A 53803-nucleotide genomic window follows, 5' to 3' on the forward strand; every position below is an offset into this window, starting at 1 on the left:
AATTGCTATTATGGACGTGCTTTTCAATCCCTTTGGCGAAGTTGGCAGCTTTCCTACGACACGACATTCAATCTAATTCCTGAGGATAACGACTATGCAGCCCTCTCCGCCTTGGACTCGCCCAGCTGCAATAGCCGCGGCATTCTTCGGTCTCCTGACAATATTCTCCGGCGGAACGGCCCTGTTTGGGGGTGCCGCCGCTAAAGCAGCAGTTGGAGATGCAGTTCCACTCGTGCTTTGGTTCAATTTTCTGGCTGGATTTGTCTATTTGCTTGGTGCAATCGCGCTCTTTAAATCAAAAACCTGGGCAACTCGAATTGCCTGGGTGATAGGCTTATCAACATTATTTGTGTTCGCTGTTCTGATATTAGTGGCACTGTTTGGAACGCCGTTTGAATGGCGAACCGTCGGTGCAATGACCATACGCACTGGATTTTGGCTGGCGATAGCTGTCGCGCTTTCCAGAACCGCATGAGCCGACAAAACGACGCCGCACCCGCGTCCAAAAAACTTGGCAAGACAGTCACTTTTGATTGAGATCAAGGGCTGAAGCGAACGGTTTCGGCATAGTTGGCGCGCTTTTCGGATCGATTTACGGGAGGATCGAAATGACAGTGCTGATTGCCTACGGCACCGTTGAAGGTCAGACTGCCAAGATTGCTCGCTTTATCAACGATGTAACAAGAAAAGCCGGCTACGATACAATACTGATCAACACCGGAGACCAGATACGACACGTGTCCCTGACAGGTGTGGACAGGGTCATTCTTGCGGCTCCTGTCCATGAACGCCGGCACCCCAAGCTATTCGAAGCGTTTGTTGAAACGCATAGAGACGCGCTTGCGTCCCGGAAGTCGCTAGTGCTTTCGATAGGCCTAAAGGCGGCATTTGCAAGAGGCCAGGAAGACGCCTGGGACTATCTTACCGAAATGCTGATGCGTACGCATTTTGAACCTGACCTAACGGCTTTGGTTGCGGGCGCTGTGCAGCCTGACAACTATGGGTATTTTGAAGAAGAGATCGTTCAGCATGTTGTCTTAAAGGATCAAAAGATCGATCCAAGGGACGGTGCTCGGGAGTTCACCGATTGGGACGCTTTAAGGGAAACCGTGGTAACATTCTTGGACAATTGATCCATCCCGTGGCTTAACTGCTGCCTTTCTTCAGTTGTCTTACCTGTAAATGTCGCCGCCACATTGCACCTACGCCAGTTTTAACAGGCGTTCGAATTCACTGAGTTCCATATCAGAACGCGGCCTAGATTGAAACTACAGCGAGCATGATCTTCCTAAGCCAATGAAACGCTCGTGTTCCAAATCATTCGATGACGGACATGCAAAAGGCCACCATGCTGCCGTTCGCCGCGTCAGCAGCACTGCACCTCACGAGCGGCGGCTATAGCGCATAAGCAGACTTTGCAAATCTGCAAAGCCCACCCTCAATCCACAGACGGCGTGGTCCGGCTCTATCGCCGATTTTATCAACGCCGTGTGCTTTCAAAGCGGAGTTATATGAATAGATTTTGACGCTCGTTTCCAGGCAATAGGCGCGATACGCTTCGTCAGTATCTGCTCAGCGTCTCCAGTATTATATTCCGCGTATTGACGTCGTTGTGGAAAATCCTGCCGGCGAGAAACTCGGACGGAAACTCAGGCCATGTCCTGCGCATTTCAGCGACGAGCCGTCGTGCTTCTTCTGAATTTCCCAACTGATCATACGCAACGGCTTGGAATAAGAGCGAAGGCGCACTGACTGGCGCTCCGGCAGCTGGCGCTCCCTGAAAGGCTTCAACAACACTTTCGTAGTTCCCGAGCATAAGTTGTGAAACGCCCCAGATGTTTCTCGCACCAAACCTACCAGATCCTGATTTGGGTCTCTCCGGGTTGCTAACCTCGGCAGCAAGTTCCGGGGCGTTAGCCAAGATGGCCGTCATACCTGCAACGTCGAGAATATGGCCATCCTTCGGCGCCAGTTCGACGGACATTCTAGCGTATTTCAATGCCTCATTTGACTGGTTTTTGACAGCCAGCACCCAACCATTTGCGCCGTTTGCCCACGCATCAGAGGGGGACAATTCAAGCGCTTTTCCAGACATTTCCGAGGCTTGATTGAAGAGATCATCCCTTTGTGCTTCATCCGGCGACAACACTGCCAGGATCGCCAAGACCTGCGCGGATCCGGCATAGCCGTCGGACAGAGCCGGGTCGAGTTCCCTAGCGTGCTGGAACATTCCCAGCGCTATTTGCTGACGCTTGACATCAAAAACGGGGAAAAACATGCCGCGGGCTTGATCCGCAAGGTTGACCGCCTGGAGTCGTGTCAATGATTGTTCACCAAGCGCCACACGTTCTGCTTGTTCGATGGATCGAGTTGTTGGCACAACCTCCCTGTTATCCTGGCTCATCCAGATGCCAAGCACAGCGACCAATGCAAGAACACCCAGTCCAGCATGCAGCAGTTGCCGCGAACGCCAACGGCCAACTGGATTGTCGCTCTTCAGTTCACTTGATGTGCGGTCTTCGATTGTAGGTTCGAATGAAAACCGCGGCTTGTATCCGCCGGGGTCAACAAAAATGCGAACTCCATTGCCGTCCCAGTGATCTTCGTAGAACTGATGCAAAAGACGACGCAGCCGCCTTGCCTCAACGCGAACCAGGTTTTGACCACCAGTACCATCTATGCGCCGCCCATAGACCTCAACAGCGATAGCTTTGCCTCTAATCTGAGTGCTTCGACCAGATAGAGATTCCTCGACTATGTAGGTGAGAAATTGCGTGAGTCGTGGTGAAGCTTGAAACCCGTCGCTTGATACGATTCGACTCAGAGCTTCCCGGATGAGTTCCGGAGAAGGCTGTTCAACATGTTGATTTACTAGCAAATCGTTGGATTTGTTCAATGTCAACTCACCCCCAGCTCACGGTGACTCACTTGGCCTTTGCGGTCAACCGCACTCATCTTGATTTGAGAATGGATAGTGGGCGTCGGGATTTTTCCAATGACGGTGGACCTGATTGAAGAAATTCCAGAACTTTCCGATGTGCTGTCGAGGCGCATGGAAACGGATGCGCTACTCGGCGAGGTCATCGAAGACCTGAAGAAAGCATCTGCGTTTTCGAAAGACGCATCGATCACGGCCTCAGAACGCGCCGAATGGGCCCACATCAAATCTGAACTCATCAATGAGCTTCGCCGCATGTTGAAGCGCAATATGTGAGCCACTTCTAACTGAGGACCAATCCATGACCAAGGAAGACAATAGAAAAGACCAAGACGACAAACAGGTTCAGGCGTCAGATCAAATTGAAGACCCGTCGCGACGGAGTGTTCTTAAGGGCTTGGCCACTGGAGCGGCTGCGACAGGGGCGGCTGGGTTAGCGGCAGGGAGTGCTGAGGCTCACCAAGGAGACGGCCCCTTGGGAGAAACACTCAAGAACCCATACGGTGGTCGGCCCGCAGGCGGCATCTCGTTACCGGAGTACTTCCGTCCGACGAAGTACATGACTGGTTCAAATGCGAACTATTTTCCACTTAGTGAGGAGTTGGGGCCAGATGAGATGCGCATCTCATTCTGTGGCTCAACACCATATCCGCCGCGTGAAGATCAGGCGGGTACTTGCATCATGGTGGAGTTGGGGAATGGAAAACGGTTCTTCTTTGACTTTGGATCCGGTTGTGTCCGCAACATCATTGCCATGCAAGTGCCGGGGCAACTGATCAACGATATCTTCATCTCTCATTTGCATGTCGACCACTACGCCGACATTCCTTATATCTATCCGTTCCGGGCCTGGTCTGGAGGGTATACACCATTGCGCATCCATGGTCCCTCTGGTCGGACGCCCGAACTTGGCACAGCCGGAATGGTTAAAGGTATGCAACAGATGCTCAAATGGCATCTTGAAGCTTTCGACGTGTTCCCAATTGGTGACGGCTATGAGATCGAGGTCAACGAGTTCGATTTCCGCCAAGAAGGTGGCATCGTTTATGACCAAGACGGTGTGACTGTTCGGTCCTGGCCGCGCAGTCATGCCAAGGACGGCGCAGTTGGTTATCGGCTCGATTGGAACGGTCTGAGCTTTGTATGGACCGGCGATGGACGCCCGGATGAGCTTTCACGGAAATACGGCGAAGGTGTTGATGTCTTTGTAACCGAAATGTCGGGACAGGATATTGGTCAGTTGATGACCTACAAATACGGTATCCCACAGGATCTCTTCAATTACACAATCGATACGCATCACACCTCCCACTATGCCGTGGGTAAGCTCTTTGCGGACACAAGGCCGCGTTTGGGAATGGTGACACACTATACCCAGGACGAAGACATCGACGCTGAAATGCTGGCTGGTATTCGCGCCCACTACGACGGTCTGTTCCAATGGGGTCTCGATGTAGCCGTTGTGAACGTGACCAAGGATGCAATCTGGTACAGGAAAGCTGCACTGCCCGGAAAGTCCGGTACTGTGCCACCATTTCGTGAACTGGCTGCGGCAGCCGAGGCCGGGCGTATTGAGCTTCCGGATGAAATCACATTACCGAATCCGAGGCTCACCCGAGCAGATCAGCAAGACCAGAAGTACCGTGATATGGAGATCGATCCACGCGAATACTACCCAACTGACGTTTTCCGAGTACCTGGCGGGGACTGGCCGCAGGACTTTACCATCAAAGTTTCGGATGTAATCGGCTCGCGTGATGAAGACTGAGAGGAGATCGAACAATGATTGAGTTTGGTTCGACTTCTGCGATCCCCGTAACGATCCTTACCGGCTTTCTAGGAGCCGGTAAGACTACACTTTTGAACCGGATCCTAACAGGCAATCACGGGTTGCGGGTTGCGGTTCTTGTAAATGACTTTGGATCCATAAACGTCGATGCAGACTTGGTGGTCGGCCTCGAAGACGACGTCATGAGCCTCGCGAATGGGTGCGTTTGCTGCTCGATACGAGATGACTTGATCGAAACGGTGGAAGCCGTTCTCGCCCGGCCCGAGAAACCGGAATACATCGTCCTTGAAGCAAGTGGAGTGTCGGATCCGTCATCAATTGCGATGACATTTACCGATCAGAAGTTTCGGGACATGATCCGCTTGGACAGCCTTATGTGTCTGGTCGATGCGGAACAGCTTTTTGCTGCGCCGGAACAAATGGAACTGAAGCTCCGTCAAATCGCGTTCTCAGATATGGTTGTTTTGAACAAAGTCGATCTTGTCGACAGGGCCGCTGTTCAAAGGGTGCACGATTGGCTCGGGTCTCGCTTCCGTCGCTATCGTTTGGTCGAAGCTGTCAATGCGGACGTCCCACTGGATATACTTCTTTCAGTCGGTCGCTTTGCCGCCGAACAGCTACAAACAGAAATACCCGATCATCACGAACATGGACCGGATTGTGGTTGCCAAGCCTCTGATCACTCAGACAGCTTCTCAACAACCATGATGAAGGCTGAACGCCCGATAAGCTTATCTTCTCTCCGGAGCGCAATTCGAAAGCTTCCGGGCGATGTGTATCGCCTCAAGGGCTTTGTTTTTAGCGAGGAGGATCCAGATCATCGCATTCTCGTTCAGGTCGTTGGAAAACGTATGGACATCGCACGTGATGGCGCTTGGGGTGACCGCAAACCCGAAACAAGGCTTGTCGCAATAGGCGCACCGGGGGCCCTCTCCGAGGATGTGCTTTCGGATACGCTTATGGAGACAGTCTGAAAGCCATGTTCGATCAAGTATTTTGGCTATAAGTCAACCGTGCTGGATAATTTCATCCAGTTCGGCGGCGGCGGACTGTGAGTGGGCCATTGACGTCATTGCCAACCTGGCGGTCTCAAGTGCAAGCCACCCATGAGAAAACGGCCAGCTAAGAGGAGACCACCTATGAACCTTAGGTTGCTACGCTGCTCCATACTTGCCGGGATTGGTGCCCTTTCTGGTACTGCGTGGGCAGAGTCCCAGGAAGAAGAACTAGCAAAGCTACTTGCTAACCCCGTGGCCGCTCTCATTAGTGTACCATTCCAGCTGAACTATGATCAGAATTTGGGTGCCGACAGAAATGGTTCGCATTGGATATTAAACGTACAACCGGTTGTTCCCTTTCATCTTACGGATGATTGGAACCTCATATCCCGAACAATTCTTCCAATTGCCTCCATAGATGGTGGCCTGCCGGATTCTGGATCCGAGACTGGGCTAGGAGATACTGTTCAAAGCTTATTCCTTTCGCCCAAAAAACCAAGTGCGGGCGGTTGGATCTGGGTGGCTGGCCCCGTTTTTCTGCTGCCAACGTCGACAGATAACAGCTTAGGTCTCGGAGAGTGGGGTGCTGGAGTTACCGGCGTGGCACTCAAACAGCGGGGTCAGTGGACATATGGTGGCCCGACAAATCACATCTGGGACATTGATGGTGATACCTACAACAACCAGACGTTCTTACAGCCATTTATTTCCTACACAAATTCGAACGCATGGACGTTCACTTTAAACACTGAGTCCACCTACAGCTGGGAAACCGATCAATGGTCTGTGCCAATCAACGGTGTTGTCACCAAAGTACCCAACTCGGGGATCAACTTATCAGCGTAGGCGGGGGAGTACGCTACTGGGCCGACGGCCCAGATAGTGGACCTGACGGTTGGGGCGTAAGACTTGTAGCTACCTTGCTATTTCCCAAATAGTTGAGCTTTTCCTGAGAGAATACCGCTTACCGGATGCAGGCATTGCGCTGATGAAAGCGAACGGTGGTTTGCTCCGCATCTCGGAGGATGTAGAGCTCGTAATGAAGGTCCGGTTTGGGCTGCGACGGGTCATTGATGCAAAAAGTAGCGAAAGGCGGCAACGAGCCCTTGGTGGCGAATGCTGCGTCGCTCAAAAACGGCCGCATTGCGCAGAAAGCGGGCTATGCAAAGTTCGTCAAACCGCCTCAGCCAGGCTTTGTATTTTTGACACCATCGCTGCAAAGCACTCGACTTAGCCGAGTTGGCGTCGATCATGGGGAGCGGTTTTCTAGTTTCAGCATCGTTGTAGGCAAGAGAATTTGGGAGGGCCGCCTCAATCGCCATAGCGCTCCTAATACTGTTAATGGTGTGACGGTGGCCCGCCAAAGCGCCGTTTTCGTGAAAGGTGCTGCCAAAAGAACCAAGAGACAGGCTGGAGCTAAAATAAGGAAAACCGCTATTGTCATACTTCTTGTCGTTCAGTCGACACTTGAAACATCAGTCTCAATGCGATTGCATTTCACGCACCTACACGGTTGTTTGCAATCAAAGTTCAGCGTCAAAATTGAGTATTGAAGCCAGCAAAGATCTGCCATTTTGCCTGCCCTGGCCCTTTGCTCGCAACTGAGTACTGCGGTTCGACAAAAACGTTGTAGGTGATGTCCTTCTTTTTGAACACTTGCCCGATACCCAAGCCGATTGGCACATTATAGCTGTCCAATTCAAAATCGTAGGTCATTATTGGCGCTGACCTTAGGTATGTCCCTCCACCGAGTTGGTAGAACAGAAAAGGTTGAAAAGCTCCGATATTTACATCCTTTGCATCACTGTCTCCGGCAAAGCTGGCTTGCCAAGTCAGAAGGTAACCGTATTGGAATATCGGTGACGACGCATTGAACAAAACGTTCGCGATACCGGCTGACCATTTTTTAGATCCAGACCCATCCGTCGAACCTGTTGGCGCGGTTAATTGAGGACCGACACCAAAGCTAACAGCCGGATTTCCAATATCTATAAGGTAAGCGGCAAAAACGTTGAGGTCACCAACGCCCGTCGTTTTCCCACTTTGTGCCGGGAATGAATTTAAAGGCAAAGAGGCCCTTAGAACCCAATTTGTGTTCCCCAAACTCAAAGGTTGCGCATACCTGAGCCAAAACTGATTGCCAGTTTGGTCCGTTCCGGAAATATCGCCAATATAATAGTTCTGAACGTTGACCGCTTTGAAATTTGCCAGCGGATTATTCGCCTGAGCTGCTGCTGAGGCCGCGTCGCTCTCCTGTGCAACCACAGGATTGCCTGTTGCCGTAGATACTCCCAGAAAGACGAAAAGGCTAAAGAAGAACCTGGCAAGGAAATTCCGGGTCGAAGTTACATTTGTACCTGAAGCCTTCAGATTGGTCTGCACCTTGCTACTCCTTGCCCCACTCGACTGTGTCATCGAAGTGTCGAGGCGCCGCATAACGACGCCTCAACCATTTGCATCAATTCCCGGTTGGAAGGCTTAGCGAGAACCCGTCTTTTTCCAGCTGGTCTCGCACAGTCTTGAACCGGTGATACTCGGTTAGAGTAATCGGACCAGAATATGACTCGCTCTGAACTGGACGCGGCGGATACTCAATGTAGGTTTTTACCACACGTTCAAGTTCGCCCATCAGCGTCGGAACTGTCCAAGTGTTCTCACGCCCGGTTGTCATGAAGATGTCATACCGCTCCATGGGATCTTCCCACAGGTTGAACACCTGCGGAACGGTTGCAACGTATTTTTCAGCACCGCGCCAACCCAATTCGGCTGCCGGGGCTTCAGAACCGGCCCGTGCACCGTTGTCGCCACGCATGTTGAAGACAGCTTTCCATTCGTTAACGCGCACCGCGCCCGGCGAAAGTTCATTTTCTGTAAAATATGCCCAGGAGTTGCGCTGCGGATCAGCCTCTCCAAACAGGACTGGAGCCATATCGATGCTGTCAAAGATCGTCGGTTGACCTTCCCGGTCTTCGGTCGGCAACGGCACTCCTGCAAGGCTCGCAAAGGTGGCCATCAAGTCAGTACCACCGGTAATGTCGCTCGACTTCGAATCCGGCGCAATTTTACCTGTCCATTTGGCGAAGAACGGTACGCGGTACGCTCCTTCCCGGTCGGTTCCCTTAGTTCCGCGAAACGGTGTCATGCCGGCATCAGGATGAACATCCTGCCACGCGCCATTATCAACAGTGTAAATGATCAGGGTACTTTCCCCAATTCCAAGATCTTCCACCTTGTCGAGGATTTGACCAGTGTGGAAATCAAGCTCGACCACCTTGTCGCCGTACTTGTTCTTAACCGCTGACTTACCCACGAAATCAGGCGACGGCAGGTTAGGCTGGTGGTTTGCAGCCCAGTTGATCGACATGAAGAACGGCTTGTCCAGACCAGCAAGACGCTCCAGTTCCGCCACTGCCTTTTCCGCTCCAACCTTGTCCAACGCAGCTAGATCTGCGGTTGTCATGTCTTCAATGGTCAGCACTTCCTTGGCAGGTTCACCAGCTACACCTTCAAATACGCCAGTGGTGTTCTCTTTATAAAATGCCCTCTGATCGTCGGACATCTGCACATTCCAGTCGTCCAGAGCATAAGTATACGCGTTCAGGTGATAGAGGAATGTATTCTCCATCTTGTCATAGCCATGGGCAATTGGCATGGCATAATCCGCTTCACCGAGATGCCACTTACCCATGAAGTAAGTGTTGTAGTCAGCCTGTTTCAAAACAGACGCAATCGTCCATTCTGCCGCCGGTAGTCCACCACCTTGACCCTGAAAAGCAACCGTCGTCATGCCTGAACGGTTCGGGTAACGCCCGGTCTGCATTGCTGCACGTCCGGGTGTGCAGGAAGATTGAGCGTAGAAATCCGTGAACATCATCCCCTGCTTGGCCATTTGATCAAGGTTGGGGGTGTCCATGCCACGCGCTGCGCCACCATGATAGGCACCAAGGTCCCAATAACCAGTATCGTCAGAAACGATCAGAATGATGTTGGGTTTGCTCCCGTAGGTCGATAGCGATGTCGGATCGAAATCCTGAGCCGTCGCGGAGATCGCAAAAGTACAAAAGAAAGCAGCCAAAGGCGTGGCAACTTGGTGAGGTTTAATCATGTTAGTCTCCTTCTCGGGAAAAGCATCAAAGTTAAGAAATTGCGCCCTTTTAACGGTCTGTATACCGTGCAGGACACAACGCGCCTTGGGCTATTCCGAATAGCTTCCTATTCTTATGGGTAGCTCAGACTTTAGGGGCACCGTTTCATCACCCTGAAAATCACAATGATGCGTCGACAGCTTTTAAGTAATCCTGGAGATCGTTTTCGGGAACCTTTTGCGGCGTTTGAAAGTCCAGACCAACGCTCCACCTTTTTGATCGACCTAACCCACGAACAAGACTTGCTTTCCCTGCAAAAAGTATGGCCGCCTCATTTTCATCGAAGGTTGTCAGTGGAAAACGGCAGAGAACCAACAACTCACATTATGTTATTGCGATTCATTTATTTGTCAAAAACTTCGTCGTGTGCAAATCCAGCCCCGGATGTCTTCGTCCTGATAGACCAAAGGCCAACCAAGCACTAACTTTCAATTTGGACCACTTAAATGGGGCAGCTCAGTTCGACCACGCGCTAGAAGCGGCCGTAATCGCGAATTGGGTTGGGCGCACCCAGAGCAGGCCATCGCTTTAGACCGTGTGCATTTTTTGCGCAGCAAGGATTTTGGGACCTTCCTATTAAATGTCCGGTTTGCGCTGTCTGCGGTTCTCCGGTGAAAGCGGGCCAATGGCGGCAAAGTCCGCTGCCCTGCCATCTGAGAAGCGCGTGGGAATGTCCGGTTTGCGCGGTTGGCGGCGTGCCGCGCTTGCATATGCGCGCGGCTTGATCGATTGCGGCTTCGGGCTCTGAGTTCCGCTTCGGCCCCAAAGGAAAATCCTGCTGCCAAAAAGGAAGAACTATGCGTTGCGGATCATTTGTTAGGTTTTGGTGGAGCCTAGGGGAGTCGAACCCCTGACCTCTTGCATGCCATGCAAGCGCTCTCCCAACTGAGCTAAGGCCCCATCAAGGTACTGCCGAAGCAGTGGACGGACGTTTATGAGACGGCAACGGCGAGCGCAAGACCAAAAATGGAATTTGCCAAAAAGTTTCCGACCCGCGTCCGGGGTGGGCATGAGGCGACGCGGGGCCGCCTCTGACCGGTTTTAGTTTTCGTCTTCCGACGACATGTCGGTGATATCGTCCAACGAGACGTTATCGTTGTCGTCGTCATCATCGTCCAGAAGATCGTCGTCCAGTTCGACGTCGACATTGTCGTCATCATCCAGAACGATATCTTCATCCGACGCGTTCTCACGCGCTTTGGCCGAGGCGGCATCTTCCGCATCTGCGGCGATCATCCGGCTTTTGCCGGTCTCAAGCTCCACGATCTCGCCGGTATAGGGGCTGACGATCGGGTCCTTGTTCAGGTCATAAAACCGCTTACCGGTTGTCGGGCAAACGCGCTTTACGCCCCATTCTTCCTTGGGCATGTGAAATCCCCTTGATATCAGGTGAGTCGTATCAACGATTCAGGTCACGTGCCACATGCAGCGGGCACTGTCAAAGCCTTTGCGCAGGAGAAACAGGTATATGGAAGATCACGCACTGCCCGGGACGCCACCGGTGCCACTGACGTTGCGCAAATCGGCGCGAGCGCGGCGGATCAGTTTGCGGATTTCCCAATTGGATGGCCGGGTTACGCTGACCTATCCACAAGGCGTGCCAGAAGCCGAAGCCTTGAGTTTTGCGCGCACCAAAGAAGAGTGGATACGTCAGCACCTGCTGGACCGTCCTGACCCTGCGGTGGTTCAGTTCGGGCAAACCATCCCGATCGAAGGCACAGAGCGGCGAATCGTGCCTGCCAGCGGGCGGCGCGTTCTGTTACAGGGCGATGAGGTTGCAGTACCCGAGGGTGCCGAGGCACGGCGTCTGGCGCGATTTCTCAAGGAATTGGCGCGTGATCGCCTGACCGGCGCCTGCGATGATTACGCGGCGATGCTGGGACGGTCCTATTCCAGCCTGACCATGCGCGATACGCGGTCGCGTTGGGGGTCGTGCAGTTCCGCTGGCGGTCTGATGTTTTCCTGGCGGTTGATCCTAGCGCCGCCTGAGATCCTGCATTATGTCGCCGCGCATGAGGTGGCGCATCTGGTAGAGATGAACCATTCGGCCGATTTTTGGGCGCAGGTCGAGCGGATTTTCGGCGATTACTGCGATCAGCGGCGTTGGCTGCGCGACAACGGGGCGCAACTGCATCAATACAGATTTGATACCAAGGCGAGTTGACCCCGGGTTCATTTGTGATCACATGGGGGTATGTTGTCCGCACGCCCCACTGAATCCCATACCGCCACCCATGATCGGGTCTATCGTGTTCTTCGCGCACGCATTATGCACGGTGAAATGGCACCGGGGCAGGCGCTGACCCTACGCGGGATCGGTAAGGAATTTGGCGTCTCGATGACCCCCGCGCGCGAGGCCGTGCGCCGCTTGGCAGCCGAGGGAGCGCTGTTTCTATCCACATCGGGCCGGGTTTCGACGCCTGAGCTGACCAATGACCGGATCGAAGAGTTGGCTGCGCTTCGTGCGCTGCTTGAGGTCGAACTTGCCAGCCGCGCCCTGCCGCGTGCACATATGGCGCTGATTGACCGGCTGCAAAGCATCAACATGAACGTGGCCGAGATGGTCACCAAACGTGATGCCGTTGGCTATATTCGCTCAAACCTAGAATTTCACCGCACTCTGTATCTGCGGGCGCAGGCCCCGGCGATGCTCGCGATTGCGGAAACCGTCTGGCTGCAACTTGGTCCCACCATGCGTGCGCTGTACGGCCGACTGCGGCGGACCGACCCGCCGCATAACCACAAACTGATCATCGCCGCATTGCAGGCCGGTGACGAGCCTGGATTGCGTTTGGCCGTCCGCTCGGACGTGACTCAGGGACTGAGGTTGCTGGTCAGCTGAGCGGCTTGTTGCCGAAGCCCAGAATTTAAATCTGATTGGCATCGTCGTTCTGGTTTGGGGATTGGGTCTGGGCTAGTCTGGACCAAATCACAACAAGAGCAGTTTTCAGTTATGATCAATCGACGGATATTTTCTTTGGGGCTCGGGTCAGCCCTGTTGTCGGCCTGTTCCACAGGCACCCCCACCAGCACCCCGGCATCCCGGATGCGGCCTGTGCCCAACGCCGGGTGGGATGCGTGGGTTGCCGGTTTCAAGGGCCGCGCGGCGTCGCAGGGGATATCGCAGACAACCCTAAACCTGGCTTTTCAGGGGGCGGGGTACCTGCCCGATGTGATCGAGCGGGACCGCAATCAGGTCGAATTCAAACGTTCGCTCGAGGACTATTTGGCCATCGCGGCCTCAGATGAGCGGATCGCAACCGGCAAGCAGATGCTGGTGCGCCATGCAGGCACCCTGTCGCAGATCGAAGCGAAATATGGCGTCGACAAAGAAGTGATTGTGGCCGTCTGGGGCTTGGAAAGCCGCTACGGCGCGCGGCGCGGGGATGTGCCGGTGGTGTCAGCAGTGTCGACTTTGGCTTATGACGGGCGGCGCGGTGCGTTCTTTGAAAAGCAACTGATCGCAGCTTTGCGGATCATTCAAGAGGGCGACACAAGCCCCGCCAACATGACCGGCAGCTGGGCCGGAGCAATGGGACACACGCAGTTCATTCCGACATCCTATCTGGCCTATGCGGTGGATTTCACCGGCGACGGACGGCGGGATATCTGGTCCGAGGATCCCACGGATTCGCTGGCCTCGACCGCGGCCTATCTGGCGCGCGCGGGCTGGGTACGCGGGCAGCCCTGGGGCGGTGAGGCCGGCACTGTATCCGGCACGCCCCTTGCGGTTCTGCAGCCGCAGAAGCCGGGACCCCGCATCGCGGTGTTCCGCAATTTTCAGGTCATCAAACGCTATAATAACTCGGACAGTTATGCGATTGGCGTTGGGCACCTATCTGACCGGATCGCGGGCGGTGCGCCATTTCAAGCCGCGTTCGGGCCGGATGCGACGGGTTTGACGCTGGAAGATCGCAAGGAGCTCCAGCGCCGACTGACATCGGCCGGCTATGATACTCAGGGCGCCGACGGGGTGATCGGCAACAACACAAAATCCGCCATCAGCGCCTATCAGCGCGCCGGCGGCATGCCGGTTACCGGAGAGCCATCGGTTGCGTTGCTGCGCAGCCTGGGCGGCTGACGGTTTACGCCGCCAGCCCTTTCGATCCGATATCAAGGAATTTCTGACGGCGGTCCTGAATCAGGGCCGCCGCATCTTTGCCGTCCAACTCTTCCAGCATCAGTGTGATAGCATCCCTAACGGATTCGACGGTGGCAGGACGGTCGCGATGGGCACCGCCTTTGGGTTCCTGAATGATAAGATCGCAGACGCCCAGTTTGTGCAGGTCCTGCGCGGTCAGGCGCAGCGCCTCGGCGGCCTCCCGCATCTTTTCGGCGTCTTTCCACAGGATCGAGGCGCAGCCTTCCGGCGAGATCACCGAATAGACCGAATGTTCCAGCATCGCGACGCGGTTCGCCGTCGCAAAGGCCACAGCCCCGCCGGACCCGCCTTCGCCGATGATCACCGACACCAGCGGCACGCCGATCTTCAGGCACATCTCGGTCGACCGGGCAATGGCCTCGGACTGACCGCGTTCCTCGGCCCCCTTGCCGGGATAGGCGCCTGCCGTGTCGATCAGAGTGATAACGGGCAGGCCAAAGCGACCGGCCATTTCCATCAGGCGCACGGCCTTGCGATACCCTTCGGGGCGGGCCATGCCGAAATTCCGTTCGATCCGCGATTTGGTGTCCGAACCCTTTTCATGACCAATCACCATCACCGGCTGATCGTTGAACCGTGCCAGACCACCAATGACTGCCAGATCGTCGGCAAAGTTTCGGTCGCCCGCCAGCGGCGTGAATTCGGTAAACAGCGCCTCGACATAATCCTTGCAATGGGGGCGGTCTGGGTGGCGCGCCACCTGGCATTTTCGCCAGGGGGTCAGATCGCCATAAAGCTCTTCCAGAAGCTTTGCGGCCTTGGCGTCCAGCGCAGCGGCTTCTTCGGCCACGTCCATCTCTTCGTTGGCACGGGCCAGCGCACGCAATTCCTCGGCCTTGCCTTCAATCTCGGCCAGCGGTTTTTCGAAATCCAGATACTGGGTCATGACGCCTCTCAACGCGGAAGTTCTTTGCTATATGACCTGAGGTTGCGCGGGATGCAACTCAGCAAGATTTGTGGATGCGGAATATGCGACCACGGATAAGCAAAGAGAAGGAAGGTTGCCGATGGCAAACAGCTACGAAGATCGCATTCTGCGCGTCTTGACTTACATCCACGATCACCCCGCCGGGGATCTGTCTTTGGATGCCTTGTCTGATGTGGCTGCGATGTCCCGGTTTCACTGGCATCGTGTGTTTCGCGCGATTACCGGCGAAACCTGTGCGCAAGCTGTCCGCCGGATCCGGTTGCACCGTGCCGCGTGTTGGCTGGTGCAAACCGACCGGTCCGTGGCAGAGATCGCGTCGGCGGTGGGTTATCCTAATCTGAATTCCTTTGTGCGGGCCTTTTCGCAGGCCTACAGCGCCAGCCCGGCGGCCTTTAGAAAATCCGGGCGTTGGCTGGTGCTTAATCGCAAATTGAGAATCGGAGAATATCCAATGCATCCCGTTACAACCCGTACAGAACCCGCCCGCCGCGTAATCGCCTTGGCTCATAAAGGGGATTACGCAGAGATCGGCAATAAGTTTGAGGCACTTGGTGCCTTGTGTGAATCCCGCAACCTGTGGTCTCAACTTGGTCCAGTCATCGGAGTCTATCTGGACAGCCCCGATGATGTGTCACAAGACCAACTGCGCAGCTATGCAGGCGCCGAATTCAAAGGTGGTGACACACCAGAGGGTATGGAAGACGTGCAGATTCCAGGCGGCAAAACAGCTATTCTGACCTACAAGGGCCCATACTCCGGTTTGCACGCGGCGTATCACACGCTGTTCGGAAACTGGCTGCCTGAGTCAGGCGAGGAACCCGCGGACCAGCCGTGCTACGAGATCTACCTGAACGATCCGCGCAACACCGCACCCGAAGAGCTGCTGACCGAAATTTGCCTACCGCTGAAATAGGTCAGTTTGGCCACAGGACCGGGTAGAGCGAGGCGACCAGCAGCATCGCCATGGTCCAGTTGAAAACCACCAACCGGCGCGGGTTTGTCAAAATCCGCGCCATCTGCTGCCCCAGCACCGTCCAGGTGCTGACCGACGGCAGGTTCACCGCTCCGAATATCAGCGCCACGATGACGATGGCTTGCAGCGTGTGATCTGGCGTGTAGGCCGTGGTGGCCGTCAGGGCCATGGCCCAGGCCTTTGGGTTGACCCATTGAAAAGCGGCGGCTTGCAGAAAGGTCATTGGATCACCCTCGGCCATCTTGCCATTGGCCGGGGCCGCATGCGCGATCTTCCACGCCAGATACAGTAGATAGACGACCGAGGCGAGTTTCAGCACCGTGTAGCTGACCGGGTATCGGTCAAATACCTGCACCAAACCGGCACCGACCAGCAGGACCATGACAGTAAACCCCAACCCGATCCCTAACATATGCGGGATGGTTCGGCGAAACCCGAAATTAGCCCCCGAGGCCATCAGCATCAGGTTGTTCGGCCCAGGTGTGATGGACGAGACAAAAGCAAAGGCGATCAGGGCCAGAAGGATGTCATAGGTCATGGCGGGGATAATCACTGACAAAACAGCAAATGAAATTGCGTTTTTGTGCGTGTTTGGGGTAATTACACAATTAATGGCGAAGATTGATCACATAAATCAACAAATATTGCGCGCGCTGACAGGTGACGGCCGTATCAGCAACCTGGAATTGGCGGACCGCGTTGGCCTGTCGCCCTCGGCCTGCTTGCGTCGCGTGCAAGAACTTGAGCGCGCTGGCGTGATCACCGGCTACCGCGCGGTATTAAGCCCGAAAGAACTGGGCGTAGGGTTCGTGGGTTACATCGGCGTTGGATTGGGAGAGCATACCAAAGCCGCGCAGGAAGGTTTTGAACGGGCCGTGCAGCATGCGCCCGAAGTGATCGAATGCCACAATATCACCGGCACCATCGAATACTTGCTGCGTGTGGAATGCGCTGATCTTGCCGAGTACAAAACCTTTCACACAGAGGTGCTGGGAACCCTGCCGCATGTGACGTCGATCACCTCCTACGTGGTGATGGATTCACCCAAGGATTTGCGCGCCTGACAGGGAAATTGTGAATTTTAACTGTCTTGCGGGGAAAATCCTCACATCCTAGTGTCACAGCAATGGGAAAACCAAAATGGGGGCAAACCCCTCTTATGCCGTCACAGGGAGACGATCATGAAACTTATCAAAGCCGGTGCGCTTGCCGCAGCTATGGCATTGATTGCCGGAGCGGTAGCGTCAGCGCCGCTTAAGCTGCAACCTGCAAGCCCACAACCCAGCCCGCAGGCCGGGTTGAATGTGAAATACTATGGTACAGGCAATCAACACAAGAAGATCCGAGATCTGAGCCAGGCGAAAAGCCTGCTGTCACAAGCGCAACCCGGAACACCGTTGCGGGGGTTGGATTACAGGGACACCAGCAAGGGTGAGGACGTCATGACATTCGACGGCGCTTACAACGTTGCTGCCGAAGTTACTGGGTATATGCGGTTCGACTCGCCGGGGATTTACGAGTTGGAAACGTGGTCAAATGACGGGATTGAGGCTTCGGTTGGTGGTCAACAGATTGGCCGCGTAACCGGTATTCAAGGCTGTGAAGCCAATCAACGTACCGAAGTTGAAGTGCCCCAGGCGGGCTGGTATCCGTTGAAGATCATCTATTTCCAAAAATTGGGATCCTCTTGCCTGATGATGAAGTCGGGCAAACAAGGCGAAAAGCTCACCTGGGTGCCCAACGACATCTTCGGGCGGTAACAAGAAGGCGCCCCGCAGGGCGCCTTTTTTTGGCCATTAGCCAGCGGCGATCAGTTCCGCCTGCGCCACAATCACTTCGGCCTGTTTGATCGAGGCGATATCGACCAGACGCCCTTTGTAGACAGTCGCGCCTTCGCCATTGGCCTTGGCCTGTTCCATTGCCGCCAGGATTTCGCGCGCTTCCGAAACAGCCTCGTCCGAGGGGGTAAAGACCTGATTAGCCAGTGCGATCTGCTTGGGATGGATCGCCCATTTGCCGACCATACCCAGCGTGGCTGAGCGTTTGGCCTGTGCGATGTATCCCTCATCATCCGAGAAGTCACCAAACGGCCCGTCCACCGGCAGCACGCCATGGGTTCGACAAGCGGCGACGATGGCCGCTTGTGCCCAATGCCAAGGATCGGACCAGTGCTTTTCGCCTTCGCGCAGCATGTAATAGTTTTCCTGCGTTCCGCCTATGCCAGTGGTCTGCATGCCCATGGAGGCCGCGAAATCCGCCGCACCCAGGCTCATCGCCTGCATTCGTGGTGACGAGGCCGCGATTTCCTCGACATGGGCAATGCCTGCGGCAGATTCGATGATCACTTCGAAGGATACCGGCTTGGTGCGGCCCTTGGCGCGTTCGATGGCGGTAACCAGCGCGTCCACGGCATAGACATCTTCGGCGCAGCCGACCTTGGGGATCATGATCTGGTCCAGACGGTCGCCAGCCTGTTCCAGCAGATCCACAACGTCGCGATACCAATAGGATGTGTCCAGTCCGTTAATGCGCACGGACATGTACTTGTTGCCCCAATCCACGGTGTTCAGCGCCTCGATCACATTGGCGCGGGCCGCGTCCTTGTCCGACGGCGCCACCGAGTCCTCAAGATCAAGGTTGATCACGTCTGCCGCTGACGCGGCCATTTTCGGAAACAGCTTGGTGTTCGATCCAGGCCCGAACAGCTGGCAACGGTTGGGGCGGGCGGGGGCGGCGGGTTGAAGGCGAAAGCTCATCTGGACCTCGTGCGAGAAATGAAATTACAATTTTTCTGCTCATTGAGGTATTAAATTGCGTGCTTATGCGCAAGCGTCTTTATGCAAGTGCGGCATTGCGTTCGCAGCATTTGCCACGGAAAGCGATCAAACTGGTGATTAAAGTTTAATCACTGTGAAAACTTGAAAGAATATTTCAGTATATGAAGAACTCGCGCGAAAATTTCCCACCAATGGCAACTATGTCAGGCGAAAACGCAAAGCACTCGTCAGGCGCGTCCCATAGGCTGCGCCGGAATCAAAGGAGTGAACCGCAATGATCGAGACACCGTACCTGCTGTTTTTGGGCGATGCGCCCGACCAATTGGCGGCCAAAGTCGCAGTCGGCATCAAAGACTGGCGCCCGGAAAACGCTGTGGGCCAATATCGGATGGACGGCTGCAAGGCCGATCTGGGCCTGACGGACATGACCCTGACCGAAGCAAAAGAGGCGGGCGCTAAGACTCTGGTCATCGGTGTGGCCAACCGTGGCGGTGTGATCAGCCAGGAATGGAAAAAGGTTCTGGTGATGGCGCTGGAGGAAGGCTTTGATCTGGCGTCTGGCCTGCACAACCTGCTGCGCGACGAGCCCGATCTGGTTGCCGTTGCCGAGGCCACGGGCCGCAAGCTGCACGATGTGCGCGTTCCCGAGGTCGAGTATCCGATCGCAAACGGCATCAAACGCAAGGGCAAGCGGTGTCTGGCAGTTGGCACGGATTGCTCGGTCGGCAAGATGTACACGGCGATGGCAATGGATGCCGAAATGCGCAAGCGTGGCATGAAATCCACCTTCCGTGCCACCGGCCAGACCGGTATTCTGATCACCGGTGACGGTGTGCCGCTGGACGCCGTGATCGCTGACTTCATGGCCGGATCGGTCGAATGGCTGACACCCGACAATGACGACGACCACTGGGACTTGATCGAAGGGCAGGGATCGCTGTTCCACGTGTCCTACTCCGGTGTGACCATGGCGCTAATCCACGGCGGCCAGCCGGACGCACTGATCCTGAGCCACGAACCCACCCGTGAGCATATGCGCGGTCTGCCGACCTATACTTTGCCGACGCTTGAAAACCTGCGCGACACCGCGCTGGCACTTGCCAAGGTTGCAAACCCTGATTGTCAGGTCGTGGGTGTCTCGGTCAACACACAGCACATGAGCGAAGAGGACGCCATCGCCTATCTGGCGAAGGTCGAGGCCGATATGGGTATGCCCGCCACTGATCCGTTCCGCTTTGGTCCGGGCAAACTGGTCGACGCGCTGGCCGCGTTGTGATCAATAGACCCCGCCAGAGGACTCTCTGGCGGGGAAATCTTGAATGAATAAAGGAGTGGGCGCGTGCAGATTGACGTCTCTCGTGATGTATTCCGGTTGGCTCAGGTCTTTACGATCTCGCGCGGGTCTAGGACCGAAGCGAATGTGCTGACTGTACGTTTATCGGATGGCGCGCATCAGGGGCGGGGCGAATGTGTGCCCTACGCGCGGTATAATGAAACGCTGGAGTCGGTCGAGGCTGAAATTGCCAGTTTGCCCCGGACGTTTGATCGAGCGCAGTTGATGGATCTGTTGCCCGCGGGTGCCGCCCGCAATGCGGTAGACTGTGCACTGTGGGATCTTGAGGCGAAGCGCGCCGGAAAACGTGCATGGGAACTGGCCGGTCTGCCCGCGCCCGGCCCAGAGATCACCGCCTACACCTTGTCGCTGGACACGCCGGAAAAGATGCAGGCACAGGCGGCTGAGAACGCGTATCGTCCGCTGTTGAAGATTAAGCTGGGTACGCCAGACGACATGCCTCGTCTGGAAGCCGTACGCGCAGGTGCCCCTGACGCCAAGATCATCGTCGACGCCAATGAGGGCTGGTCGGCCGAAGTCTATGCCGATCTGGCACCGCATCTGGTGCGGCTGGGAGTTGCGCTGGTCGAACAGCCTCTGCCAGCCGGGGAAGATGACGCCCTGATCGGGATGGATCGCCCGGTGCCGGTGTGTGCCGATGAATCGTGCCATGACCGCAGTAGCCTGCCCGCGATGAAGGGCAAGTATGACGTAGTAAACATCAAGCTCGACAAGACCGGCGGTTTGACCGAGGCGCTGGCCCTGCGTGAACAGGCGCTGGCCGAGGGTTACAAAGTTATGGTCGGATGCATGGTCGGCAGTTCGCTGGCTATGGCGCCCGCGACACTGCTGGCGCAGGGTGCGATGGTAACAGACCTTGACGGCCCGCTTCTGTTGGCCGAAGACCGCGACAACCCGCTGAATTTTGATGATGCCGGAGTGCATCCGCCTTTGGCGGCGCTCTGGGGGTGACGAACGCCCGGAAAATGATCCGGTGGATCATTTTCAGTAAGGAACGGGCGAAGCCCTGAGACGAAAAGGATATGACATGACCCGCACTGTTTACGTGAATGGCGAATACCTGCCTGAAACCGAAGCCAAGGTTTCCATTTTTGACCGTGGTTTCCTGTTCGCCGACGCCGTTTACGAGGTCACCAGCGTTCTGGATGGAAAGCTGATCGATTTTGAAGGCCATGCCGTGCGCCTCAAGCGGTCTCTGGACGAGCTGGAGATGGCCGAACCTTGCACCAAGGATGAGCTGCTCGAGATTCACCGCAAGCTGGTTGAGCTGAACGGCATCGAAGAAGGGCTTGTGTACCTGCAGGTCAGCCGTGGATCGGATGGCGACCGGGATTTCGTGTTCCCGTCGGCGGACACCAAGCCCAGTCTGGTTCTGTTCACGCAGAACAAGCCGGGTCTGGCCGACAGCCCAGCGGCGAAAAAAGGTGCAAAGATCATCTCGATCGAGGATATCCGCTGGGGTCGCCGCGATATCAAGACTGTTCAGCTGCTGTACCCGTCGATGGGTAAGATGATGGCCAAGAAAGCGGGCTGCGACGATGCATGGTTGATCGAAGGCGGCTATGTTACCGAGGGCACCAGCAACAACGCCTACTACGTGAAAGACGGCAAGATCGTCACCCGCCCGCTGTCGACCGACATTCTGCACGGTATCACGCGTAAAGCCGTGCTGCGCATGGCGGCTGAGGCGCAGATGGAAGTCGAAGAACGTCTGTTCACCATCGACGAAGCGAAAGAGGCGGACGAAGCCTTTACCACCTCGGCAAGTGCGTTCGTCATGCCGGTAGTTGAAATTGACGGTGTAACGCTGGGGGATGGCACGCCGGGTCCGATCGCCAAACGGCTGCGTGAGATTTATCTGGACGAAAGCCGCAAGGCAGCGATCTAAAGCAAAGGCCCGCCGGATTGGCGGGCCTTTTTCGTTTTAGGGGATTAGTCTTTTTTCCCAACATTTTCTTCAAACGCGACCTTGAAGGCGGCCTGTTTTTCAGGGCTGGCGTCGGTCTGATAGTTCGCCTTCCACTCATCCATGGTCATGCCGTAGAAAATCTGACGGGCTTCGTCCTTGCCCATCTCGATGCCCTTTTCATTGGCCGCTTCCTGATACCAGCGCGACAGGCAGTTGCGGCAGAACCCGGCCAGATTCATCATGTCGATGTTCTGAACGTCCGTGCGGTCTTCCATCAGGTGCTTTTGCAACCGGCGGAATGCGGCGGCCTGAAGTTCGATTTCGGTTTGCTTGTCCATTGTCGGGCTCCCAATGCGTGTCGTTTGCCTGACCTAACAATCCGAAGGCGTCGTTACAATAAACAGGAAGAGCCAGCAGGCCCTTCCCAGCGATCGATTTCGGTTTTAAGCCAGCTTCAGGGCCAGCCACGGCATCAGGCAGAATACGATGGTCAGTATCTTGTAGTTGGCCAGATACCGGAAATAGGCCCTTTTTGCATCGCCAGGCTCCATCTGGAACATCCGGCCGTGTATCTTGGCAGCCCAGTCCTGTGAAACAACGATCATCAGAGTAGTGAACACCAGAAGGGCGAGGTTAAGGACCGTCATCCAGCCGAAGACGGTCGTCAGGAATTCCTGAGTCATGGTCGTCTCCTTTCCCTTAATATATGGGGGCTCGGGATACCCTCACAATAACGTGAGACCCGGAATCGACCTTATTTGACCTGACGTCAAAGACCGCTTTCGCTCAAAGCGTCCTGCAGGATTATGGCCAAACGCTCTGCCCATTCACGCTGTCCGGCATTGTCCGCGATCAGATCATTACGCAGCTCGATCAAGGCGTTAGGTCGGCCATGCGTTGTGCAGTGCCGATCAATTGCGTCACCGGACAGCACGCCAGTATAGGGCTCGTTGACACCAACACACAGGTCTGCTTCGGCCTCAAGACGGTCGATCAACGGGCGCGAGAACCGTTCATCCGGAGTGTGCAGCACCCCGATTTGCCATGGGCGTGGGTCGCGGCCACGCAGTTGGCGGGTGAAGGAATGCATCGACACGATCACCGCATGCGGCAGGCCCGCCATACGTTCCAGCGCCTCGTGATAGGGGCGGTAGCACATGTTCAGACGCCGTTCACGCTCAGACGCGTCTGCGTGGCGGTTGCCGGGGATGATCGAACCGTCATACAGCTTCATCAGCAGGGTGGGGTCATCCTCACCCCGGTTGGGATCAATCACCAGACGTGAGAAATTGGCGGCAATAACTGGCGCGTTCAGGATCTCTCCCAAATGCTTTGACACCTCATACGCGCCCACGTCATAGGCGATGTGACGCTCCATATCCTCGCGCGGCAGGCCGAGGTCTCCGCCGTTGATTTCGGGAGGCACCGTGTTGGTTGCGTGGTCACATGTGATCAGCCAGCGCGAGGGGCGATCAGCGCCGTGGATAAAAAACGGGGAATACGTCATAAGCCTGTCATCTAGTTTGCCGCAGGTGTAGGGCAGTTGCTTCGGAAAGGGAATTGCGCAATAAGCAGCCTGATGCAATGTTTGCGGTAACATTTGTGCGATTCAGACAGAAGACGTGAGGAGAGAAATACCAATGCGACGCCTGAGGAATGTAAAAATCGTGGCGACGCTGGGACCGGCGTCCAATGATTATGACACCATCCGTGCGCTGCACGAGGCCGGGGCAGATGTGTTTCGTCTGAACATGAGCCACGGCAGCCATGATGAGATTCGCGAACGTCACCGGATCATCCGACAGGTGGAAAAGGATCTGGAAAGCCCGATTGCGATTCTGGCTGACCTGCAAGGGCCCAAACTGCGCGTGGGTGAGTTCGCCAATGACGCCGAAGAACTGGAAGAGGGCGCAGCCTTCCGTCTGGACCTTGACGCTACTCCGGGGGACAGAGGCCGCGTTTGTCTGCCGCATCCCGAGATTTTCGCCGCACTTGAACCGGGCGCGCGGCTGTTGGTCAATGACGGCAAAATCCGCCTGATCGTTCAGGATTGTGGCAAAGAATTCGCCAATTGCACGGTGGAGGTCGGAGGCACGATATCGAACCGGAAAGGTGTGAACGTCCCCGATGTGGTTCTTCCGTTGGCCGCGCTGTCTGAAAAAGATCGCGATGATCTGGAGTTTGTCTGTAAATTGGGCGTTGACTGGCTGGGGTTGAGCTTTGTTCAGCGCGCCAAGGACGTCTTTGAGGCCCGGGCACTGGCTGATGGCCGGGCCTCAATCCTGTCCAAGATCGAAAAACCTGCGGCAGTTGAGGCATTTGACGAAATCCTCGATGCCTCGGACGGGATCATGGTGGCCCGCGGCGACCTGGGGGTCGAATTGCCGGTTTCAGCCGTACCGCCGATCCAGAAACGGCTGGTAAGACGATGCCGCGCGGCGGCTAAGCCGGTGATCGTGGCCACTCAGATGTTGGAGAGTATGATCGAAAGCCCGATGCCAACGCGAGCCGAGGTTTCGGACGTCGCGACAGCGATTTATGAAGGCACTGATGCCATCATGCTCAGCGCTGAATCAGCGGCGGGGTCGTATCCAATAGAGGCCGTGCAAACCATGAACAAGGTCGCTATCGAGGTCGAGGCCGATCCGACCTACACCCAGATCATCGCCGCCTCGCGCACCGCAAAGGGCACCACAATTGCTGACGGGATCGTGGCAGCTGCGCGTGAGATTGCTGAAAAGACAGACATCAAGGCCATTTGTTGCTTTACCCAAAGCGGCACAACGGCGCTGTTGACCGCGCGGGAACGTCCCGGTGTGCCGATCATCGCCATGACGCCCGCCACCGGAACAGCACGGCGCCTGTGCCTGAGCTGGGGCTGCCATTGTGTGATGACGCCCGAGCTTGAGCGCTTTAAGGGTGCTGTTGTCAATGCCGCCCGCACTGCCCGCGCCAGTGGGTTTGCGACCGAGACCGATCAGATTGTGGTGACCGCTGGGGTGCCATTCAACGTGCCCGGAACCACTAATATCCTGCGTATTGCGCCCTGTGACGAACGCCTGATATACAACACAGATCCGGGCTGATGAACTTGCGTCAACGTGCATGCTGCCTCATGGCAGACAGGTCACTTGTCAAGCGACAGGGCTTTTTACGATCTCCATTACAGTAAATGAGCTGGTCTGGTGAATTCCAGGCAGCTTATTAATTTTCTCACCGAGGATATCGCGGAAGTGCGTGATATCCCGCGTGCGGACTGTCAGGAGATAGTCAAACGATCCCGCCACCATTAAGCAGCTTTCAATTTCTGGAATATTGCGGACAGCGTCATTGAACCTGCCAAGAGATTGCTCAGCCGTCGCGGCCAGTGAAACCTGGACAACCGTGACCAAGGCTAGCCCCATTCGCTCTTTATCGACGATGGCACAATAGCCTTTGATGTACCCGTTTTTTTCCAAGCGCTTGACCCGCTCGGAACAGGGGGTATTGGTCAGGTTGACACGTGCCGCAAGATCGACGATCGATAACCTTCCGTTGATTTCCAGCTCTTGCAGGATGCGTTGGTCTATTTTGTCCAATTCTCTATCGATCAGTAAAAATCCCTGAAATTTTAGCGCAAGACGACATTTTTCACTGAATATAGACTAAAATAATCCCCAATTCCTAGTGATTATTCCTGATACTTATCTGAAGACAGCTGCGTCAATGTGTTCCAAGTTTGGCTGTCTTGTCGAGGGCACGGGCCTCGACCCAACGAAAAAAAATTGGAGAACCGACATGACAACAAAAATTGTCATTGGACTGGACGGGACAGAGACCGGGGAGCGCGCGATCGCTTTTGCCAAGGATTTGGCAGGGCGCATCGGTTCATGCGAGTTGCTTGTGGTTTATGTGATCGAATGGTCCCCATTTACTTTTCAAACACCTGAAGAAAATGCTCTGCGCCATAAGCGGCGCGAGGAAGAGGTCGAATTGGCCTCGACACGGATCGTCACCCCTGCGGTGGAAGCTTTGAACGCGGACGGTTTTACGGCCCATGGCATTGTACGCCATGGTGACGTGGCTGAAACGCTGAACGCGATCACAGTCGAAAACGGTGGTACCCAGATCGTCGTCGGACGCGCCTCGGCCGATGGGTTCAAGAAACGGCTCTTTGGCAGCTCGACCCAGAATCTGGTCATGCATGCCGATGTACCGGTCACCGTTGTGAACTGAGCGGAGGGACGAGAATGAATATGCTTAAAAAACTGGGCTTTGCCACAGCGGCTGCCCTGTTCGCCAGCCCCGCTTTGGCCCAAGAGGCGCCGGGTCTGGACGACAAGATCAACCAAGCCTTTGCTGATTTCACCGGGCCGTTCGTTAGCTTTATCTTTGCCCCGTTTCCGGGCACTAGCTTCCCTTGGATCGTGGGTTGGCTGGTCGTCGCGGCCACAGTGTTCACGCTGTATTTTGCCTTTGTGCAGCTGCGGTTCTTTAGTCACGCTATCAGCCTTGTGAAAGGCGACTATTCCGATCCCAACGATGCGGGTGAGGTCAGCCATTTTCAGGCGTTGGCCACGGCGCTTTCAGGAACGGTCGGTTTGGGCAACATCGCTGGTGTGGCGGTGGCCGTCGGGATCGGCGGGCCGGGTGCCACGTTCTGGATGATCGTCGCGGGCCTGCTGGGCATGGCGTCGAAATTCACTGAGTGTACGCTGGGCGTGAAATACCGCAACGAATACGACGACGGCACCGTTTCCGGTGGCCCGATGTATTACATGTCCAAAGGGTTCAGTGAGCTGGGCTTGCCGGGCGGTAAGATCCTGGCTGTTCTGTTTTCGATCTTCTGTATTCTTGGCGCGCTGGGCGGGGGCAACATGTTCCAGGCCAATCAGGCGCACCAACAGATTGCAGGCATTGTCGGGGATTATCCGGGCTGGATTACAGGCCTGGTCTTTGCCGGTATCGTGTTCGCAGTGATCGTGGGCGGCCTGAAATCCATCGCGCGCGTCACCGAAAAGGTCGTGCCGTTCATGGGTGTTATGTACGTGGCGGCAGCACTAGTGATCATCATCATGCACGCAGACCAGATCGGCTGGGCTTTCGGCCAGATCTTCGCGGGTGCCTTCACTGGCCTCGGCATCGCAGGCGGTATGGTTGGGGCGCTGATCCAGGGTTTCCGCCGTGCGGCGTTCTCGAACGAGGCGGGCGTTGGTTCTGCGGCGATTGCCCACTCGGCCGTGCGGACCAAAGAGCCGATCACCGAGGGCTTCGTGTCGCTGCTTGAGCCGTTCATCGATACGGTCGTGATCTGTACAATGACTGCACTGGTGATCATCATCACTCAGCAGCTGATCATCGACCCGGAAACCGGCCTTTACATGCTGACCGAAGATGGTTCGGCTATTGCCACCGTTGATGGTAATTCGGGTGTCAGTCTGACGTCTGCGGCGTTTGGCAGTGCGTTCAGCTGGTTCCCCTATGTTCTTGCGATCGCGGTGGTTCTGTTTGCCTTCTCGACCATGATCAGTTGGTCCTATTATGGCCTCAAGGCCTGGACTTATCTGTTCGGCGAAGGACACACCAAAGAGCTGGTGTTCAAGGTCATCTTCTGCATCTTCGTTGTCATCGGTGCGGCGGCCAACCTTGGTCCTGTCATCGACTTCTCGGATGCGGCGATCTTTGCAATGGCGGTTGTGAACGTCTTTGCGCTCTACTTCCTGATGAAAGTGGTGCGCGAAGAGCTGGCCAGCTATGCAGCCCGCCTGAAAAGCGGCGAAATCCGCAAATTCGAGCACTAAATCACTCCACCGGGGCGGCCAGCGCTGCCCCGGTGCCTGACCACCCTGCGAAAAGCGCAGATTCTGGTCAAAACCCCCTTGCCAGTATGGAAGAACTTGCGTAAACGGCGCTTCTGATCGCGTGACCGGCCAATGTGGCATGCCGAGTCGCGTCAAGTACCGAACCCCGAAAGGAGACGGAAATGCCTAAGATGAAGACAAAGTCGAGCGCCAAGAAGCGCTTTAAGGTGACTGCGACCGGTAAGGTCCTTGCTGGCCAGGCCGGCAAACGGCACGGCATGATTAAGCGGACCAAGAAATTCATCCGCGATGCCCGTGGCAACACCACCCTGTCCGCCCCCGACGCCAAGATCGTCAAGGGCTACATGCCCTACGACCGCTAAGAGGAGATTAAGAGATGTCCCGCGTTAAAGGTGGAACCGTAACTCACGCCCGTCACAAGAAGGTCATTAAGGCAGCCAAAGGTTACTATGGCCGCCGCAAGAGCACCTTCAAGGTTGCCCGTCAGGCCGTCGACAAGGCCAACCAGTACGCAACCCGCGACCGTAAGAACCGCAAGCGCAACTTCCGCGCGCTGTGGATCCAGCGTATCAACGCTGCTGTCCGTTCGCATGACGAAGCACTGACATATTCCCGCTTCATCAACGGCCTGAACCTGGCCGGTATCGAAGTGGACCGCAAAGTTCTGGCCGACCTGGCCGTGCACGAACCGGAAGCGTTCGGCGCGATCGTCGCCAAAGCTCAGGCCGCTCTGACTGCCTGATCCTCTGAAAAGAGACAGTGAATGAAAGGCCGTCCCTTTGGGGCGGCCTTTTTTTGCAGCTGAACCCTGGCTAGGTAGGCCCTGAACCCATTTTGGGCTGCAACGATATCTTCCGTTTGAAAGCATCATTCATCAGTGTTCACCCACACTTCAAGCGTTGCCTCGCCCCAGGTGATACAGTCAGAAAGGCCATTGCATTCTTCGGGTAGACGCCCTTGAGTTGTTCTGTTTATCCATCGCGACTGTCGGAAACTAACGTTCGCAATGCCATCCTGAGTCAGCAACTCCCCTGATTTGGAAAACTCGTGTCCGTCGATCGGATTTAAGGAGACTTCGTTACCGCTAAGCATAGTGAAAACGAGAGAGGTATCACTGTGGGTCTCGGGATTCTTCAATTCAGCTCGGACGTTACAAACATTTTGTATAGTAGAACCATTGCCCGCTCTTCGGGTGCCGGTGAGGATTATAACCCGCTGGCCTACCGTAGAGTTTATTTGCATTCTATTGCCGACAAGTTGCCAGTAATTCCCCTCGGACGGTCGTTTGGATTCGACTTCCTGAAAGCCAAGTTTTTCAAACTGTTCGATTGTTTTTTGGGTGTCTGGAAAACTTGCAAGGCAAGTCGAACTGAAAACAGAAGCAAGTTGCCTGAACTCAACCGTTCCAGTCGAAGGCATCACTGTTAACGGCGGTTCTTCATTTTTTGGTGTTGTTGAGCACGCCGAGATGAAGGTTAGAGCCAGTGAAAGATACACGGAGTAGCATTTTAAGCTGCTGTCAGCCTTCATTCTCAAACTCCCGGTAAGAGCAAACTTACGTGATCGTGCAAGAGGAATGAAATGCATCATGCACAGGATTGGGGAAAACTTAGTTTATCATTTTCATGTCTAACGCATTCGGCGTGGCTAGTTGCCCTTCTTCACCAATTGTGCAGCGAAGGCCACGCCCGTGCCCGGCCCGGCATAGGTGACCATGATCACGTCATCCAGATAGACACCGTTGAAAATCCCAGCCGAGACGTCATCCCCCGATATCCCGGCCTCAGCCAATACGAACCGGGTGGGGTCATCCAGGCTGAAGGTGCCCATCGCCTCTTCGACGATCCATTCCTTGTCCCCAATGCGGCGCCAGCGGTTGGTGGCGGTGATAAGGTTGCCGTCCAATTTGGTGACTTCCAACTCCATCTCGGTCTGCAGCAGGCCCTTCTCGTGGTTGGGGTTCGATTTGGCGAAGGCCACCAGATAGGTGCCATGCCATGTACCGACGATCTGAGGGAAGCCGCTGCCGTCTTCGGCACTGGCGGGGGCTGCAAGGGCTAGCACAAGGGCGGCGGCAATGCTGCGGAAAAGGTTGAGTGTCATGGGGCGATCTCCTGCAAAGGGTGCGATCAGGCTACCCGAGTTCTGGAAATTGGCAAACCATGGTTTAGAAACAAAAAAACCGGCGCCGAAAGCGCCGGTTTTCATAAGCTTTGTGCAGCGACTTAGCCGAACACACGACCAAGCGCGCCGTCGACGGCGTCGGTGATCTGGTCGATGTCATCTGCCGTTGCGATCAGCGCGGGCGAGAAGCACAGCGTGTTGTTGCGGCTGGGGATCGATCGGTTGGTGGCACCGATGATGACGCCTTGCGCCATACAATCAGCCACAACGGCCTGAACCTTTTTCTCGTCCATCGGCTCTTTGGTTGAACGGTCTGCGACCAGCTCGGCACCCAGGAACAGGCCCTTGCCACGCACATCGCCGATGACCTTGTGCTTTTCCATCAGCGCCTGCAGGTTGCCCATCATACGGTCACCCATGTCGGCGCAGTTGCCCAGCAGGTTTTCGTCCTGAATGATGCGCATGTTTTCAACCGCAGCTGCCGGGCCGGCGGTGCAGCCACCAAAGGTCGAGATGTCGCGGAAATAGCTCATCGGATCAGCGGCATCGTCTTTGAACATGTCAAAGACTTCCTCGGTGGTGACCATGCAGGCAATCGCCGCATAGCCCGAGGCAACGCCTTTGGCCATGGTCACGAAGTCCGGCTTGATGCCGTATTGCTGATAGCCGAACCAAGTGCCCGTACGACCGACGCCGCAGACCACTTCGTCGATATGCAGCAGCACGTCGTACTTCTTGCAGATTTCCTGCACGCGCTGCCAATAGCCTTCGGGCGCTTCGATCACGCCGCCGCCTGCGGTTACCGGCTCAAGGCACAGTGCGCCAACGGTGTCGGGACCTTCGCGCAGGATGACCTCTTCGATCTGATCTGCGGCCCAGACGCCAAAGTTTTCTTCGGGCGCGCCGTCCAGCTCGTGCTTGCGGTACTCCATGCAGTGGGGCACGCGCACGAAATCGGGCGCGAAGGGGCCGTACTGGGCGTTGCGCTCGTCCTGACCGCCTGCCGACATGGTCGCCAGGGTCGAGCCGTGATAGTCACGGTCGCGGTACAGGATTTTGGTCTTTTTACCGCCATAGCGCTTATGCGCGATCTGACGGACCATCTTGAAGGCCTTCTCGTTCGCCTCAGAGCCCGAGTTGGTGTAGTACACCCGGCTCATGCCCGGCATTTTGTCGATCAGCATTTCGGCAAAAATCGAACCGGGGATCGAACCTGCGGTATTGGCGAAATAGCACAGCTTCATCAGCTGTTCGTAGACCGCCTTACAGATTGATTCGCGGCCATAGCCAACGTTGACGGTCCAAACTCCACCGGACACGGCGTCCAGATGCTCTTTGCCCTTTTGATCCCAAACGCGCATGCCCTTGCCTTCGACAATGATGCGTGGGTCATTGGTTTCAAAGGGTTTATGCTGGATCAGGTGATGCCAGATGTGGGCGCGGTCGGCTTCGACTACGCGGGAAAGATCGTTTTCGTTGAACGTGCCGTCCATGACATGTCCTTTCAATAAAGCTCGTTGCACGGATTGCAGGGGCTATCCCGAACCGGCAGATGTTTTCGATGGCTCAGATCACCTTGAATGGCCTGTCGGAGATAGGGCCAGATTGCACCATCCCGTATTGCCAGTCCATTCCTGAGACGTATTTTTACGGGTTTGTCAGGGGCTCAACTTTGTGCTCAATTCGCGCAAATCGCGATTGGGAGGATCAGCGGATGGGAGCCACACAAATTTACGAGCGTCATCTGGACAAATGCCGGGCCAACTATGTGCCGTTGTCCCCGTTGAGCTTTCTCGAGCGCACAGCGCAGGTTTACCCTGATTACCCCTCGGTTGTGTATGGTGATCGCCGGTATAGCTGGGCCGAGACCTATGCCCGATGCCGCCGTCTGGCGGGCGCATTGGTCGCACGTGGAATAGGGCAGGGCGACACTGTGTCGATTATTGCAGCCAATATCCCTGAAATGTACGAGGCACATTTTGGCGTGCCCATGGCCGGTGCCGTTTTGAACGCGATCAACACGCGTTTGGATGCGGCGATCATTGCCTTCATCCTTAACCACGCGGAATCCAAGGTGCTGCTGGTCGATCCCGAATTTTCGGGTGTGGTGAAAGAGGCGCTGAAACAGGTCGACCACGACCTGCTGGTCATTGATATCGAAGACGCCAGTTTTGAGGGCGGAGAAAAGTTGGGCAACCTGACCTATGACGCCTTGCTGGCAGACAGCGATCCTGAATTTGAGTGGTCCTTGCCCAAAGACGAATGGGACGCGATCACGCTGAATTACACGTCCGGGACAACGGGCAATCCGAAAGGCGTGGTTTATCACCATCGGGGCGCGGCGCTGAACGCACAGTCGGACTTGTTGGATTGGGATATGCCGAAACACGCGGTCTATCTGTGGACCTTGCCGATGTTCCATTGCAATGGCTGGTGTTTTCCATGGGCGATGGCGGCCAATGCGGGCGTTTCGGTCTGTCTGCGCGCGGTGCGGGCCGAGCCGATCTATGCAGCCTTCAGGGATGAGAAGGTCACGCATTTCTGTGGCGCGCCAATTGTGCTGAATATGCTGGCCCATGCACCGGATGAGTTGAAAGACTTTGATCATCAGATCAAGGTGATGACTGCGGGTGCTCCGCCCCCTGCCGCCGTGATTGAAGCGATGGAAGCCATGGGGGTCGAGGTGACCCATGTGTATGGTCTGACCGAGACCTATGGCCCATCGGTGGTCTGCGCCTGGAAAGACGAATGGAACACCAAGGATGCACAGGAACGCGCGGCGCTGAAGGTGCGGCAGGGGGTGCGCTATTCGGCCCTGTCGGGCCTGATGGTGGCCGACCCTGAAACGCTAGAACCTGTACCTGCCGATGGCGAAACCATGGGTGAGATTTTCATGCAGGGCAACGTGGTGATGAAGGGCTATCTGAAAAATCCCGAGGCAACGGACAAAGCCTTTAACGGCGGTTGGTTTGCTTCGGGCGATCTGGGGGTGATGTATCCCGACGGCTATATCGCGCTTAAGGATCGGTCCAAGGACATCATCATTTCAGGGGGCGAGAATATCTCGTCGGTCGAGGTCGAAGGCATCCTGTACAAACACCCAGCAGTGATGGAGGCCGCAGTTGTGGCGCGACCGGACGAAAAATGGGGCGAAACCCCCTGCGCCTTTGTCGAGCTAAAGCCTGACGCCACCGCGACCGAGGCGGAGTTGATCGCATTCTGCCGGGATAACATGGCCCATTTCAAAGCGCCTAAGACAGTGGTGTTCGGAACCTTGCCCAAAACCTCAACTGGGAAGGTTCAGAAGTTTGTCCTGAGGGATCAGGCGCGTACGCTGACCTAAGCGCCCATCTTGTCAAAGATCGAAAGGTTCAGCTCAAGCATCTCACCCATCCAGATGGCCCGGTCCCGATGATCCTCAAGGTGCCGTCCGGTTTCGGGGTGGGTGAAGATGGTCAGGCCCTGCCGGTTCAGCATCAGCCAGGGAATGACCTGATCGAACGCGTCCGGTGCAAAGGCCAGCTGGCAGCTCCAGCGTGGGTGAGGGCCGACATTGCGTTCATGCACGCGACCCATATCAATAGAAAACAGCCCTGCCGCTTCTTCGCAAACCCGTCGTGCGGCATCCACTGTGTCCGCGTCAAAATAGACATGGGCGTGATAGCCGGTGATCTCGGGCATGGCGACCTCATCCATCTGTTTCACAGAAAACCTAGGTCGAACTTGCAGCCATTCCTATCCTCATCGGCACACATACCCTGTGCGCCGGGTTAAGTAGGGGCATTCGCATTTGGATGTGCCGCGGCAAAGGCGGGATGGTCGGCACAGGCGGCCTCGACTGCAAGGATGCGGGGCAGGTATGACAAATCAACCTGCCAGCGCCGCGCATTATAGAGTTGCGGCATCAAGCATAGATCGGCCAGCCCTGGGCTGCTGCCCGTGCAATAGGGTGTCTGGTCAAATCCCGCCAGCAGCGTTTCAAACGCCAGCAGGCCGGGTCGGATGAAGTGGCGCATCCAATCGCCCGGCATCCCTTCGGCGCCGTTGCTCAGCTTTGTGGCATATTGCGCCACCGACAGGTTGCAGACCGGGTGGATGTCCACCGCGATGGAGTGTGCCAGCGCCGTTGCCTTGGCGCGCAATGCAGGCTCGGCAGGCAATAAGCCCAACCCCCGGCTTTGATCCAGATAGTCGATGATTGCCAAAGATTGCGTCAATCGCAGCCCGTCAATATCCAGCACCGGAACCAGCCCCTGCGGGTTACGCGCAAGATGGTCTTGTGACTTCTGGTCCCCGGCCTTTAGATCAACAAAGACAGGGCGATAGGCAATTCCCGCCAAATTCAGCGCGATGCGCACACGGTAGCTGGCCGATGAGCGCCAGAAATCAAAAAGAACCACTTCGCCCATTGTTTCAGGTCTCTCTTAGGGCCGCGGCTTCGACTGCCTGGTTCAGCACGTCGGAGTCCCCGATATGGTTCGCCAAAACCAGGACCAGACGCGCGTTCAGCGCGTCGCTTGCGGATTTGTCCAACCCGTCATGGGCGGCCAGCAGTCCGGCATAAAAATCATCGGCATTGTCGAGATTGGGGGTGAGGATCAGATCAGTCATTTTCTTACTCCTTGCCGGTGGCCCGGCGGATCGCCTGCCGGAATGCGTTTTCTTCGTAGCTGTCACGCCGCGCGGCAACATGCTGGTCGGGGCGGATCAGATAGACCGCGCTGGCGGCATCGCCCAGATACCGACGCTTGAGTTCCAGCGTCAGGTCATCCTTGACCGACAACGCAAGCCGGGTGGCTTCAACCCCGTCTTCTTCGATCCGCTCGGGGGCGTCGGCGTCAATGGTCAACAGGGTGAACTTGCCTGCCAATTTTGGCAACAAGAATTCATCGCCCAGCGGCGCATCCGGGCAGGCCGAGCCCGGTCGCGTGATATCCGGGCCGTCCAGTGCATCGGCTGAGCTGAGCGAAGACCCCTGATAGGCGCAGGGCGTGCTCAACCGTCCGGAATTGACCAGAGGGCGGGCAAATTCGAAATGTTCGCTGAGGTCCAGAACCGCGTCCCGCAACAGTTGCGACATCTGGGATTTCGGCGTGATGAAGTCGGTCGAGCGGCTGGATTTCGTGATATTCTCATCCGCTGCCTGCACTCGCTCGCGGCTATAGCTGTCCAGCAAAAGCTCGGGCGCTTTGCCGTCCAGAACCAGTTTCAATTTCCAACACAGGTTATCAGCGTCCTGAATTCCTGTGTTTGCCCCAAGTGCCCCAAACGGGCTGACCTGATGGGCGCTGTCCCCGGCAAACAGAACGCGCCCATGGCGGAACCGCTCCATCCGGCGGCATTGGAACGTATACACCGATACCCATTCCAGATCGAAATCCACATCCTCGCCCAGCATGGCTTTGAGGCGGGGGATGACATTCTCGGGGCGTTTTTCGCGCTCTTTGTCGATGTCCCAACCCAATTGCAGGTCAATGCGCCAGACATTGTCGGGCTGCTTGTGCAACAGAGCCGACTGCCCGCGATTGAACGGCGGATCGAACCAGAACCAGCGCTCGGTTGGGAGATCGGCTTCCATCACCACGTCGGCGATCAGGAAGTTGTCTTCGAACACGCGGCCATCGAAATCCAGCCCCAGCATGCGACGGGTCGGAGAGCTGGCACCGTCGCAGGCAATCAGCCACTCGGCTTCGACGTTATAGGGCCCCTCGGGGGTTTCGACCTCAAGCACCACGTGGGTGTCATGGGTGCCGATGGCCTCGACCTTGTTGCGCCCACGGATTTCGATGGGCGCGCCCGAAGCCTGCAATTGCCGCACACGGTCGACCAGAGCATTTTCGAAATAGTATTGCTGAAGATTGATGAAGGCCGGGTTTGCAAAACCCGTGTCGGGTTGCAGATTGAATTCATAGACCTGGCGATTGTCGAAATAGACCTTGCCGACATTCCACTGCACGCCCTTGTCCACCATGGGGCTACTCGCGCCCAGACGGTTAGCAATATCCAGTGTACGTTGCGAAAAGCAGATGGCCCGGCTGCCGAAGCTGACCTTGTCATTGTCATCCAACACCACGACCGGGACACCTTGCTGGGCCAGATCTATCGCAGTGACCAGCCCGACCGGCCCGGCACCGACCACAATGACCTTGTGCCGAATGGCGATGGCAGCGTCCTGATCCGGGCTGCGTTCGTAGGCGTAAAGTGGGACTTCGAAAATCTTGTTCATGGGTTCTCCCCCGATACATATGCGCGCAAGACGCAAATCTCTTGTCCTCTGACGCGGCCACGCCCGAGACCTTGCCCAATGCTTTCATTGATTTTTCCGACGCAAAACGATCTGGATCAAATGCGACGGAATGTCCTTAACTTTGCAGATCCGACCACATCTCAAGGTCGCGCTGGGCGGTCCAGATGCGTGGGGTGTCAATGCCGCGTGCCTCGTCATAGGCGCGCGCGACGTTGAAGGGCAAACAGTGTTCATAGATCGCATAGTCGGCGAATTTGGGGTCGCATTCAGCGCGCACAGCATCCCAGGCCTGTTTTAAGGTGCCGCCACACGCAGCGACCCGTGCCGCCGGTCGGTAGGTGCTGTTGACGAAGTCGCGGGTGCTTTCAATCGCTGCGTTCACCATGTCTGCCCCGATCAGCGCATCTCCGCGCCCCGGGGCGATGGCATTCAGATCAAACGCCTTGATTGCGTCCAGCGTACCGCCCCAGTCGCCGAAATGCCCGTCACCGCAGTAGCAGGCGGAATGATATTCGACGATGTCACCAGTGAACATCACGTTCTGGTCTGGCACATGAATCACGATGTCCCCGGCAGTGTGGGCGCGACCCAGGTGCATGAGGTCTACCCTGCGATTGCCCAGATAAACAGTCATCCTGTCCCGAAATGAAGTCGTGGGCCACGTCAGGCCGGGAATGCTTTCGTACCCTTCAAACAGGCGGGGAAAGCGCTGAAACTCGCTATCCCAATCCTCTTGCCCGCGTTCGGCAACCATAGCGCGGGCCTTGTCCGACATGATGATCTGCTGCGCCTCATAGGCACTGGCGCCCAGTACACGGACCGCGTGATAGTGCGTCAGCGCCAAATGTGTAATCGGCTTATCCGTAACCGAACGCACGCAGTCGATCACCTTGCGTGCCAGCCGCGGTGTGGCTTGTGCTTCGATAATCATCACGCTGTCGTCGCCGATGATTACGCCGGAATTTGGATCGCCCTGCGCTGTAAAGGCATATAGGCCCTCGCCAATTTCGGTGAACGAGATCGCCTTCTCAGAAAGATCCGATTGCGAGGCGAAGGCCTTTGTCATCAGTTTGTTTCCTGCAGGATCTTTGCCAACTCAGGTGTGACTTGTAACGTCACGCGCTGCATGTCAGCGGACAGGGCTCCCATGGTTTGCTGCATGAACGGCTGCATTTTGCCCATGATGGCGCTGCCATGCTCTGATCCGTAGAAATCGATCAATGCAGACAGTTCTTCAGCCGAGAACAAGTCAGCGCTGCTGTCGATCATCTGCTGTTCCAATTTCGGACGCAGGCTTTGCATCGCGCCAGACATCACAACACCGATACGCTGCAACTGATCCTCCGTCACAGTAACACCCGGCGGAAGAGTGGCCGCAACCTGCGCTGCCATACCTTCGGGTGAGAACATGTTGTCCATCATCAATTGCACATCCGGCAACTTCACATATTCCTCGGCTAAGGCTTGATTATCGGCGGCCAACGCCGAATGGCTGAACCCGATGGCCAGTATCAGAGAAGCAACAAGAGTTTTCAGGGTCACGTTTGATCCAATCACGTTTGGGCACGTTTCATCGTGCATATGGGGTGTCGAGCGCGGCGAGAACGGTTCCGGTGCAATTGCCGAAGCCAATCGTGTAACCGTCACCTTTGGCAGCGCCCTTCAACTCTAGCGTGTCGCCATCTTCGATGAAACTGCGGGTTTCACCGCTGTCCAGTGTCAGGGGTTCCTTTCCTCCCCAGCTTAGCTCCAGCAGTGAGCCGCGTTCGGGCTTAGTTGGACCCGAAATGGTGCCAGACCCCAGCAGATCGCCGGTGTTCATCGGGCAGCCGGATGTGGTGTGATGCGCCAGTTGCTGCGCGGCTGAATAGTACATTTCCTTGTAATTGGTCCGCGCGATGGTTGTGGCGGCCTTGCCATTGGGCGCCATGGAGATTTCCAGATCGATATGATACAGCATCGGGCCGCAATCTTTGAGGTGATCCAGCAGTTCGACCTCACGTTCCGGAGTGTCGCAGCGGAACGGCTCCAACGCCGCTTTGGTGACGATCCACGGGCTGATCGAAGTGGCCGTGGCCTTGGCCTGAAACGGGCCGAGAGGCTGGTATTCCCAGGCCTGGATATCACGCGCGGACCAGTCGTTCAGCAGGACGTAGCCAAAGATGTTGTCATCCGCCTCCTGCACCGAGATCGGGCCCTCCGACGGGGTGCCGACGATGGCGCCCATCTCAAGCTCGATATCGAACCGTGCCGAGGGGGCAAAGCGGGGCGTGTCGTCATTCGGCCCTTTCAGCTGACCCCAGGGGCGGCGAATGTCCGTACCCGAGACAACAACTGACGACGCCCGGCCGTTATAACCGATCGGGATGTGTAGCCAGTTCGGCGGCAGCGCGTTTTCCGGGCCGCGGAACATGGTTCCGACATTCTGGGCGTGATGCCGTCCCGCGTAGAAATCGGTGTATTCGCTGACGGCAAACGGCATGTGCATTTCAGCCTCTGCCTGCGCGATAAGCAGGGGTTCGACCTTGTCTTGCTCTTCCGACCCTTCGGTCAGCAAATCTGTCAACCGATCGCGCAGGGCAGCCCAGACGGCGGGGCCTTGCTCCATCAGCGGGTTCCAAAAGGGCAGGTCAAACAGTGGCTCATCGGACAGTTCGATCAAACCCTCGGCTTCAGCCGTGGTGACATCCAGGATCAAGTCTCCGATGGCGACACCACAGCGGGGCTCGTCGCCCCCGGTCGAAAACACGCCATAGGGCAGGTTGTTCAGTGGAAAAGGGTGGGCCGCGTCATTGGCCGAGGCCACCCAGGATTTCATCAAAGGCATCTGTGATCCTTGTTTGTCTGATCTATTGCGCGTCGCGCAAGGATTTTAGCCCCAGCAAAAGCGCGGCCACTATCATGAACCCGCCGCCAGCCCGATCCAGCCACAGCCGCGCCGAACCCTTGAACCGCATAGCCAGCCAGCTGGCGCTGCCGCCATAGGCGGTCAAAAACAGCCCGTCGATGGTCAGATAGGTGGCAGAGAGGATTGCGAATTGCGGCCAGAACGGCAGCGCGCCGTCAATGAATAGCGGGAACAAGGCCGCGAAGAACACCACAGCCTTGGGATTGGCTGCTGAAGTAATAAAGCCCTGCATCCAAAGCGCCTTGCGGCTGGCGCGCGGCGCGGTCTGCGTGGTCTTGCGGTCCGCCTTTACGATCATCTTCACCCCAAGGAACACCAGATAGGCCACGCCTAGCCATTTGATCACCGCCAGCGCTGTGCCCGATGTCGCAATGATCGCGGCCAGACCAAGCCCAGCAGCCAGCATTTGCAGCAGATTGGCCGTCAGGTCTCCGGCTGCCGTGAACACGCCGCGTTTCAGGCCATTGGTTGCGGAATTGGACAGCATCAGCAATTGGCTGGGGCCGGGTGTGCTCATCAGCAGCAAGACGGTGACGACGTAGGTGATCCAGATATCAAAGCTCATCTCAGCCTCACTTTTTGCCAGGGGTTCCGTCGAACTTTTTCTCAAGAGAGGTCCAGCAGTCAATGTAATCGTCCTGCAAGGGGGCCTCGTTGGCGGCAAAAGGCGTCAGATGTTGTGGAAAGCGGGTCTCGAACATGAAGGACATGGTGTTGTCCAGCTTGTCGGGGCCCAGGTTGGCATTCGAGGCCTTTTCAAACGCCTCGCGATCCGGCCCGTGCGGCAGCATCATGTTATGCAGGCTCATCCCGCCGGGAACAAAGCCCTGCGGTTTGGCGTCATACTGACCGTAGATGTTGCCCATCAGTTCGGACATGATGTTTTTGTGATACCACGGTGGGCGGAACGTATCCTCGGCCACCATCCAGCGTTCGCGGAACAGGACAAAGTCGATATTGGCCGTGCCCGGCTGCCCCGAGGGTGCAGTCAGCACAGTAAAGATCGACGGGTCGGGGTGATCAAACAGGATCGCGCCGACCGGGCAATAGGTGCGCAGATCGTATTTGTAGGGCGCATAGTTGCCGTGCCACGCGACCACGTCCAGCGGGCTTTGGCCGATCTTGGTGGTGTGGAACTGCCCGCACCATTTGACGGTCACGGTCGAGGGCACCTCGCGGTCTTCAAACGCCGCCACCGGGGCTTTGAAGTCTCGCGGATTGGCCATGCAATTGGCGCCGATCGGGCCACGACCGGGCATCTCGAATTTCTGACCGTAATTCTCGCAGACAAAGCCACGTGCGGGGCCTTCCAGTACCTCGACGCGATAGACCAGTCCGCGCGGGATGATGGCGATCTCTTTAGGTTCCAGATCAATAATCCCCAGCTCGGTGGCAAAGCGCAGGCGGCCTTCCTGCGGCACCACCAGCAGCTCGGAATCGGCTGAGAAGAAGTAGGCATCCACCATCGACTCGGTAACCAGATAGATATGGCTGGCCATGCCCACCTGCGTGTTCACATCGCCCGCCGTGGTCATCGTGCGCATGCCCGTCAACCAGGTCAGCCCCTGATCGGAATGAGGCACTGCATCCCAGCGATACTGGCCCAGGCTGATCACATCCGGATCAACGCAAGGCGCGGATTTCCAATAGGGCAGGTCGATCTTCTCGTAGCGATGCGAATGCTTGACCGAGGGCCGGATGCGGTAACACCACGTCCGCTCGGGCGGGTTGGCGGTAAAGGCTGTTCCGCTAAGCTGTTCGCCATAAAGGCCATAATTGCAGCGCTGCGGGCTGTTCATTCCCTGCGGTAACGCGCCGGGCAAGGCCTCGGTTTCAAAGTCATTTCCAAAGCCAGGCATATAGCCTGCATGGGTGCCCACGGGCGTGCTGGCCTGGGTCATTTTATGCGGATCAGTCGGATGGTTCATCCTGTGTTCCTCCATTTGCTGCTTGAGGAATAATAGTTGTTTTTGTAACTAACAAGCATGACAGATGATCAATTCAGCGAAAATGATGGCTTTGATCTGCAAGATTTCCTGCCCTATCTGCTGAACCGCGCGGCCGAGGAAATCTCGTTAGAGTTCCAGCAGATCTACAAGGATCGTTACGGTATGCTGCGCACCGAATGGCGGGTTCTGTTTCACCTGGGCAATTATGGAGAGATGACAGCCAAAGAGATCGGCGAACGCGCCCGATTGCACAAAACCAAGATCAGCCGCGCAGTACACAGGTTAGAGTCCCGCCGGTATCTGGTGCGCAATCGCAGTGAAACAGACCGCAGGGTCGAAAACCTGATGTTGACCCACATGGGGCAATCCGTCTATCGCGAGCTAAGCGGTATTGCCGAGCAATATGACGCAAAACTGACGGCCCAATTTAACCCAGATGAAGTCGTGCTGTTGCGCAATATGCTGCGGCGGCTGGCACATATGGATTGAGCACTGGTAATCGCGGCCCCTGGTCCCCAGATGACAACCAGAGCGGACACTGGAAAAATATTAAAATGACAACCCTGACTGCCGAAACGGCAAAATCCAATGATCTTATTGACTGGTTGGTTACACGCGGCCTGGAAGGGGCAGCGAAAGAAGAGCTGCTGGATGGCTATTGCAACAAACTTTTGGAACTTGGCGTGCCGCTAATGCGTTTTCACGCCGCGCAGTCGGCCTTGCATCCCGTTTACGGCGGGACCGGCTTCAGCTGGTACGAGGGCAGGGGCGGAGAATCCGAGACCTTTGAGTATTCCGAGCAACCCAGCGAACAATGGCAGCAAAGCCCTTTGTTTGCGATCTTGAACAATGAGATAGACGAGATCCGCGAACGCCTGGTCGATCAGAATGAGCCCAGCCGTTTTCCCTTGTTAAACGACCTGCGTCAGATTGGTGCGACCGACTATTACGCCACCGGTGTTAATTTTGACGTTCCCACCCATAACGCTCCGAAAGACGCCAAAAAGGCGGTGGACGGGGTGCTGTTGTCTTGGACATCGAACGCCTCCAAGGGGTTCGAGGACAAAGATCTGGAATTGATCCACACAGCCTTGCCCCATCTGGGGTTGGCGCTGAAATCTGCTGCAAGTGCGCGTGTTTCCAAGGATTTGATGCGGGTCTATCTGGGTCGCGATGCGGGACGGCGGGTGCTGTCTGGTGAAATCCGGCGGGGATCACTGCAGCAGATCGATGCGGTGATGTGGAATTTTGACCTGGAAGGATTCACCAGCCTCTCCGAAGAGCTACCGGGTGCTGAAATCATCGACATGCTGAATGACTATCTGGCCGTAGCCGTTGGTGTCGTTCACGACAATGACGGCAATATTCTGAAATTCATGGGCGATGGGCTGATGGCGATGTTCGACGTCGGCGAGATCGACGAAGACGCGCGCGCCGCGCTGAAGGCTGTACCGATGTTGCAGCAGCGGATGGAGGCCCTGAACGCCCGCCGTAAGGCAAACGGTTTGCCAGTGGCCAACTTTACTCTGGCCCTGCATGCGGGCGAGATTCTGTATGGCAATATCGGGTCCGAGACCCGGTTGGATTTCACTGTTATCGGGCCAGCAGTAAACCAGACCGCACGGATCGCTGGGATGCATCGGTCGCTGGGGCAGAGAATTCTGATCTCGGATGACGTGGCCCGCGCCGCTCAGCCTTGCGGCCAGGACCTGATCTCGGTTGGGCGTTACATGTTGCGCGGTGTGTCCGAGCCGAAAGAGTTGTTTACGGTCTACAATGCCGCCGAGGCCTAGCCGGGGCATTTAACTGGCTGGATTGATTAGCTCTCTGCCGGTGAAACGGCCCGCTGATACAGGTGCCAGGTGGTGTGGCCAAGGATCGGCAGAGTGAAGATTAAGCCTAGAAAAGCCGGAACCATCGACAACAGCATGGTGACCGAAATGATCGCCGCCCAACTAAGCATGACCACCGGGTTTTCCGTGACGACGCGAATGGACGTTATCATGGCAGAAACGAAATTGGTTTCCCGGTCCAGCAGCATGGGCATGGCGATGACGGTCACCGAGAACAGCACAGCAGACAGAAAGCCGCCTACGCAGGTGCCAACAGCCAGAAAAGTCCAGCCCTGCGGCGTGAAGAAGACTGTGTTCAAGAACCCGTCAAAATCCGAAAAGGATGCATTCTGCAGGATAATCGCCAGCCAAAGCCGAACCTGATATACCCACACCCAGAATATGAACAGGGTGACGAAGGCCATCCAGCCCAGTTCACGCTTGCGTTGATTGGCCATGACGGTGAGGATTTCAGACCAGCCGAAGCTTTCCCCTTTTTGCAACCGACGGGACATTTCATAAAGCCCGGCCGCGGCAAACGGCGCGACCAGTGGAAAGCCTACAATGGCGGGAATGATCATCCAAATCTTGCCGAGCCAGACCAGACCCCAAACAAACACGATACCGAAAACCGCATAGAAGAGGCCGAAGAAACCGCTCATTAAGGGGCGAGCCAAAAAGTCGGAAAACCCGGCCTTCAGCGACGCAGTGATATCACCGGCGGTTACTTTGTTGACTTTGGGCATAGCCTGCTGCTGCGGCGTCAGTTTGTCAGGTGGCGTGGAACCAGCGGTCTTGGATGTCATGACATGCCTCCTCCGCAAACAAGTTTGCGTCAGGGGCAGCGCAAGAGCAAGGGTGGAGTATGGCTGCTTGGTTATGCAGCCTTGTCAGAACAACTTCTAAAAGTCGATCTCGACCCCAGGCAGGTTCAATTCCTTCATCATGTCGCGCAGTTCCTGCCGGGCTGCGATGTTCGAGATGTTCAGCTGTTTGACCCCGATATCCTTGAGGTCCAACAGTGTCAGGCCACGCGGGAACAACTCTCGAAAGATGACCCGTTCGGAAAAGCCCGACGCGACACGGAAGCCGATGCGCTGGGACAGCATTTCGATCGCGCGCTGCATCTTTTCCTTGTTGACCATACGCTGTGTACCGACGCGGTTGCGCACGACCACCCAGTCGATGGGTTTGAGCCCGGCCTGCGCCCGCAATTGCCGCGCGTTCCAGACCATTTCGGAATAGACCGAGGGTCCAAGGATCTTCTCGCCCTTTGAATCGATCCGTGCCAACAGGTCAAAGTCGATGAAGCTGTCGTTCAGCGGTGTGATCAGCGTGTCGGCCAGCGAATGCGCAACCTGACTGAGGCGGGTATGCGAGCCGGGGCAGTCGATCAGGATAAAATCGCTGTCGCTTTCCAGTTCAGAAACGGCGGCGGACAGGCGGTGGTCATAGATATTCTCACCGGGTTTCAGCTTGGAGGCGTCGATCTCGGGCAGGTCATGGTGGCGCGGGCTGGGCAAGGGGACCTCGGATCCGTTCATGAATTTGCCGCGATTTTCGAAATACCGCCCCAGGCTGCGCTGTCTCAGATCCAGGTCCAGGGTGCTGACTTTGTGACCCAGCCGTGCCAGTGCGGTGGCCACATGCATCGACACGGTCGATTTGCCTGCGCCGCCCTTCTCGTTTCCGACTACGATGATATGTGCCATGCCTGTATTCCCATGTCCCGCCGTGCTTCGTACACGTTGTTGCGAACCACTATATGTTGTGGAAACCGAGATGGGAAGAACCTCAATCGGTGATTTCAGGCTCTAAATTGGAAAACTATGACGTGGAATAGGGTTAAGCTGTGTGCTTGTCAAAAGTGGTGCCCTGTTTCAGTGTCAGACGCAAAGAACTGCGATAGGGGCGACCGGTGGATCATCTGTTTCTGAACGTTCTGAACGTGGTCCTACCCGTCCTGATCTGCGCCGGAATCGGATATTGTCTGGCGCTGATCAAAGCGCCGTTCGACAATAAGGTGATCGGGGGGATCGTGTCGCGGGTGGGCTATCCGACGCTGATTATATCACATCTGTCTACCACGAGTATTGCAATCGATACCTTTCTGGATGTGATGACCGCCGCAGCGCTGGCCATTGCCGGGTTCGGAGTGCTGGGGTACGTCGTCCTAAAGGCGATACGCCTGCCGGTGCGCGCGTTTTTGACTCCGTTGATGCACAGCAATGTGGGCAATATCGGTTTGCCGATCACGCTGCTGGCGTTGGGGGACGCAGGCATGGCCTATGCGATGGGGTTCGTTGTCGTCGTGCTGATCAGTATCTTCACCATCGGTATGTGGATTCCGGCCGGAGAATTCTCGCCCCGTAAAATTGCCACCTCGCCGATCATCTACGCTGTGACCCTTTCGCTGATTTTAATGGCGACTGGGTACAGCCTGCCGCAACCTATCGCCAAGTCCTTCGACATTCTCGGCGGGTTGTCGATTCCGCTGATGTTGCTGACGCTGGGCCATACACTGGCGACTTTGCGGATCAAACGTCTGGGTCTGGCGGTGGTGCTGACCCTGCTGCATCTGGTTATGGCGGTTGCGATCTCAAGCGCGCTGGTCTGGGCGTTTGGCTTTACCGGGGCTGAACGCGGCGCGTTTATCCTGTGTTGTCTGATGCCATCTTCGGTTGCGACCTACCTGTTCATTGATCAGCACATGCCGGAATACGGCCCGGATGTGGCCGGATTCATTTTGGTTTCGACACTGACCACGATTGTTGTTCTACCGGTTGCGCTGTCCTACTGGATCTGACGCGCACCCTATGCGAAGCGAAAAAAACTGCTAAACTGCTGATAAATTGGATTAAAGACCTACAATTTAAGGGGCGTTGATGACTGACAAGACCTCGGAAGAAGTCACCCCGCAGGCTCGTGCCCGCGTGGTGCTGGCGATGACGGCGATCTGTATGATGGTCGTGGGGTTTAATACCACCGCCGTGACAACCATCCTGCCCAACTTGAAGGCCGAATTCGACCTGACCCCGTCCGGGCTGCAATGGGTGATGGCAACTTATTCCGTGGCCAGTGCGACACTTGTTACCATCGTCAGCCGTCTGGGCGACATTACCGGCAAGATGGGCGTTTTTTTCTTTGGTATGATCGTCTTTGCGATCGGGTCGGCCTTGGCGCTGTTTGCTCAGGATGGGGTGATGCTGCTGATTGGTCGTGGTGCGCAGGGGGCAGGGGCAGCAGCGCTGTTCGGCACTTCGTTGTCTTTGTTGACCGCCGCTACGCCCGAAGAACAACGCGCCAGTGTCACCGGGGCCTGGGGCGCGATCGTTGGTCTGGCCATCGGTGTCGGGCCTATCGTCGGCGGGGCCTTTGGCCACTATGTCAGTTGGCGAGCGGTTTTTGCGGCCGACCTGGTGCTGCTGGCGGTGGCTTTCGCCATTGGACTGCTCGTCAGCAGACGGAAATACATACCCGACACCCGCCTTGCCGGTGCGAAGTTCGACTATCCGGGTGCAGTTGCCATCCTGTTGTTCCTCGGGCCACTTTCCTTTGCGCTCAGCAATGGGGAAAGCGGTGGATGGGCCACGCCGCTTACGTTGGTGCCGTTGGCCATCGCGGCAATGGCGACCGTCGTACTGGTGATTGTCTCACGCCGCAGCGCAGATCCGCTGGTCGAACTGCGATACTTTCGCCATCCGCGTTACTTTATGGCTGCGGCGGGCATGTTTGTTACGGGCTTCACGTTGTTCTGCTTTTTTGTTTATTTCAACACCTTCGTGCAGTCGCCGGACGCCTTCGGATACAGCTCAATTGGGGCAGGGTTAGCGATCATGCCGCTCAGCCTCAGCATGTTCGTCATCTCGGTGACCGCGCCCCGCTTTCTGGCGCCTTACAGTTTCCGGTGGCCCGTTACAATTGGCCTAGGGGCGATGGCCTGCGGGTTCCTGTTGCTGATGACAACCAACAATTCCACGCAATATGCCGAGATTTGGTGGAAGCTTTTGATTGTTGGCGTCGGTATGGGCATCTGTTTTTCCTTGCTGCCGCGCCTCGGCCTGCGTCTTCTACCCGAAGTACATGTTGGCCAGGGGTCAGGCGTGATCAACGCCTGCCTCTATTTCGGAGCCACCCTTGGAGCGGTGGTCGGCGGTCTGGCCGAATCTATCACCATTCGTCGCGGTCTGTCCGAGGTGATCGCTGCGTTGCCCGCCGGTTCAACCCAGCGCGAGGATCTGGCACATGCGCTGACCCACGGCACGCCCAGCCAGATCCAGCAATTGATCGCGGGGATGGATCCATCGACCAGTTCGGTCTTGGCCAGAGCTTTGCGCGAATTGCTGGACAATGCCTTTGACAGCGCCATGGTGGTCGCCGCGATTGCCGCGCTTGTCGGCATGGTACTGGCCTTGGTGCTGCTGCGCGGGCCGGTGCCACCGTTGCACAGTGCGGCAGAACTGACGCGCGCACCCAGGTAAATGCATTAGCGGAAAAAGACGTCGACCGGTCTGGATCAAATGGGTTTAACCTCCAAGGTACACCCCATCTTTGGGTCGATAGAAAACCTTCTGATCGTGCAGCTTGCCAAGAAGATCATGGACGCGGCGCAGGGTGTTTTCGCGAACCACTTTCCCATCATCCGTTTCATCTGGTGTTGCCAGCGAACGGGAGGCAGCCAAGCCGCGCAAGGCTGTTTCGATCAGATCCATATCCTGCACCGAAAGTTCGAACATATCATTGTACTTGGGCATTTCAGGGTCTCCGTCGTATCAGGGCGGTTCTTGGTGCCAAGTGTAGCACCTTTTCAGCATTGTGCGGCGATCACTGCGTGTGACGCGTGAGATCGGCGAGGGTGCCTTCAGGGGCTTCCTTTCTGGCAGGCCCTTTGTATCGTCTCACATGCCTGTCCCAAAAAGAAAAAGGCCGCCCCTCGGGACGGCCTTTCGCATTCGAAACGGGGTGGGATTAGAAGCCCAGACCTTCGTATTTCTTCTTGAACTTCGACACGCGGCCGCCGGCGTCCATCAGGCGCGACGAGCCACCGGTCCACGCGGGGTGCGAGGAGGGGTCGATTTCCAATGCCAGCTGGTCGCCTTCGCTGCCCCAGGTGGATTTCATCTGAACCACGGTGCCATCGGTCATTTTGACGTTGATGAAGTGGTAATCGGGATGGATGTCTTTTTTCATCTTTCCGCTCCTTACGCCTCGGCGCCAGCTTTGGGCTTGTAGTTTGTGACTTCTGCGATACGTGCGGATTTACCGCGACGGGTGCGCAGATAGTACAGTTTGGCGCGACGGACGCGGCCACGGCGGACAACGGTGATGCTGTCGATGTTGGTCGAATGCAGTGGGAACACACGCTCCACACCTTCGCCAAACGAGATTTTGCGGACGGTGAACGATCCGGCGATGCCGTCGCCACCTTTGCGCGCGATGCAGACGCCTTCGTAGTTCTGCACACGGGTGCGCGACCCTTCGGTCACTTTAAAGCCGACACGGATGGTGTCACCGGCTTTGAAATCGGGGATGTCTTTCCCCAGGGCGGCAATCTGTTCCGCCTCAAGCTGTGCGATCAAGTCCATCGCAGTTACTCCTATCTGCTCGTGGTTGGTCCACGAAGTTAAGCACGGCCTGAGAGCTCTTGGTCTTCACCGGGTCCTGCGTACAGCCCGCCAGAGGTCAGATCGAATGTTCCTTTGGTCTGGCCTGCCCTGACACGCCGTGGCTGAAGAAAGCTAAGCGATGCGCCATGATGCAAACCAAAACACCGGAGTCGCGTTACGCGGCACCGGATTGCGCTGCTTTACGGGGTTTGCGATCAGGGATCAAGATAAAAACACCATATTTTCAACGCAAGGGTGGTGGGTTTTCGCCGTAAGCAAACTGCACCGTTGCGTTATCAGGCGGATCAGGCATTCTGGGGGCAATTATAAGAGCAGTAATTTAAAAACAGGAACCGATCATGCGCATTGCATTGATGCTGGCCGTCATGGCCTTTGCGACCCTGTCCTGTGGTCGCAGCACACCTCCGCCTCAAAAGGTCGAGGCCAAAGCTTTTCTAAGTACAACTTCCCCTTCAGTCATCTACCCGGCCTTTGGCGACGCCGACCCGCATGACTGGGATGGGCGGCATCCTGGCCACTATCCGGTGCATGGGCTGGATGTCTCACGCTGGCAGGGGCCGATCGACTGGCATCAGGCCAAGGCATCAGGCGTCAGTTTTGTGTTCATCAAAGCGACCGAAGGTGGAGATGTCGCCGACCCCTTGTTCGAAGACCATCGCCGTGGCGCGCAAGCTGCGGGCGTGCCGTGGGGGGCGTATCATTATTATTATTTCTGCCGCCCAGCGCATGAACAGGCCCGATGGTTCATCAAGAACGTGCCAAAAGGGGCTGACCTGCCGCATGTGCTGGATATGGAGTGGACGCCGCATTCCAGAACCTGCAGGTTGCGCCCCGATGGTGCCACCGTCCGGGCCGAGGCTAAGCGGTTTCTAGATATCTTGGAACGTCACTATGGACGCCGTCCGATCGTCTATACAACGGTGGATTTTCATGGGGATACAGAAATAGGACGTCTGCGCGGGACCGAATTCTGGCTGCGATCCGTTGCCGGACACCCCCATCAGGTTTATCCGAGATCGTCCTGGCGGTTCTGGCAATATACCGGCACCGGGCTGGTGCCTGGCGTGCAGGGCAAGGTGGATATCAACACGTTCAACGGCCACCCCGAAAGCTGGGCGCGCTGGAAGGCGGGGGGCTAGTCCCGCTCCTTTCGGTAGATCTCCCACAGATCGGGTCGCCGTTCGCGGGTGATCTGTTCTGACATTTCGTGCCGCCAATCGGCAATGCGCCCGTGGTGGCCGGACATCAGAATGTCGGGGATCGGGCGGCCCTTCCATTCAGCGGGGCGCGTGTATTGCGGATGCTCCAGCAAACCAGACGAAAAGCTTTCTTCCTCGGCCGAGGCTTGATTGCCCAATACGCCGGGGATCAATCGCACCGTGGCGTCGATGAGTGCTTGCGCTGCGATCTCACCACCGGTCATAACGAAGTCGCCCAAGCTGACCTCTTGGACGCCATAATGTTCCAGCACCCGCTCATCGACGCCCTCGAAGCGACCACACAGCAGGGTCATGCCGTCGCAGCGCGCGAGGTTTTGCATCATACGTTGATCCATCCGGCGTCCACGCGGGCTGAGATAGATCAGCGGCCAATTGCCCTGAACACCCGCCATCGTGTGTTCGATCGCCTCTCCAAGAACGTCGGCACGCAGCACCATGCCTGCACCACCACCCGCAGGTGTGTCGTCGACGTTGCGATGTTTGCCGATGCCGAACGGGCGCAGATCAACGGTTTCCAGCTGCCACAAACCTTCCTGTAATGCCTTTCCGGTCAGGCTTTCGCCCAGCACCCCAGGAAAGGCTGAAGGAAACAGAGTGATGATCTTGGCCTTCCACACCCCATGCAGATCAGGCGTAGGAGTCAACAGCTCGCGCGGTTTCAGGGTTGGCCGGATCGCCTTGCGACCGTGGGATTTACTGGGTTTGTCTGTCATGTCGTGCCGGTCAGAGCGCCTTTTGCGCGTTCAATTATCGCCGTCTTTTGCGCAATCAAGGCGGCTTCGTCCAGACGCGAGCGATTCAAATCCAGCAATTCCGCCAGAACGTCCTCGGGTAGGCGATTGTTCACCCGGGAAGGCGGCACCAGACGTTTGGTCTTGTCGCGCGACAGGTTCAGAAATTCGGCGAACGGGGTGCCGGGACCAAAGCGTTGCAGTTGCAATTCCTCAAGCCAACCTGTCTTCACCGTGACTGAAGGCAGCCGTTCGCGGATTTGGTCTGCCGTGTCTTGCAAAGATGGCAGATGATCCATGCTTGCCCGGAAGGCTTCGAAGTCATGGACCTGACGCATGCGTTCCAGATCATGCGCCCAGAGGCTGCGCAGCCAGCCGCCGCGCTGGCGCAAGGACAGGTAGATCGTGATTTCGACCTCTTGCTGGTCAAAGCGGTGCCGGACCGCGTCCACCAGACAAGCGGCAAGTTCCGGTGCGGCTGCATAGCCCTGTTCGATGTTGCGGCTAGGGCGTAATCCGGCAAAGTTTTCTTCGCTGACGATCAATCCGCGTCTGGTGCCGAAATCCAGTGTTTCGAGAAAGGCGCGCATCCGGGTTCCGAATTCGGACAACGTACCCACGGTGCCATATATGGAATGTGTGGTGGCCGCGCGGGATAGGCCCGAGTTTCGGGTGCGATAGGGCAAGATCAGCGAGAAATGCGGCCAGATCAATTCGCGGTTGTCATACAGGAAAGACTGGGCCGCGGTGGTGCCGGTTTTGTGCAGCCCTAGATGCAACAAAACCCTCCGCATCAGATCAGCCCTTCGGGCGGATCAGCGACAATGCGGCCCTTGTCCAGATCAACCGTCGGAACAGCCTCGCGCGTAAAAGGCAGCAAGACCGTAGATTTCAGACCCGGACCATGCAGTTCCAGCAAGTCGGCTGCGCCGTGGTTCTGCACCGATTTCACCCGGCCCAGCAGAGTGCCGCCTGTATCATAAACCTCAAGCCCGATCAGATCGGTATGATAAAATTCGTCGTCGGGCAACGAGGGTAGCTGATCGCGACGGGCATACAGACGCAGGCCATTGATCGCGTCCGCTTGTTCTTTGGTTTCAATCCCGCCCAATCGGGCGGCGAACCCGTTCTTGATGGGGCGGGTCAAAACCAAGGGGTAACGCTCGCCGCCGTTTTCGTCCGTCAGTGGGGAATAGGTCTCGATATCCTCGGGGACCGCGCAAAAGCTTTTCAGGCGCACTTCGCCGCGCACCCCGTACGAGCCCGCAATGCTGCCGACACAGATCAGATCACTCATTTGGCTTGTCCACCGTCACACATAATCCGTCCTGCCAATCGCCGCGTGCCTCACAGGCCTCGCGCTGGTTCGAGCGTTCAAAGAACACGCCCACAATAAATGCGATCATCAGCAGGATGGGAAGTCGAATAAGCCCGAACATTCTTAGCACACCTCAATCGGCAGCGTGTCGTGGCGGCTTTCCCAGCCAACACGTTCCAATTCGGGGGTGTCGGAAAACTCTTCCGGCTGCCCGACGCAGAAATAGCCGATCAGCCGCCAGTCGTCCGACACGTTCAAGTCACGGGCCAGCCGGTCAGGGTCCAGGATCGACACCCAACCCAGTCCGAGCCCTTCGGCCCGCAAGGCCAGCCAGAACAGGGTAACGGCGGACACAACAGAATAGCGCCGCATCTCGGGCATCGTTCCGGCACCCAGACCTTGCCCCTTATCGGTGGCATCATCGCAGAACACGGCCAATTGTACCGGGGCTTCTTGCATGCCGGACAGTTTCAACTGGCTGTAAAGTTGCGCTTTTTCGCCGGAGTAACCGTCCAACGCCTGCGCGTTGGCGGTTTGGAAATTTTCAAGCGCCGCGGCACGCGCGGCTTCGCTTTCGACGCGGATCACACGCCAGGGTTCGCTAAGCCCAACCGAAGGGGCCAAGCGAAACGCGTCGAGGCAGCGCGTCAGCACTGCCTCGTCTATCGCATCGGTGCGGAACCGGCGCACATCGCGCCGGAGCCGCATTAACAGATCGAACTGCGTGCGGAAATCGTCAGTGAAAGTCTGATCCTGCACGCGCTCGCCTGCTTATTCTTCTGCTGCTGCTTCTTCAGCCGGTGCAGCAGCTGCTTCGGCAGCTTCAGCAGCCTTTGCAGCTTTCTCTTCCGCGCGTTCCTGAGCTTTCTTGCCCGGGGTCCCCTTGTTGGGGTTGTTACGCTCGGCTTTGTCACGGGTGCCAGCGGCTTCCAGCATGCGCGCGATACGGTCGGTGGGCTGTGCGCCCTGATCCAGCCAGTACTGGATACGCTCCATGTTCATTTTCACGCGCTCTTCGCTGTCTTTCGGCAGCAGCGGGTTGTAGGTGCCCAGTTTCTCGATGAAACGACCGTCGCGAGGCATGCGGCTGTCAGCAGCCACGATGCGGTAGAAAGGACGTTTTTTCGAGCCGCCGCGGGCGAGACGAATTTTCATTGCCATGGTGGTATCTCCTTTGGATGGCGTTTACCGGGATCGTTTCCGGTTAATTCTGGTGTTTCTTGTGGTGTCGGATGACTTCCTGAATGATGAAATTCAGGAAAGCCTTGGCGAAGTCGGGGTCTAGATCGGCCTCTTTCGCCAGGTCTTCTAATCGTGCGATCTGCGCAGCCTCGCGCGAAGGATCGGACGGGGGAAGGTCGTGTGCGGCCTTGAGCTTGCCAACAGCCTGCGTGTGCTTGAACCGCTCGCCCAGCGTATAGACAAGGATCGCGTCCAGCCGGTCGATGCTTTCGCGATGCTCTTTCAACAGCGCGGCAGCCTGTGTCACGGGGTTGGTCATTGGCCGTTCCTCTTTGCGGGCAAAGCGATGTGGGTCATGCGTAGGCCTCCATGCCGCCATTCACCAGATCGGCGGGGGCAGGGTGGCGCCAGATTTCGGTCGCGCCGAATTTCGGGTGTTCGTAGTGATAGTCGAGCTTAGCGCCCAGCCGTTTGGCCACGGCCTTGCTGGCGTGGTTTTCCGGGTCGATCAGTGAAATCGCCGTGTCCCAGCCCAATATGTCATAGGCATGGGCGCGCGCGGCCAGAGCGGCCTCGGTCGCATAGCCCTTTCCGGTCGCATGATTCATCAGGGTCCAACCGACCTCGGGCTCGGGCCAACCTTCGGGGAACCAAAGGCCGATCCGCCCGACATAGTTGCCAGTGTCTTTTTCGTCGACGCTCCAATATCCATAACCACGCAGAGCCCAATGGCCAAAATGCATGGCAATGATCCGCCACACTTCATCCCGACGCAGAGGTCCGCCGACATACTTCGCAGCATCGCTGGCAAAGAATGCGGCGTCCGCGTCCAGATCAGTTTCAGATGGTGCGCGCAGGATCAGACGTTCGGTTTCCAGAGTCGGTATGGCC

At 56.6% G+C, this 53803-nt stretch carries 63 protein-coding genes and 1 tRNA gene (1 of these 64 running past the window's edge); 27 read left to right on the forward strand and 37 right to left on the reverse strand.

Annotated features, from left to right (window positions below; all coding sequences use genetic code 11):
- Nucleotides 1–94 precede the first annotated feature (94 nt).
- Together ACR0AJ_RS13450 and ACR0AJ_RS13455 are read left to right on the forward strand one after the other, a co-directional pair.
- Nucleotides 95–475, forward strand: coding sequence for a hypothetical protein (locus tag ACR0AJ_RS13450; protein ID WP_170377375.1), 381 nt, complete (start codon nucleotides 95–97; stop codon nucleotides 473–475).
- A 133-nt stretch (nucleotides 476–608) separates the two neighbouring features.
- Nucleotides 609–1133 carry a flavodoxin domain-containing protein gene (locus ACR0AJ_RS13455; RefSeq protein WP_480647935.1) on the forward strand — a complete coding sequence of 175 codons (525 nt, stop codon included), beginning with the start codon at nucleotides 609–611 and terminating at the stop codon, nucleotides 1131–1133.
- Nucleotides 1134–1561: 428 nt separating this feature from the next.
- Here ACR0AJ_RS13455 and ACR0AJ_RS13460 read toward each other — a convergent pair whose 3' ends face one another.
- Nucleotides 1562–2896, reverse strand: a complete 1335-nt coding sequence (locus tag ACR0AJ_RS13460; RefSeq protein WP_480647937.1) for a tetratricopeptide repeat protein — start codon at nucleotides 2894–2896, stop codon at nucleotides 1562–1564.
- 99 nt (nucleotides 2897–2995) lie between these two features.
- Here ACR0AJ_RS13460 and ACR0AJ_RS13465 point away from each other — a divergent pair, with 99 nt between their 5' ends.
- From ACR0AJ_RS13465 to ACR0AJ_RS13485, 5 genes are all read left to right on the forward strand, one after another.
- Nucleotides 2996–3214: a hypothetical protein gene (locus ACR0AJ_RS13465; protein WP_170350274.1), complete on the forward strand. Its 219-nt coding sequence runs from the start codon at nucleotides 2996–2998 to the stop codon at nucleotides 3212–3214.
- Between the two features lie 25 nt (nucleotides 3215–3239).
- Nucleotides 3240–4706, forward strand: a complete 1467-nt coding sequence (gene gntH, locus ACR0AJ_RS13470; protein ID WP_480741087.1) for a guanitoxin biosynthesis MBL fold metallo-hydrolase GntH — start codon at nucleotides 3240–3242, stop codon at nucleotides 4704–4706.
- Nucleotides 4707–4720: 14 nt separating this feature from the next.
- On the forward strand, nucleotides 4721–5701 hold the full coding sequence (locus ACR0AJ_RS13475) for a CobW family GTP-binding protein (RefSeq protein ID WP_480741088.1): 981 nt from the start codon (nucleotides 4721–4723) through the stop codon (nucleotides 5699–5701).
- Between the two features lie 165 nt (nucleotides 5702–5866).
- Nucleotides 5867–6571, forward strand: coding sequence for a transporter (locus ACR0AJ_RS13480; RefSeq protein WP_480741090.1), 705 nt, complete (start codon nucleotides 5867–5869; stop codon nucleotides 6569–6571).
- A 227-nt stretch (nucleotides 6572–6798) separates the two neighbouring features.
- Nucleotides 6799–7278, forward strand: a complete 480-nt coding sequence (locus ACR0AJ_RS13485; protein ID WP_170350276.1) for a hypothetical protein — start codon at nucleotides 6799–6801, stop codon at nucleotides 7276–7278.
- Here the strand turns inward: ACR0AJ_RS13485 and ACR0AJ_RS13490 are convergent.
- The 4 genes from ACR0AJ_RS13490 to ACR0AJ_RS13505 all read right to left on the reverse strand — a co-directional run bounded on the left by ACR0AJ_RS13490 (nucleotide 7262) and on the right by ACR0AJ_RS13505 (nucleotide 11238).
- Nucleotides 7262–8107: a hypothetical protein gene (locus ACR0AJ_RS13490; protein WP_480647941.1), complete on the reverse strand. Its 846-nt coding sequence runs from the start codon at nucleotides 8105–8107 to the stop codon at nucleotides 7262–7264. The two genes, ACR0AJ_RS13485 and ACR0AJ_RS13490, sit on opposite strands and share 17 nt — an antisense overlap.
- Before the next feature lie 76 nt (nucleotides 8108–8183).
- Nucleotides 8184–9830: an arylsulfatase gene (locus tag ACR0AJ_RS13495; protein WP_226689575.1), complete on the reverse strand. Its 1647-nt coding sequence runs from the start codon at nucleotides 9828–9830 to the stop codon at nucleotides 8184–8186.
- Between the two features lie 864 nt (nucleotides 9831–10694).
- Nucleotides 10695–10770 (reverse strand) — tRNA-Ala (locus ACR0AJ_RS13500).
- A 141-nt stretch (nucleotides 10771–10911) separates the two neighbouring features.
- Nucleotides 10912–11238 carry a TIGR02300 family protein gene (locus ACR0AJ_RS13505; protein ID WP_170350278.1) on the reverse strand — a complete coding sequence of 109 codons (327 nt, stop codon included), beginning with the start codon at nucleotides 11236–11238 and terminating at the stop codon, nucleotides 10912–10914.
- A 100-nt stretch (nucleotides 11239–11338) separates the two neighbouring features.
- Between ACR0AJ_RS13505 and ACR0AJ_RS13510 the strand changes: the two genes are divergently transcribed.
- From ACR0AJ_RS13510 to ACR0AJ_RS13520, 3 genes are all read left to right on the forward strand, one after another.
- Nucleotides 11339–12034, forward strand: a complete 696-nt coding sequence (locus ACR0AJ_RS13510) for a M48 family metallopeptidase (RefSeq protein ID WP_480647945.1) — start codon at nucleotides 11339–11341, stop codon at nucleotides 12032–12034.
- Between the two features lie 30 nt (nucleotides 12035–12064).
- Nucleotides 12065–12712, forward strand: coding sequence for a GntR family transcriptional regulator (locus tag ACR0AJ_RS13515; RefSeq protein ID WP_170350280.1), 648 nt, complete (start codon nucleotides 12065–12067; stop codon nucleotides 12710–12712).
- Between the two features lie 111 nt (nucleotides 12713–12823).
- Nucleotides 12824–13951, forward strand: coding sequence for a lytic murein transglycosylase (locus ACR0AJ_RS13520; RefSeq protein WP_480741093.1), 1128 nt, complete (start codon nucleotides 12824–12826; stop codon nucleotides 13949–13951).
- A gap of 4 nt (nucleotides 13952–13955) precedes the next feature.
- Here the strand turns inward: ACR0AJ_RS13520 and ACR0AJ_RS13525 are convergent, their stop codons facing one another.
- Entirely contained in the window at nucleotides 13956–14918 is a 963-nt protein-coding gene (locus ACR0AJ_RS13525; RefSeq protein ID WP_480741094.1) for an acetyl-CoA carboxylase carboxyltransferase subunit alpha, read from the reverse strand.
- Nucleotides 14919–15039: 121 nt separating this feature from the next.
- Between ACR0AJ_RS13525 and ACR0AJ_RS13530 the strand changes: the two genes are divergently transcribed.
- Entirely contained in the window at nucleotides 15040–15873 is an 834-nt protein-coding gene (locus tag ACR0AJ_RS13530) for an AraC family transcriptional regulator (protein ID WP_480741096.1), read from the forward strand.
- Nucleotide 15874: 1 nt separating this feature from the next.
- Here the strand turns inward: ACR0AJ_RS13530 and ACR0AJ_RS13535 are convergent, their stop codons facing one another.
- Complete coding sequence (locus ACR0AJ_RS13535) at nucleotides 15875–16471, reverse strand: LysE family translocator (RefSeq protein ID WP_480663157.1); 597 nt, start codon at nucleotides 16469–16471, stop codon at nucleotides 15875–15877.
- A gap of 73 nt (nucleotides 16472–16544) precedes the next feature.
- Between ACR0AJ_RS13535 and ACR0AJ_RS13540 the strand changes: the two genes are divergently transcribed.
- On the forward strand, nucleotides 16545–16997 hold the full coding sequence (locus tag ACR0AJ_RS13540) for an Lrp/AsnC family transcriptional regulator (protein ID WP_170350285.1): 453 nt from the start codon (nucleotides 16545–16547) through the stop codon (nucleotides 16995–16997).
- A 117-nt stretch (nucleotides 16998–17114) separates the two neighbouring features.
- Complete coding sequence (locus ACR0AJ_RS13545) at nucleotides 17115–17693, forward strand: PA14 domain-containing protein (RefSeq protein ID WP_170350286.1); 579 nt, start codon at nucleotides 17115–17117, stop codon at nucleotides 17691–17693.
- A gap of 36 nt (nucleotides 17694–17729) precedes the next feature.
- On the opposite strand, the gene ACR0AJ_RS13550 is transcribed toward ACR0AJ_RS13545, so the two are convergent.
- Complete coding sequence (locus ACR0AJ_RS13550; protein WP_480647949.1) at nucleotides 17730–18689, reverse strand: L-malyl-CoA/beta-methylmalyl-CoA lyase; 960 nt, start codon at nucleotides 18687–18689, stop codon at nucleotides 17730–17732.
- 295 nt (nucleotides 18690–18984) lie between these two features.
- Here ACR0AJ_RS13550 and dgcN point away from each other — a divergent pair, with 295 nt between their 5' ends.
- The 3 genes from dgcN (at nucleotide 18985) to ACR0AJ_RS13565 (ending at nucleotide 21952) form a co-directional block, all read left to right on the forward strand.
- Nucleotides 18985–19986, forward strand: a complete 1002-nt coding sequence (dgcN, locus tag ACR0AJ_RS13555; protein ID WP_425081522.1) for an N-acetyltransferase DgcN — start codon at nucleotides 18985–18987, stop codon at nucleotides 19984–19986.
- Nucleotides 19987–20049: 63 nt separating this feature from the next.
- Entirely contained in the window at nucleotides 20050–21015 is a 966-nt protein-coding gene (dgcA, locus tag ACR0AJ_RS13560) for an N-acetyl-D-Glu racemase DgcA (RefSeq protein WP_425081521.1), read from the forward strand.
- A 76-nt stretch (nucleotides 21016–21091) separates the two neighbouring features.
- Nucleotides 21092–21952 (forward strand): D-amino-acid transaminase, encoded by an 861-nt coding sequence (locus ACR0AJ_RS13565; RefSeq protein ID WP_425081520.1) that lies wholly within the window; start codon nucleotides 21092–21094, stop codon nucleotides 21950–21952.
- Nucleotides 21953–21996: 44 nt separating this feature from the next.
- Here ACR0AJ_RS13565 and ACR0AJ_RS13570 read toward each other — a convergent pair whose 3' ends face one another.
- From ACR0AJ_RS13570 to ACR0AJ_RS13580, 3 genes are all read right to left on the reverse strand, one after another.
- Nucleotides 21997–22311, reverse strand: coding sequence for a DUF1244 domain-containing protein (locus ACR0AJ_RS13570; RefSeq protein ID WP_170377405.1), 315 nt, complete (start codon nucleotides 22309–22311; stop codon nucleotides 21997–21999).
- A 105-nt stretch (nucleotides 22312–22416) separates the two neighbouring features.
- Nucleotides 22417–22656 (reverse strand): DUF6868 family protein, encoded by a 240-nt coding sequence (locus ACR0AJ_RS13575; RefSeq protein ID WP_170359919.1) that lies wholly within the window; start codon nucleotides 22654–22656, stop codon nucleotides 22417–22419.
- An 86-nt stretch (nucleotides 22657–22742) separates the two neighbouring features.
- Nucleotides 22743–23480 (reverse strand): N-formylglutamate amidohydrolase, encoded by a 738-nt coding sequence (locus ACR0AJ_RS13580; RefSeq protein WP_170350293.1) that lies wholly within the window; start codon nucleotides 23478–23480, stop codon nucleotides 22743–22745.
- A 133-nt stretch (nucleotides 23481–23613) separates the two neighbouring features.
- Here ACR0AJ_RS13580 and pyk point away from each other — a divergent pair, with 133 nt between their 5' ends.
- The gene (pyk, locus tag ACR0AJ_RS13585; RefSeq protein ID WP_170350294.1) at nucleotides 23614–25059 is read left to right on the forward strand and encodes a pyruvate kinase; all 1446 of its coding nucleotides are present in this window, start codon (nucleotides 23614–23616) and stop codon (nucleotides 25057–25059) included.
- A gap of 48 nt (nucleotides 25060–25107) precedes the next feature.
- On the opposite strand, the gene ACR0AJ_RS13590 is transcribed toward pyk, so the two are convergent.
- Entirely contained in the window at nucleotides 25108–25551 is a 444-nt protein-coding gene (locus tag ACR0AJ_RS13590) for an Lrp/AsnC family transcriptional regulator (protein ID WP_174818870.1), read from the reverse strand.
- 199 nt (nucleotides 25552–25750) lie between these two features.
- Here ACR0AJ_RS13590 and ACR0AJ_RS13595 point away from each other — a divergent pair, with 199 nt between their 5' ends.
- The 4 genes from ACR0AJ_RS13595 (at nucleotide 25751) to rplT (ending at nucleotide 28516) form a co-directional block, all read left to right on the forward strand.
- Nucleotides 25751–26188: a universal stress protein gene (locus ACR0AJ_RS13595; protein ID WP_170350295.1), complete on the forward strand. Its 438-nt coding sequence runs from the start codon at nucleotides 25751–25753 to the stop codon at nucleotides 26186–26188.
- Between the two features lie 14 nt (nucleotides 26189–26202).
- Nucleotides 26203–27753: an alanine/glycine:cation symporter family protein gene (locus ACR0AJ_RS13600; protein ID WP_170350296.1), complete on the forward strand. Its 1551-nt coding sequence runs from the start codon at nucleotides 26203–26205 to the stop codon at nucleotides 27751–27753.
- Between the two features lie 182 nt (nucleotides 27754–27935).
- A complete protein-coding gene (rpmI, locus tag ACR0AJ_RS13605; RefSeq protein ID WP_010443552.1) occupies nucleotides 27936–28136 on the forward strand; it encodes a 50S ribosomal protein L35 in 201 nt (66 codons plus the stop codon).
- A 14-nt stretch (nucleotides 28137–28150) separates the two neighbouring features.
- On the forward strand, nucleotides 28151–28516 hold the full coding sequence (gene rplT / locus ACR0AJ_RS13610; RefSeq protein WP_152457001.1) for a 50S ribosomal protein L20: 366 nt from the start codon (nucleotides 28151–28153) through the stop codon (nucleotides 28514–28516).
- 125 nt (nucleotides 28517–28641) lie between these two features.
- On the opposite strand, the gene ACR0AJ_RS13615 is transcribed toward rplT, so the two are convergent.
- The 3 genes from ACR0AJ_RS13615 to ACR0AJ_RS13625 all read right to left on the reverse strand — a co-directional run bounded on the left by ACR0AJ_RS13615 (nucleotide 28642) and on the right by ACR0AJ_RS13625 (nucleotide 31391).
- Complete coding sequence (locus ACR0AJ_RS13615; protein WP_170411440.1) at nucleotides 28642–29304, reverse strand: hypothetical protein; 663 nt, start codon at nucleotides 29302–29304, stop codon at nucleotides 28642–28644.
- Between the two features lie 117 nt (nucleotides 29305–29421).
- Nucleotides 29422–29877: a hypothetical protein gene (locus tag ACR0AJ_RS13620; RefSeq protein ID WP_170377416.1), complete on the reverse strand. Its 456-nt coding sequence runs from the start codon at nucleotides 29875–29877 to the stop codon at nucleotides 29422–29424.
- Nucleotides 29878–29999: 122 nt separating this feature from the next.
- The gene (locus tag ACR0AJ_RS13625) at nucleotides 30000–31391 is read right to left on the reverse strand and encodes an aminotransferase family protein (protein WP_170350299.1); all 1392 of its coding nucleotides are present in this window, start codon (nucleotides 31389–31391) and stop codon (nucleotides 30000–30002) included.
- Between the two features lie 221 nt (nucleotides 31392–31612).
- Here ACR0AJ_RS13625 and ACR0AJ_RS13630 point away from each other — a divergent pair, with 221 nt between their 5' ends.
- Nucleotides 31613–33241 carry an acyl-CoA synthetase gene (locus ACR0AJ_RS13630; RefSeq protein WP_170350300.1) on the forward strand — a complete coding sequence of 543 codons (1629 nt, stop codon included), beginning with the start codon at nucleotides 31613–31615 and terminating at the stop codon, nucleotides 33239–33241.
- Here the strand turns inward: ACR0AJ_RS13630 and ACR0AJ_RS13635 are convergent.
- From ACR0AJ_RS13635 to hmgA, 9 genes are all read right to left on the reverse strand, one after another.
- A complete protein-coding gene (locus ACR0AJ_RS13635) occupies nucleotides 33238–33579 on the reverse strand; it encodes a DOPA 4,5-dioxygenase family protein (RefSeq protein ID WP_480741100.1) in 342 nt (113 codons plus the stop codon). The two genes, ACR0AJ_RS13630 and ACR0AJ_RS13635, sit on opposite strands and share 4 nt — an antisense overlap.
- Nucleotides 33580–33668: 89 nt before the next feature.
- The gene (gene maiA / locus ACR0AJ_RS13640; protein ID WP_170350301.1) at nucleotides 33669–34307 is read right to left on the reverse strand and encodes a maleylacetoacetate isomerase; all 639 of its coding nucleotides are present in this window, start codon (nucleotides 34305–34307) and stop codon (nucleotides 33669–33671) included.
- Nucleotides 34308–34311: 4 nt separating this feature from the next.
- Complete coding sequence (locus tag ACR0AJ_RS13645) at nucleotides 34312–34509, reverse strand: DUF2783 domain-containing protein (RefSeq protein WP_170350302.1); 198 nt, start codon at nucleotides 34507–34509, stop codon at nucleotides 34312–34314.
- 4 nt (nucleotides 34510–34513) lie between these two features.
- A complete protein-coding gene (locus ACR0AJ_RS13650) occupies nucleotides 34514–36124 on the reverse strand; it encodes an FAD-dependent oxidoreductase (protein WP_170350303.1) in 1611 nt (536 codons plus the stop codon).
- 136 nt (nucleotides 36125–36260) lie between these two features.
- Nucleotides 36261–37211, reverse strand: coding sequence for an MBL fold metallo-hydrolase (locus ACR0AJ_RS13655; RefSeq protein ID WP_480741101.1), 951 nt, complete (start codon nucleotides 37209–37211; stop codon nucleotides 36261–36263).
- Entirely contained in the window at nucleotides 37211–37687 is a 477-nt protein-coding gene (locus ACR0AJ_RS13660) for a DUF2059 domain-containing protein (RefSeq protein WP_170359943.1), read from the reverse strand. The genes ACR0AJ_RS13655 and ACR0AJ_RS13660 overlap by 1 nt, the downstream gene beginning before the upstream one ends.
- Before the next feature lie 28 nt (nucleotides 37688–37715).
- Complete coding sequence (gene fahA, locus ACR0AJ_RS13665) at nucleotides 37716–38972, reverse strand: fumarylacetoacetase (protein WP_480741103.1); 1257 nt, start codon at nucleotides 38970–38972, stop codon at nucleotides 37716–37718.
- 22 nt (nucleotides 38973–38994) lie between these two features.
- Complete coding sequence (locus tag ACR0AJ_RS13670; RefSeq protein ID WP_480741105.1) at nucleotides 38995–39618, reverse strand: LysE family translocator; 624 nt, start codon at nucleotides 39616–39618, stop codon at nucleotides 38995–38997.
- A gap of 7 nt (nucleotides 39619–39625) precedes the next feature.
- The gene (gene hmgA / locus ACR0AJ_RS13675; protein WP_170411419.1) at nucleotides 39626–40981 is read right to left on the reverse strand and encodes a homogentisate 1,2-dioxygenase; all 1356 of its coding nucleotides are present in this window, start codon (nucleotides 40979–40981) and stop codon (nucleotides 39626–39628) included.
- 57 nt (nucleotides 40982–41038) lie between these two features.
- Here hmgA and ACR0AJ_RS13680 point away from each other — a divergent pair, with 57 nt between their 5' ends.
- Both ACR0AJ_RS13680 and ACR0AJ_RS13685 read left to right on the forward strand, forming a co-directional pair.
- Nucleotides 41039–41491, forward strand: coding sequence for a MarR family winged helix-turn-helix transcriptional regulator (locus tag ACR0AJ_RS13680; protein WP_170359952.1), 453 nt, complete (start codon nucleotides 41039–41041; stop codon nucleotides 41489–41491).
- Nucleotides 41492–41556: 65 nt separating this feature from the next.
- On the forward strand, nucleotides 41557–42795 hold the full coding sequence (locus ACR0AJ_RS13685) for an adenylate/guanylate cyclase domain-containing protein (protein ID WP_480741106.1): 1239 nt from the start codon (nucleotides 41557–41559) through the stop codon (nucleotides 42793–42795).
- 26 nt (nucleotides 42796–42821) lie between these two features.
- On the opposite strand, the gene ACR0AJ_RS13690 is transcribed toward ACR0AJ_RS13685, so the two are convergent.
- Nucleotides 42822–43640 (reverse strand): DUF2189 domain-containing protein, encoded by an 819-nt coding sequence (locus tag ACR0AJ_RS13690; RefSeq protein WP_170350311.1) that lies wholly within the window; start codon nucleotides 43638–43640, stop codon nucleotides 42822–42824.
- Between the two features lie 96 nt (nucleotides 43641–43736).
- Complete coding sequence (locus tag ACR0AJ_RS13695) at nucleotides 43737–44546, reverse strand: division plane positioning ATPase MipZ (RefSeq protein WP_170350312.1); 810 nt, start codon at nucleotides 44544–44546, stop codon at nucleotides 43737–43739.
- A 206-nt stretch (nucleotides 44547–44752) separates the two neighbouring features.
- Between ACR0AJ_RS13695 and ACR0AJ_RS13700 the strand changes: the two genes are divergently transcribed.
- Nucleotides 44753–45640 (forward strand): AEC family transporter, encoded by an 888-nt coding sequence (locus tag ACR0AJ_RS13700; RefSeq protein WP_480741108.1) that lies wholly within the window; start codon nucleotides 44753–44755, stop codon nucleotides 45638–45640.
- Nucleotides 45641–45719: 79 nt separating this feature from the next.
- Nucleotides 45720–47315 (forward strand): MFS transporter, encoded by a 1596-nt coding sequence (locus ACR0AJ_RS13705; RefSeq protein ID WP_170350314.1) that lies wholly within the window; start codon nucleotides 45720–45722, stop codon nucleotides 47313–47315.
- Nucleotides 47316–47360: 45 nt separating this feature from the next.
- Here the strand turns inward: ACR0AJ_RS13705 and ACR0AJ_RS13710 are convergent, their stop codons facing one another.
- The 3 genes from ACR0AJ_RS13710 to rplS all read right to left on the reverse strand — a co-directional run bounded on the left by ACR0AJ_RS13710 (nucleotide 47361) and on the right by rplS (nucleotide 48419).
- Nucleotides 47361–47588, reverse strand: coding sequence for a hypothetical protein (locus ACR0AJ_RS13710; protein ID WP_170350315.1), 228 nt, complete (start codon nucleotides 47586–47588; stop codon nucleotides 47361–47363).
- A gap of 214 nt (nucleotides 47589–47802) precedes the next feature.
- A complete protein-coding gene (gene rpmE, locus ACR0AJ_RS13715) occupies nucleotides 47803–48024 on the reverse strand; it encodes a 50S ribosomal protein L31 (protein ID WP_170350316.1) in 222 nt (73 codons plus the stop codon).
- Between the two features lie 11 nt (nucleotides 48025–48035).
- Complete coding sequence (rplS, locus tag ACR0AJ_RS13720) at nucleotides 48036–48419, reverse strand: 50S ribosomal protein L19 (protein ID WP_170350317.1); 384 nt, start codon at nucleotides 48417–48419, stop codon at nucleotides 48036–48038.
- Between the two features lie 380 nt (nucleotides 48420–48799).
- On the opposite strand from rplS, the gene ACR0AJ_RS13725 reads away from it, so the two are divergent.
- Entirely contained in the window at nucleotides 48800–49600 is an 801-nt protein-coding gene (locus ACR0AJ_RS13725) for a glycoside hydrolase family 25 protein (protein ID WP_170350318.1), read from the forward strand.
- Here ACR0AJ_RS13725 and trmD read toward each other — a convergent pair.
- The 8 genes in view from trmD to ACR0AJ_RS13765 are tightly spaced (at most 43 nt apart) and all read right to left on the reverse strand, a layout consistent with a single transcriptional unit that may run on beyond the window.
- Nucleotides 49597–50394 (reverse strand): tRNA (guanosine(37)-N1)-methyltransferase TrmD, encoded by a 798-nt coding sequence (trmD, locus tag ACR0AJ_RS13730; RefSeq protein ID WP_170350319.1) that lies wholly within the window; start codon nucleotides 50392–50394, stop codon nucleotides 49597–49599. The two genes, ACR0AJ_RS13725 and trmD, sit on opposite strands and share 4 nt — an antisense overlap.
- Nucleotides 50391–51206 (reverse strand): hypothetical protein, encoded by an 816-nt coding sequence (locus tag ACR0AJ_RS13735; protein WP_170350320.1) that lies wholly within the window; start codon nucleotides 51204–51206, stop codon nucleotides 50391–50393. The genes trmD and ACR0AJ_RS13735 overlap by 4 nt, the downstream gene beginning before the upstream one ends.
- The gene (rimM, locus tag ACR0AJ_RS13740; RefSeq protein WP_170350321.1) at nucleotides 51206–51709 is read right to left on the reverse strand and encodes a ribosome maturation factor RimM; all 504 of its coding nucleotides are present in this window, start codon (nucleotides 51707–51709) and stop codon (nucleotides 51206–51208) included. The genes ACR0AJ_RS13735 and rimM overlap by 1 nt, the downstream gene beginning before the upstream one ends.
- The gene (locus ACR0AJ_RS13745; protein ID WP_165590802.1) at nucleotides 51702–51851 is read right to left on the reverse strand and encodes a hypothetical protein; all 150 of its coding nucleotides are present in this window, start codon (nucleotides 51849–51851) and stop codon (nucleotides 51702–51704) included. Before ACR0AJ_RS13745 ends, rimM begins: the two co-directional genes overlap by 8 nt.
- A gap of 2 nt (nucleotides 51852–51853) precedes the next feature.
- Nucleotides 51854–52489 carry a 5,6-dimethylbenzimidazole synthase gene (gene bluB / locus ACR0AJ_RS13750; RefSeq protein WP_170350322.1) on the reverse strand — a complete coding sequence of 212 codons (636 nt, stop codon included), beginning with the start codon at nucleotides 52487–52489 and terminating at the stop codon, nucleotides 51854–51856.
- Between the two features lie 12 nt (nucleotides 52490–52501).
- Nucleotides 52502–52891, reverse strand: a complete 390-nt coding sequence (rpsP, locus tag ACR0AJ_RS13755) for a 30S ribosomal protein S16 (RefSeq protein WP_170350323.1) — start codon at nucleotides 52889–52891, stop codon at nucleotides 52502–52504.
- Nucleotides 52892–52934: 43 nt separating this feature from the next.
- Nucleotides 52935–53231, reverse strand: coding sequence for a chorismate mutase (locus ACR0AJ_RS13760; RefSeq protein WP_170350324.1), 297 nt, complete (start codon nucleotides 53229–53231; stop codon nucleotides 52935–52937).
- 34 nt (nucleotides 53232–53265) lie between these two features.
- On the reverse strand, nucleotides 53266–53803 hold the 3' portion of the coding sequence (locus ACR0AJ_RS13765) for a GNAT family N-acetyltransferase (RefSeq protein WP_170350325.1). Its footprint extends 14 nt past the window's final position; the window shows 538 of its 552 coding nt (coding positions 15–552); its start codon lies beyond the right edge, outside the window; the stop codon is at nucleotides 53266–53268.

The organism is Ruegeria sp. CJ9 (assembly GCF_056536625.1).

Excerpts from the sequence above, each read along its gene's own strand:
- ACR0AJ_RS13450 (WP_170377375.1), top strand. The coding sequence starts at position 95 with ATGCAGCCCTCTCCGCCTTGGACTCGCCCAGCTGCAATAGCCGCGGCA.
- ACR0AJ_RS13455 (WP_480647935.1), top strand. The coding sequence starts at position 609 with ATGACAGTGCTGATTGCCTACGGCACCGTTGAAGGTCAGACTGCCAAG.
- ACR0AJ_RS13465 (WP_170350274.1), top strand. The coding sequence starts at position 2,996 with ATGACGGTGGACCTGATTGAAGAAATTCCAGAACTTTCCGATGTGCTG.
- gntH (WP_480741087.1), top strand. The coding sequence starts at position 3,240 with ATGACCAAGGAAGACAATAGAAAAGACCAAGACGACAAACAGGTTCAG.
- ACR0AJ_RS13475 (WP_480741088.1), top strand. The coding sequence starts at position 4,721 with ATGATTGAGTTTGGTTCGACTTCTGCGATCCCCGTAACGATCCTTACC.
- ACR0AJ_RS13480 (WP_480741090.1), top strand. The coding sequence starts at position 5,867 with ATGAACCTTAGGTTGCTACGCTGCTCCATACTTGCCGGGATTGGTGCC.
- ACR0AJ_RS13485 (WP_170350276.1), top strand. The coding sequence starts at position 6,799 with ATGCAAAAAGTAGCGAAAGGCGGCAACGAGCCCTTGGTGGCGAATGCT.
- ACR0AJ_RS13495 (WP_226689575.1), bottom strand. The coding sequence starts at position 9,830 with ATGATTAAACCTCACCAAGTTGCCACGCCTTTGGCTGCTTTCTTTTGT.
- ACR0AJ_RS13505 (WP_170350278.1), bottom strand. The coding sequence starts at position 11,238 with ATGCCCAAGGAAGAATGGGGCGTAAAGCGCGTTTGCCCGACAACCGGT.
- ACR0AJ_RS13510 (WP_480647945.1), top strand. The coding sequence starts at position 11,339 with ATGGAAGATCACGCACTGCCCGGGACGCCACCGGTGCCACTGACGTTG.
- ACR0AJ_RS13515 (WP_170350280.1), top strand. The coding sequence starts at position 12,065 with ATGTTGTCCGCACGCCCCACTGAATCCCATACCGCCACCCATGATCGG.
- ACR0AJ_RS13520 (WP_480741093.1), top strand. The coding sequence starts at position 12,824 with ATGATCAATCGACGGATATTTTCTTTGGGGCTCGGGTCAGCCCTGTTG.
- ACR0AJ_RS13525 (WP_480741094.1), bottom strand. The coding sequence starts at position 14,918 with ATGACCCAGTATCTGGATTTCGAAAAACCGCTGGCCGAGATTGAAGGC.
- ACR0AJ_RS13530 (WP_480741096.1), top strand. The coding sequence starts at position 15,040 with ATGGCAAACAGCTACGAAGATCGCATTCTGCGCGTCTTGACTTACATC.
- ACR0AJ_RS13535 (WP_480663157.1), bottom strand. The coding sequence starts at position 16,471 with ATGACCTATGACATCCTTCTGGCCCTGATCGCCTTTGCTTTTGTCTCG.
- ACR0AJ_RS13540 (WP_170350285.1), top strand. The coding sequence starts at position 16,545 with ATGGCGAAGATTGATCACATAAATCAACAAATATTGCGCGCGCTGACA.
- ACR0AJ_RS13545 (WP_170350286.1), top strand. The coding sequence starts at position 17,115 with ATGAAACTTATCAAAGCCGGTGCGCTTGCCGCAGCTATGGCATTGATT.
- ACR0AJ_RS13550 (WP_480647949.1), bottom strand. The coding sequence starts at position 18,689 with ATGAGCTTTCGCCTTCAACCCGCCGCCCCCGCCCGCCCCAACCGTTGC.
- dgcN (WP_425081522.1), top strand. The coding sequence starts at position 18,985 with ATGATCGAGACACCGTACCTGCTGTTTTTGGGCGATGCGCCCGACCAA.
- ACR0AJ_RS13565 (WP_425081520.1), top strand. The coding sequence starts at position 21,092 with ATGACCCGCACTGTTTACGTGAATGGCGAATACCTGCCTGAAACCGAA.
- ACR0AJ_RS13570 (WP_170377405.1), bottom strand. The coding sequence starts at position 22,311 with ATGGACAAGCAAACCGAAATCGAACTTCAGGCCGCCGCATTCCGCCGG.
- ACR0AJ_RS13575 (WP_170359919.1), bottom strand. The coding sequence starts at position 22,656 with ATGACTCAGGAATTCCTGACGACCGTCTTCGGCTGGATGACGGTCCTT.
- ACR0AJ_RS13580 (WP_170350293.1), bottom strand. The coding sequence starts at position 23,480 with ATGACGTATTCCCCGTTTTTTATCCACGGCGCTGATCGCCCCTCGCGC.
- pyk (WP_170350294.1), top strand. The coding sequence starts at position 23,614 with ATGCGACGCCTGAGGAATGTAAAAATCGTGGCGACGCTGGGACCGGCG.
- ACR0AJ_RS13595 (WP_170350295.1), top strand. The coding sequence starts at position 25,751 with ATGACAACAAAAATTGTCATTGGACTGGACGGGACAGAGACCGGGGAG.
- ACR0AJ_RS13600 (WP_170350296.1), top strand. The coding sequence starts at position 26,203 with ATGAATATGCTTAAAAAACTGGGCTTTGCCACAGCGGCTGCCCTGTTC.
- rpmI (WP_010443552.1), top strand. The coding sequence starts at position 27,936 with ATGCCTAAGATGAAGACAAAGTCGAGCGCCAAGAAGCGCTTTAAGGTG.
- rplT (WP_152457001.1), top strand. The coding sequence starts at position 28,151 with ATGTCCCGCGTTAAAGGTGGAACCGTAACTCACGCCCGTCACAAGAAG.
- ACR0AJ_RS13615 (WP_170411440.1), bottom strand. The coding sequence starts at position 29,304 with ATGAAGGCTGACAGCAGCTTAAAATGCTACTCCGTGTATCTTTCACTG.
- ACR0AJ_RS13620 (WP_170377416.1), bottom strand. The coding sequence starts at position 29,877 with ATGACACTCAACCTTTTCCGCAGCATTGCCGCCGCCCTTGTGCTAGCC.
- ACR0AJ_RS13625 (WP_170350299.1), bottom strand. The coding sequence starts at position 31,391 with ATGGACGGCACGTTCAACGAAAACGATCTTTCCCGCGTAGTCGAAGCC.
- ACR0AJ_RS13630 (WP_170350300.1), top strand. The coding sequence starts at position 31,613 with ATGGGAGCCACACAAATTTACGAGCGTCATCTGGACAAATGCCGGGCC.
- ACR0AJ_RS13635 (WP_480741100.1), bottom strand. The coding sequence starts at position 33,579 with ATGCCCGAGATCACCGGCTATCACGCCCATGTCTATTTTGACGCGGAC.
- maiA (WP_170350301.1), bottom strand. The coding sequence starts at position 34,307 with ATGGGCGAAGTGGTTCTTTTTGATTTCTGGCGCTCATCGGCCAGCTAC.
- ACR0AJ_RS13645 (WP_170350302.1), bottom strand. The coding sequence starts at position 34,509 with ATGACTGATCTGATCCTCACCCCCAATCTCGACAATGCCGATGATTTT.
- ACR0AJ_RS13650 (WP_170350303.1), bottom strand. The coding sequence starts at position 36,124 with ATGAACAAGATTTTCGAAGTCCCACTTTACGCCTACGAACGCAGCCCG.
- ACR0AJ_RS13655 (WP_480741101.1), bottom strand. The coding sequence starts at position 37,211 with ATGACAAAGGCCTTCGCCTCGCAATCGGATCTTTCTGAGAAGGCGATC.
- fahA (WP_480741103.1), bottom strand. The coding sequence starts at position 38,972 with ATGCCTTTGATGAAATCCTGGGTGGCCTCGGCCAATGACGCGGCCCAC.
- ACR0AJ_RS13670 (WP_480741105.1), bottom strand. The coding sequence starts at position 39,618 with ATGAGCTTTGATATCTGGATCACCTACGTCGTCACCGTCTTGCTGCTG.
- hmgA (WP_170411419.1), bottom strand. The coding sequence starts at position 40,981 with ATGAACCATCCGACTGATCCGCATAAAATGACCCAGGCCAGCACGCCC.
- ACR0AJ_RS13680 (WP_170359952.1), top strand. The coding sequence starts at position 41,039 with ATGACAGATGATCAATTCAGCGAAAATGATGGCTTTGATCTGCAAGAT.
- ACR0AJ_RS13685 (WP_480741106.1), top strand. The coding sequence starts at position 41,557 with ATGACAACCCTGACTGCCGAAACGGCAAAATCCAATGATCTTATTGAC.
- ACR0AJ_RS13690 (WP_170350311.1), bottom strand. The coding sequence starts at position 43,640 with ATGACATCCAAGACCGCTGGTTCCACGCCACCTGACAAACTGACGCCG.
- ACR0AJ_RS13695 (WP_170350312.1), bottom strand. The coding sequence starts at position 44,546 with ATGGCACATATCATCGTAGTCGGAAACGAGAAGGGCGGCGCAGGCAAA.
- ACR0AJ_RS13705 (WP_170350314.1), top strand. The coding sequence starts at position 45,720 with ATGACTGACAAGACCTCGGAAGAAGTCACCCCGCAGGCTCGTGCCCGC.
- ACR0AJ_RS13710 (WP_170350315.1), bottom strand. The coding sequence starts at position 47,588 with ATGCCCAAGTACAATGATATGTTCGAACTTTCGGTGCAGGATATGGAT.
- rpmE (WP_170350316.1), bottom strand. The coding sequence starts at position 48,024 with ATGAAAAAAGACATCCATCCCGATTACCACTTCATCAACGTCAAAATG.
- rplS (WP_170350317.1), bottom strand. The coding sequence starts at position 48,419 with ATGGACTTGATCGCACAGCTTGAGGCGGAACAGATTGCCGCCCTGGGG.
- ACR0AJ_RS13725 (WP_170350318.1), top strand. The coding sequence starts at position 48,800 with ATGCGCATTGCATTGATGCTGGCCGTCATGGCCTTTGCGACCCTGTCC.
- trmD (WP_170350319.1), bottom strand. The coding sequence starts at position 50,394 with ATGACAGACAAACCCAGTAAATCCCACGGTCGCAAGGCGATCCGGCCA.
- ACR0AJ_RS13735 (WP_170350320.1), bottom strand. The coding sequence starts at position 51,206 with ATGCGGAGGGTTTTGTTGCATCTAGGGCTGCACAAAACCGGCACCACC.
- rimM (WP_170350321.1), bottom strand. The coding sequence starts at position 51,709 with ATGAGTGATCTGATCTGTGTCGGCAGCATTGCGGGCTCGTACGGGGTG.
- ACR0AJ_RS13745 (WP_165590802.1), bottom strand. The coding sequence starts at position 51,851 with ATGTTCGGGCTTATTCGACTTCCCATCCTGCTGATGATCGCATTTATT.
- rpsP (WP_170350323.1), bottom strand. The coding sequence starts at position 52,891 with ATGGCAATGAAAATTCGTCTCGCCCGCGGCGGCTCGAAAAAACGTCCT.
- ACR0AJ_RS13760 (WP_170350324.1), bottom strand. The coding sequence starts at position 53,231 with ATGACCAACCCCGTGACACAGGCTGCCGCGCTGTTGAAAGAGCATCGC.